Below are 40604 nucleotides of genomic sequence, written 5' to 3' on the forward strand. Positions count from 1 at the left end.
AAAGAAAGGCTATACAATCGCTCCATCTGAACAACAAACTGCATAACCAGTTAAATAACGACATAGTACATTTACCCCCATCAAAAAAATGAGAATATGGAGGGTTTATTTTAGCATGGCTTTTTACTATTGTGTTTTCATACAAAAAAAGCTGCCGCAGCAGCCTACCTAAATGATCTATTGTCCTTGAGTGCCCTCTTCACTTTTGTATTCCAAAAGATCCCCCGGCTGACAGTCCAAAGCCTTACAAATCGCTTCTAACGTGGATAGTCGAATCGCTTTTGCTTTTCCATTTTTCAATATAGAAAGGTTAGCCATCGTTATTCCAATCCTTTCCGAAAGTTCTGTTACGCTCATTTTCCTTTTAGCCAGCATTACATCAATATTGATTATTATTGCCATGTTATTCACCTCAGACTATTAAGTCATTCTCTGATTTTATATCGATGGCTTCTTGTAAAAGTCTTTGAAGGACAGCCGCAAAGACAGCAATCACCATGGGGGCAAAAACCATGACCATTCCGATTAGTACGAGACCCGGTGCGTCATCTACTTCCGCCATGATATAGACGAATGGCAGGGCCACCACATACAAGCCAGTGATAATGATGGCACATTTTTTGATTTTCTTTAGAGCTCTTACTGATAATTCCGAGAAAGCTTTATTCTTGTCAATATAGCTTAATAGGTTAAACGATTGATACAAAGCGAAGTAAAATGGGATTGCCGACACATACATAACCATTAATAGGCCATATACCACATAAGCCAAATCTGAACCTCTTTCTGCTGCTTCATTTGCTTCATTCGCTATCTGAGGCAACAAAAATAGACACAAAGCAAGAACCGGAATGCCGATAAAAATAACAGCTACCTTTAAAAAGAGTGTTGAACTTCGTTTCATGAAAAGCACCTCATTTAATTATTGTCAATTTGAATTTAACACGTATTTTATTGTTTTACAATAAAATATTATTGAATTTAATTACATTATTATTGTTTATGCATTTATAAGACAAAAATAAAAAGCATTCCCCCTTACAGCGAAACGCTCGATAGCTTGTGAAACCAACTTCCCCTTTAGTTGCAAAAACAAAAGAAGCTGCCAGATGGCTGCCGGATATTCAACATAAAAACGAAAGCCCGCATCGCTAAATCATAAAAAACGATAACGGGTATAAAGTATGCTATTGCAACTCCTCAAATATGAGATAAACAAGGGCCTCGATTTTCAAACGGAAATCGGCAAATATATATTCTAAACTAGGGCTTGTTAATCTTCATTGGAAGAGAACGAAAACGCGGATGCTCAGCGAGTATAGAACTTCTCATCTGTTTAACGACAGGATGTTCTGACGAAAAAAACTGATCTTTAGAATTGTAATGCTCGATTAATTCTCCTTTTTCCAGTACACCCAAAGTATCAGAGATTGAATAAGCCGCTTTAATATCATGTGTAATAAAAAGATAAGATAAGCCGAAGTCTTTTTTCAACTCACTTAATAATTCTAAAATCAATGTTTGATTAACCATATCCAGACTGCTTACGGATTCATCCAAGACGATTAACAGTGGCTTAAGAGAGATTGCTCTAGCAATATTAATTCTTTGCAATTGTCCACCGCTAAATTGGTGTGGGTATTTTTTTAAATCCTTTTCACTTAGGCCCACTCTTTCCAATAACTCAATAACCGTTCTTTTTTGTTCGGCTACGGTTAGTTTTTCATAGTTTTCCAATGGCTCGCCTATAATACCTTCGGCGGTCATTCGTGGATTGACAGCTGAATATGAATCCTGAAAGACGACTTGTAGATCCCGGCGTATCTTTTGTCGGGTAAGCTTATCAGCGGTATAGATATCATGCCCTTGAAACAGAACCTGTCCTTGCTGTGGACGTTCTAAACCAAGGATCACTTTTCCTAATGTACTTTTTCCAGCTCCACTCGTGCCAAGCAGCCCTAAACATGTTCCTTCGTCAATGGAGAGGGAAATGTCAGTGAGTACTTTTTTAGAAGGCTCTTTCCATTTTAAAAACGTATGAGAATTATAGCTATGAGTTACTGCTTTTACTTGTAATAAACTCATTTGTTCACCCCTCCAAAAAATGCAGTCCATATATCACGACATATGGGTGATAGGCTCTTCATGTTTAATGCTAAGGCGGGCATTTAGCAGTTTCTTTGTGTATTCATGCTGCGGATTATCAAATAGTTCAAACACATTTGCTGTTTCTACAATTCTGCCATGTTGCATAACGACTACATCATCTGCCATTTCAGAAATGACGCCAAGATCATGAGAAATGAGTAAAATGGATGTTCCATATTCAGAACGGATTTTATCCAAGTGGCGAAGTACCTGTAATTGGTTATGTACGTCGAGTGCAGTCGTCGGCTCATCAGCAATAATAACGGAAGGCTGTAAACATGCGGCCATCGCAATCATCACCCGTTGAAGCATACCTCCACTCAGTTGAAAAGGATAGCTTTTTAATAGTTTCGCGGGATTTGGCAGGTTTACATTTTGCATCGCCTCGATGGCAAGCTCTTTTGCTTGTTTTTTATTCAATGCGGTATGAGACCTAATCGTTTCGACAAATTGATTGCCAATTGTAAAAACAGGCGTAAATGAATTCATCGGATTTTGCATAATAAAGGCAATATCCTTGCCGCGAATACCACGTATTTCTTTATCGTCCAAACCATTTAATTCTCGTCCTTGAAGGGTAATGCTCCCTTTAATTGTCGTTGTTTTCCGATCAAGAAGCTGTAGAATGGACATACTCGTAACGGTTTTACCACTCCCACTTTCCCCAACAAGACCCAATACCTTCCCTTTTTCCAGTTCAAAATTAATATCCTGAACGAGGGTGGAAGCACCATCCTTTGTTTGTACTTGTACATGTAGATCGCTCACTGTTAATACATTCGACCGTTCTGTTCTCAATCTTCTCATTCCTTTTTATTAACGACGTTTGACTCCAAAACGTTCTGATAGCGCTTCGCCTAATAAATTGAAGGTGACGACAACAAGCATAATCATCAAACCTGGATATAGCATTAATTCTGGATTCGTCCGAATATAGGATTTCCCTTCATGAATCATTGCTCCCCATTCTGGTGTAGGGGGTTGCACGCCCAAACCTAGAAACGACATGGCCGATATATCCATGATGGCCCAACCCATTTCTAATGTACCCATAACAGCGAGCGGAGGAAGAACATTTGGAACAATATGTTTCTTTATTATCTTCCATTGAGAAGAACCGCTTATTTTAGCCGCCGCTATATAGTTTTGTTCTTTTAGACTAAGTACCATTCCTCGGAAAATTCTCGCATAATATACCCATTGTACAAGCATCAATGCTATGATGACCTGTTTAAGGCCAGGTCCCAATATACCAACAAGTCCAAGAATGAGCAAAAGGTTCGGAAATGCCATAACACCATCACACAGTCTCATTAGCACCTGGTCCACCCATCCACCTTTATAACCAGCAAGGGTTCCGACAATCAAACCGATGCCTAAAGATGAAATAAAGATTAATGTAGCAAATCCTAACGAAATGCGAGCTCCATATAAGATGCGTGATAACGTACATCTTCCTAAATGATCCGTTCCCATTGGATACTCAAAAGAAGATGGCTGTAGTTTATTAGCTAAATTGACAGCAATAGGATCATTAGGTGCAATCCAAGGAGCCAAGATGGTGATGATAAATAGGAAGCTTAATATTATTGAACAAAGGACAATCACTTTCTGACTTCTCATCATAATACGAAGACTTGTTATCATTGACGTTGCCCTCCTTTTCTGGAGATGCGTGGGTCGATACACATTTGGATTAGGTCAACAATCAAGTTGCTAAAAATGAAAAGTCCCGCAGCTAAAAGCACATAGCATTGAATGACAGGAACATCCCGATTAAAAATAGCTTCAATGAAATAACGACCGAATCCTGGCCAGGAAAAAACCGCTTCGACGATAATGGTTCCAGTCAGCAGCTTTCCTAAATTCATCCCCAGTCCAGTAATCATGGGGGATATGGCTATTCTCAATACATGTTTTCCCATAATGACTTTTTCATGAATCCCTCTTGTGCGAGCAAAAAGGACATAAGGTTCCTGTATATTTTCAAGAACGCTAGCACGTAATAGTCGAGTATACAAAGCTATTAATGGCAAAGCTAAAGTAACGGAAGGAAGAACCAGATGTTGCCAAGTCCCGATTCCTTCGACAGGAAATAGGTCGAGTTTAACAGAAAAGAAAAAAATTAATAAATAACCAAGCCAAAAAGAAGGGATGGACGCCCCGAAAAAAGAGAGAAGGCGACTAAAATGGTCAATACCACTGTTTTTCTTAATGCCTGCCAAAAATCCTAGAGGGACACTGACCAGGATAGCTAATAGGATGCTACCTAAAGCTAACTGAATGGTCGCTGGCATTCGATAGGTAACCTCTTCCCAAACAGGTTTATTCGAAAGATAAGATATGCCAAAATCAAATTGGCATATCTTAATAATAGAATTTACATATTGAACATGGAGGGGTTGATCTAAGCCAAACTCATGTCTTTTCTGAGCCAATATCTCATCTGTAGATTGGATATGTGCTGCAGATAAATATGCCTCAGCTGGGTCCACAGGTGAAAGGTGAATCATTCCAAACGTTAGAAGAGTGGCCAAAAGAAAGATGGGAATAATGGCCATAATTCGTTTCAAGATATATGTGCCCATGATAACCCTCCTGTAACTTACTTCTCGATGCTAATTCCTGTGAATGGATGTTCATCCCGGTTAGCAGGGAATGTAAAATTAGATACATCTTTTTGGTAAACAGCTATTTTCTTAATATAAGAAATAGGCACAATCGCTCCTTGGTCTTGCAGTGATTCCAAAATGGTTGAGTAAAGTTCTTGACGTTCTTTTTCATCTGTTGTTCCAGGAACATCTGCAATTTGTTTTAACAACTCAGCTCTGTTCGGATAAGATGAAATGGCTTCGTTAAAACCAAATCCTTCCGAACCAACGACATTTACGAAAGTATGTGGATCATATGGAGCGCCATAGTTACTAAAGAAATTCAATTCAAAATCATTAGCTTTGAATCTTTCAATTTGTACCGTAAGCTCAACTCCAACGATATTCAATTTAACACCCAGTGCCGCCCACTCGGATTGTAATGTTTCGGCCATTGCTTTTTGAATCGATTCTGCAGAGTCGTACATTAACTCGATTTCAAGCGGCTTTCCGTCTTTCTCACGAACGTTTTTTCCTTTTGGAAGCTTCCATCCTGCTTCATCTAATAAAGCTTTTGCTTTTTCGACATTATAATCAATCGCTGTTACATCAATGTCTGAAGTATACGGGAAGTTTGTCGGTAAAATGAAATCTGCCTTCTCTTCCAACCCAGAAGTAACTCCGTCAACCATTGCTTTTTTATTAAATCCATATTGTAACGCTTGACGAACACGTAAATCAGAAAGTTGTTCTTTCTTCGTATTCATAACTAGTTGTCTTGTCGCAACCGGATCAGAAATACTAGTCTCATAGTTACCTGTTGTTTCTAATTGTTTAAAAGCATCCAGACTGATAGCACCTTCACCATAAATTAGGTCCAGGTCACCTTTTTCGAAAGCAAGAACACGGGTTTCCGCATCAGGAATGATCTTGACTTTGATTTTCTTAACTTTAGGGAGTTCACCCCAATAATTTTCATTGCGTTTGAAAATAGCATATTCATCTGCTTTATGTTCTTCCAAAATCCACGGCCCTGTACCGACTGGTTTTGTAACACCTTTAGAAGTGTCACCATCTTTAGGGAATCCAGCATCACCTAAGAATCGGACTGGACGAACAACGGCTAACTCTTGAATAGTAGGATAATATGGCTCCTTTAATGTTAGTTTAAATGTGTTTTGGTCGATTACTTCCGTTCGATCCACTTTCGTAATAAAGCCCAACCAACTATGTAAATCAACATTTTTCAATATAGTATCAAAGTTCTTTTTCACAATTTCAGCATTAAAGCTCGTACCGTCAGAAAATTTCACATCTTGACGGAGGTTGAACGTATATTCCTTCCCATCCTTGGAAATTTCCCAAGATTCAGCTAAATGCGGTTTCAGCTTACCTCCATCTTGGTAGCTGACCAAAGGTTCATATATCATTGATGTAGCGAATAATTGAGAAGGATTATAGACATGCGGATTCATTTCACCTATATCCCTCGGCCAAGCCAAAGTAAGCATGTCCTTACTGTCTTTGTTTGAAGTTGAATTTTCTTTTGATTCATTTGTACATCCAAGTAAAAGCGTTGATAAAATTAAAACGATTGCCGATATTAATAACACTTGTTTGCTGTTTCTTCGTTTTGACATCACATTGGTGCCCCCTGTATCATATTGAGAATTATTTTCAATTGTAATGAGTAACTATATTATTGTCAATATAATGTCGAAACTCTCGAAAAATATAAATATGTTTATAAGAAATCATATGTAGATACGTAGAACCCCAATATCCTTTTCAGCCATAAATGATGATGCTGCTCCGAATATTCACACGTTCGCCCCCTTTTAAAACCGGTATTGTTCGTGAAAGTAAGGAACTTGACCAAAACATTCCGTCGTGAAGAAATAATCATCATTCACCTGTTTTTTGATAACACAATCATCAGTTGCAATCCTCTTAACCTTATAAGAGTATAAAGCCGATAATATTATTCTAGAATAATTATTTATACGTAGAAGACATCGGAAGGTGGACATTTAATCGTTGTATAGATTTGTGAATGTCCCAAACGCTCTTGCTGAGAATGCCGAAACATATATGGTATGGATTTCGTTTTTTCTTTAAATTCTTGAATGATTATTATGATATTCCCTCACGTCCCTGGACTTTCGCCAGCAGTTTAATAAAAACAAAGTTATGACCCTGATTATATTCATCAATCACTTCATACAAATAGTCATCGTATAAAGCGTTAATTCCTGGGAACCGTCCATATTCCTTTTCCCTGTTCTAGATATGGAATTTTAAAGCCCTACTATAGTTCCCATTACGAAGAACATAAAAATATCAAAGAAAAGACCTCCCATAAGTTCAGTGAACTTACGAAAGGTCTCCACTATGGTGAAATAAGTGTGATTCAAAACTGAAAGTTAGCATTTCACTAATCTCCACCTTACAAACCCCTATTTTACGGATTCAAGCGATGATTACTTCATGCCATCCATTCAACTTAATAGGAAGTAACAAGGTATTAAATGTGTCTCCAGTAATGGAAAACGGAGTACAGCTGTAAACAGTCCACACTCCACTTCTGATTGGAGATCCCGGGATCTTGCTTAACCCGCCCACAGTGATTAGGAAAAAGGAAAAAATAGCAGCAATAAACTGGGTTACAACATTCAACCGATTGTACGGCCAGGATGAAGCTGCTATTGAAAATGCGCTACTACAAGTATCCAAAAAATTAATAAAGTCGGGTTATAAAATTTTATTGTACGTGTTCTGGGGCAGTGACCGGGAAGCCTCCAAACGACTTTACGATAACTTGAATGACCCCTTGAATGTGACTTATGATCCATCATTATACTCAGAGGAAGAGCTTATTGAAAAACTCTCTGTCTGCAGTTTGAGCATTAACTTTAAACTTCACGCCAATATCCTTTCCTTAGCAGGAAATGTCCCCTGTATCGCCCTCGGTTACAGATTTAAAGTATTTGATTTGTTTCAGTCCCTTGGGCTGGAGAATTTAGTCGTTTCAACCGATTCCGATACACTAGCTCTCGATATTATGGAAGGGATCCAGGAAATTGAACTAAATAATGAAAAGATAATCGAACAATACAAAAAGAAGAAGGAACATTTCAGTCCCTTAATCATTGAACCTATAAAAAATAATTTCACAGTAGACTAAGTTTTAGATTTAAATATCCAACTTCCAAAAGCTTCAAATACATTTTCTAAATCCGTAAAATTCACCTCCAGACATCAAGTTTCGGGGGTGAGTTTTTTTCTGAGGTTAACTCCAACTGTTTTTAATTACTCCTAATACATCTACAACGATGGGTTTCATATCAAACTCATGCAAAATAACCGAAGCAATAGATGCAAGTAAAGGGAAAGCCGCCTTAGGGTCATTCATTTTAATCTAAATTTTAACAAACCCTTTTACTTAGAATGATTCTAGGAATTGATGTTCTCCTCCTTCCCCCAGAAAATTTGTATTTCTTTTTTCAAACCCAAGGACAAAGAAAACGATTAAGTTATTGCTTGTCCACTTCGAAAAAAGCTTCAAAATTGGGCAATTGTTTCTGTTACTTTGACCCAACAAGGTTTAGATAGCTTTAGTATGTAGATTTTAGTGAATTATCAGATAGTTATTACTCTGAAATTGTATAACAAGAAGGCACTCCTTTTAAAAGGAGTGTTTATTAAGTATGCACATAAAAAAGCACCTGTTTAAGGTGCTAAGCTTGACGTTTTTTATAGTTGATTTTCTAGACCAATTAGAGATTGCATAGTACTTGTAACTAGCATAGGTTGCTACTCGAGGGGATCTAGCTGCCTTCCTTAATTTACTTAGACGGCTCTTATTTCCCTATAAAACGCTATCATTGTTTGGCCTGCGTGGTCTTGGCTTCGCTACAAGACATAAGTATCCCTGGCCTTGGGACTCCTTTTGTCTTCGGCCTTCCTTGTTTTCTTTGACTCGTTTCTAGGTCTTGTTGTGATGTACGAGTCATCACAGGTCGCTACTCGCGGCAATTTAGCTGCCTTCAGTACTATCGTAGGTTGTCCCTCATTCACCCCTTTATATTTCTTTAGTCCTGAAAGGTGTGTTCTTCTCCAACACATACGCTTTCATTCAAAAGAGATATAGTTCGTCTACTTCCCCATGCTCAATACCCATAAACGTTTTCAATCAAGTTTTTAACCCAATCAACCACGCTTCCTATCTGAATTCCTTGTTAAAAAACTCAATTGGTCATAATTTTCACCAATGTTTTACTACATCTTTTAGAACCTTCTAATTTTGTCGATATCTACTCAGAATTTGTAGTTATTTCTCGGGAAATTGTTGAAATTTGAAAATAGTGATTCTGAATAGTTGGAACAAAGGAATTTCTACTATTGGTTTGATTACCTCGGTTTAATTGTTATTAACATCTCAATATAGTCAAAGAGACTAAAAAAAAGTAATGAAACCTTTTTCTTATTGAAGTAATGTTTCTTAATGGTTTTTTTGTTGTTCAGTTTTAAGCTATGACATATCGTTTGTCAGTTAAATGTTCATTTCACGCGTAGCTGCGAGTTTATTGGTTGAAAATTAAGCTCTCTTTTAATTGAATGAGAACATGGACTAAATTGTCATATGTATCGGGTATCGCTATCTCTGTCTCATTGGTGCCTTCTAATCTTACTTTTTCTTGTTACAAGGGTCTTTAGCTATATCGTTTAGGGGGCTGCCCGTATCGTGTAACACTTTAAGCGTTTTGATATCGGATTGAACGAAGGTGTGCGTTTTTACATATCTTCACAATCACTTTCCGTTTCGCTCTAAGTTTTAAACATACTTTCGAACAATGATTTTGCATCTCCACGTATTTACCACTTTCTTGGAATACGATGCTCATTCAATCGGATGTATATCCTGTCGCATATCGGACCTTCCTTTCTATTAAAGATGAAGGTTCATTGAATATTTTCATGTTATATCGCACACCGATACGAAACAAGCCCCTTTCTTGAGGAATACTATTGAGGACATAGATCTTGCTGGAGCTGGGAAACCGTTGTTTTAAGCTGAGCCATATCGTTTGTCAGTGGATTGTTCATTTCAGGCGTAGCTGCGAGTTGTTCATTGGTTAAAACATTTAAAATCTCATTTATTTGTTTGGAATTATGGGTTAAGTTGTCATTATACCGGGTATCGCTATCTCTGTTTCATCGGTTCCTTCTAATCTATCTTTTTGTACATAAGATCTTTAGCTGTACCCTCCAGGGATTTGCCCTTATCGCGTATCGTATAACGCTATGTGCGCTTCGATGTCAGATTGAATAAAGATAGGCAACCACATCTAAAAAACTCATATCCGTTTCGTTCTAAGTTTTCCATACTTTTGAACAGTGGGTGTGTGCTTCCCACTTCTTCTTCCACTCCCTAAGAAAAGAATACTCGTTCATTCGGATGTATATCATGTTTCCATCAAACGTCACTTTTCTATTAAACCTAAAGATTCGAATTTATTTGCAAGCTATATCGCCCAGCGATACGCAACACAGAAAAAAAGAGCCGATCAATCCCTGTCTAGAGCACCTCTATTAAGGATGACTTTTGTTTTTGAATGCATGTTTTCAACCTCCTCAGCCCCCTTTTTATCAAACATGCCTTTATTTCTTGCTTCAAATTGTGTATTTTGTTTTAGATGCATATCGCTTAAACAAATCTCCAATGAATTTCAATTGAGCCTTCGCTTGCCTTTGGTTGAACGTCCGATACATTGGAATCGCCGAGCTCTTACATAACAGATTCCAAATCCTGTAAATTTTAAATATTCTTTCTTCATTCTGTTTTTCAGCTACGCGAATCATATATGGTACGATGAATTTTTTAATGTTTTGTGGATTCGCATCTCAATGCTTTTATCCATCATTATTTATTTAAAAAATACTTATCAAATGTTTCTTCATCAATAACAAATCAATACACAGCTAGGCAAAAAACCTTAACAGTCACCTTATTTTCTGAATATGGAGAAAAGCCCCCGCCATTTTTCGGTACGTTTTTGTAGAGCCTCTTCTAAACGTTTATTAAAGTCATTTTGTGAACTCCATTCTTTTTTCTGTTCTTCCCGCATATTTTGTATTTCTTTTTGTAAGAGTTCACTTTTTTGTTTTTCTTGTTCCAGCAATGTTTCGTAATGGGTATTTTGTTGTTCAGTTAATTGTTCAATTTTAGAATTAGTTCTTTGCGCTGAATTTCCAATACTAGAACTTATAACATGATGATCTTGCTGGAGCCGGGAAACCTTTGTTTTAAGCTGTGACATATCGTTTGTCAGTTGGACATTCATTTCACGTGTGGCTGCGAGTTCATTGACTAAAAACATTAAGACCTCGTTTAATTGATTGGGGTCGTGGGGTGAATTTTCATATGTATCGGGTATCGCTATGTGTGTTTCATTGGATCCTTCTAATCTTTCTTTTTGTTGATATACAAGGTCTTTAGCTGTATCGTCTAGGGGCTTGTCCGTATCGCGTAGCGCTATAAGCGCTCCGATGTCAGATTTAACAAAGATACGTCGATCTCCATCTTTCAAAAACTCATATCCATTCCGTTCTAAGATTTGACCATACTTTCGAACAGTGGGAGTTGCAATCCCCACTTCTTCTGCCACTTCCTTGGAAGAGAAAGCTCGTTCATTCAGTTGTATATCGCGTCGCATATCGGACCTCTTTTCTATAACTAGTTGTATCTGTAGTCTACCTGACCTTAAATTTTCTGTCTAGATAAGTATAGCCTATCTAGAAGTCGTTAGGGATAGCGATATGATTTCCTTTTCCTTTCTTCTGTTTCCATATAGGATTAGATCATCTATTTGCTTACCTGCCTTCTCTTGCATGGCCTCTATCTCCCCAGCCTTATCCTCAAGATTCCCCCTTTTTTGTTGCAAGTTACACACTCACATTAAATTTCGTATTATCACTTTAGTTAGATTGAACCCTCTTATAATTGTCATTCTTGATAGATTGTAATTTATAGGTGTATACTCTAGCTCTATTATAGTCAGCACCCACTAATATGGCCCGTAACGTTCGATGATTTCCAACACTAAATACATGATATTCTATCAACGCAGGCTTTCTAGAATAACTTTGTTCATATTTTCTTTCGAAGTGGTCAATAAAGAGTAGAATCCCATCCTAAATTCATAGGCTCTTTTACATAACCAGCTCTGAGTCCTTTTCTACTAAAAGTGGATGGCCGATTATTGAAACCAAGTCCATTAATCCACCTAAGTGTTTATTATCACTTCTCATATTAGCATTCCGTACCATTCAAATTGATGAAAGACTCGTGAAAATGCGAAACACAACAAGATTAAGCAAAAAGAAATAAAACTTCAGAGAATCGTTCCATTCTGGTTTGGGTCGTTGTGGAGATTCCTTCTCTCACCAGCTTATTTTTTCACACTATAAAAAGCTCGACCCAAATGGCCAATTATATGCCTTTTGGGTCGAGCTCCATTTCTCATTATTTCATCAGCTTTGCTACTGGCTTCGAAAGAAACAACAATACAATACCTAAACCAATTGTTACGAAACCAATCACACTGAAGATTTCCAGGTAACCTAAAGACTGCGTATATGCAGCTAATTGACCGGCTACCATATTGGCCACCGCGGAACTTGCCAGCCATACTCCCATTAGAAGAGAGGCTAGCTTGATTGGAGCAATTTTGCTTACCATTGACAAACCAACTGGTGAAATCATTAGTTCGGCTAATGTATGAAGGAAATACGTAACAATCATGAACAGGATGTTCACTTTCAGCGCTGTATCGTTTCCTGTGTACATAACGGCAGGAAGCAGTACTAAGAAACCTAAACCAACAGTGACTAAACCAAGAGCCATCTTCGTTGGGGTTTTTAAGTCACCGCGTTTTGAGCTGCCAAGCTTGTACCATAAAGCAGACATAATTGGCGCTAAAATCACGATGAATAATGGGTTCAATGATTGGAACCAGGCAGTTGGAACCTCAAAACCGAATACATTCCGATCAATTTGGTCATTAGCATACAATGTCAATGAACTTCCTGCCTGCTCGAAAGCGGCCCAGAACGCAATGACGAAGACCGCCAAAATAACGATTGCCGTTGTACGTTTTTGTTCTCTTTTCGTTAACGGTGCAGCTGATTTTTTACCAGCTGTGACATCCGGTTTGCCAGTAGGTTCTTTACCGATATCACCTAAATAGCGATTGCCTAATAAGTTGAAAACTAACTGTCCTACAATCATGCCAATTGCTGCTGTCAAGAACCCATATTTATAGCTCATAAGCCCGACTACTAACGGTGCGAAGAAAGCCCCAACGTTAATACCCATATAGAAGATGGTAAAAGCCCCATCACGACGCGGATCATTGTCTTCATAAAGATCACCAACAATTGTCGAGATGTTTGGCTTGAAGAAACCATTACCGATAATCAGTAAACCAAGACCAATGTAAAGCGCTGTCAAACTCTGACTTGCGAATAGCGAAAAGTTACCAAGCGCCATTAAAATACCGCCTATCGTGATCGCCAATCTTCTTCCTATGAAACGGTCAGTCAAGTATCCGCCAATCATTGGCGTAATATAAACGGCACCAGTAAAAAATCCGTATATGCCCATAGCCGCAGATTTGTCGACTCCAAGCCCTCCGTTTACAACCGTTGCTGTTAAGTAAAGAACAAGGATTGCCCTCATTCCGTAATAGCTGAAGCGCTCCCATGCCTCAGTAGCGAACAGCATATACAGTCCTGGAGGATGCTTTTTCCTGGACTGGTTTGGCTGCTGAACTTCTTCTTTTAATAGTGCTTGCATAATAAAGTCCTCCTCAATATGGTTAACCACCAATCGTTACATTCACAAAATAATTGCATGGTCTTTATTTTAATAGAACAATTGATTGGTACAATGATGGCCACTCATGCCATCCAACTCACCATCAGTAAGCGTTTACATTTTTAATCTTTACTCTGGTGCAAAAAGAATCTGATAGCAAAATCTACATGAGCATTAACTTATAAAGACATTCAATGAAGGCATTTATATTTTAAAGAATCTTTAGTGTTGTAAAATAATTTTATATTATCAGAAAATATAAAAATACAGAAAAAAAAGAAAAAAAGTCTTGTTGCATTAACGGTCTGTGCAGCAACGGAGCCCCCCCATCATAATAAAAAACTGCCTTGTATTAAGGCAGTTTCTTAGTCAACAATCCATTGATATAAATTTTTGGGTCTTCCTATTTTTTGATAACTCACAATAGTTTCCACTTTCCCTTCATCAAGTAAATGCATAATATAGCGATAAACGGTCGGATAAGCCAATCCAACTTCTTTAGAAATTGTATCAACAGAAAAAGGCTCGCGATTAGAATGTAGAAAATCACTAACGTGACGAAGTGTTCTCTTACTAATTCCCTTTGTTACAAATACATCCTTTTCTTCACTGGATTTTTGCTGCGGAGCTGATTGGGTTAATTTTGCTAGGCGGGCATGCAGTTGAATTCTTGAAATCAAATCAGGTGCTTTTACAGGCTTTAAGGCAAAATCCGTTGCGCCTGCTTCAAGAAAGCGATCAGCAATTTCCTGTCGTTCATCGACTGTTAATACAAGAATCGGAACATCGGCATTAAGTTTACGAAGCTCACCCACTGTTTTTATTCCGTCCATTTCCGGCATATGATAATCAACTAAAACAACATCTGCTCCTTTTTCTGCAAATACATTTAACCCTTCTTTTCCGTTGTTAGCCGTATCTACATTCCAGCCGGCAAATTCACAAATTTCACTTAGCATATATTGAATTGATGTATCATCATCTATGACTAAAATGTTCATCTTGACACACTCCCCTCAGCTAGTTTAATCCAAAATATTGTCCCGTGCCCAAGCTTGCTATCAATTTCCACCGATGCACCATGTCCTTCAGCAACTTGTCGTACGAAAGCTAATCCCATGCCTGGATGCGATTTTGTACTGAACCCAGCTTTCCATATTTTCTCCTGCTCTTTAGGTGAAATCCCTTTCCCATTATCTGATACGCCCAACCAAAGTTCATTTTCATAGGTTTTTACCTTAAGCAAAATCTTTCCATCTTCTATTCCATTCACTGCATCATAAGCATTGTCAATTAAATTCACTAATGCCCTTGTCATTCGGATTTTATTAATGAAAATTTTAATTTCAGGATCTGTTTGAAAGTCTACCTTCAGATTAAGATTTGTCCCGCTCAGTCTGCTTGCTTCGACATATTCAACTAAATCTTTTATACGGCACCAATGTTTTTTATCATCATATAAAATCTCGGAAATCATGTCGCTAACGGAAAGAATCGATGCTGAAATCCTTTGGCAATATTCTTTAATTTTAGAATCGTCCACTTTCATACTAATTAAAGAATTTAGCCCCTCAATTGTTGTAAGAGGCGTTTTTAAATCATGGACCAGATATAGTGCTTCCCGTCCTGATCTTGACTGCATTGCTTCTAACTGCGCATAATGAAGCTCTTGCTTTATCCGCCACTTTTGTTCAGCCAATGAAAAGTACACAGCTAAAATAACAGCATTAATAACGAAAATTAAACACAAAGTTAAACTGTACAATGTTAAAGATTGCTCGAATCCAATTTGAACCGCTATACCTGTTAATTCCTTTGAAATCGACCCTTGGCCAAATCCATATTGGGATAAAGAAGGAATCTCATTCAGCCATTCAATCCCAAAGATTAATTGAGAACAAATAATCGTTTTAATAATTGGCTTTAGCCTATCCTTTTCAAAGGCTTGCAATAATAAGATGGCTAACAACAATAACAAAGCATATGCGCTAAATGAGTATGTTAAAGAATAATAAGCATTTATCACGATATAATCGAGAGGAATAACAATAAGAGGAATGATGATTTTTAACCATGGACGGTTTAAACGAGCAGCGATTTCGTCACCCAACAGTAGTGCACCAATATAATGAAACAAAGCTAAAACTGTATTTAAAGACACTAGCAAAAAAACCGCAAGCATTAACTGATTTCCTGTTTCTTCACCTTCTCTTAATGAAATAAGCAAATCAGTAAGACCAATTTCGTCAGGACCCAACCACGATAGTAAGAATACCCCGAATAAAATCACTCCAATTTTCATCCATATTGTCCAAGACTTCATAAGACTAGCTATCATAATCATTTCACCTTTGATAGATTATTTGCTTATAGAATAGAATGATAACCATTCTTTCAATTCGTATYGATTTAAATGTATGTATACCCTTCCATAACCTCATTATACGCAATTCATCATTATTATGAAAATTATAAAAAAATGGGTACGTGGATGAGCCACCCTCTATGGATAAAAAGCTACCCTATACAAAAAAATTATTATAACGTCAAATCCTTTTAGAATTATTTAACTACATTGCATTTTTTCCCATAGAAAAAACACCTTCACATTGATTGGCTGATATTCAATACCTACTTTTCAACGAAAAGTGTTTTACTTTTCTCATTTTTAGGTCAGTGCAACTATAGGAAAAGGGGTTGAAAATATCATACTTTATTGTTCCAAGAGGTAATTACATAAATCAACTTGAAGATATTGATTTCTCAAGGATTTAATTAGATAAATAGGGTTCACATCAATATTCACATGTAACAATGCCTTTTCAAAGATATCCATGGATACTGAAGGATTATCTCCTAATAATGAAGTAATGACTGCTTCATATTTACCCTTTTTGTAAGTCCCTTCCTTTATATCTTCTAAAGCATGAAGTATTTCAAAAATTACCTTTGAATCCTTTTCACTCAGATCATTATTCAAAATGAAATGAAAAAAAGTATATTGTTCAGGATCTTTATCCAAAGCAATTGTAAGTAATAACTTTTGATGATATTTCATCTTTTTAAATTCATCTACTAACTCTTCCATTAAATTCATCTCCTACTATTATAATACCCAAAGTGCAATTGCAACTTCTCTAACTCTAATAATTTCAATTGTGGTCAAACTCCTTTTAACAATGGGGTTAGGGTAAGTGTTTCCGTACTTCTAACTTTATACTAATATATTTAGTAAATCCTCTCGTCCCAAAAGTGAAACGATATAATTTACATTTCATAATTCCCGTATTTTTAGCGATGCTTCCCTGGTAGAAATCTTGTATTCCCTATACCGGTTCAAGAATCAACGATCATTCCCCTTAAAATGGGCAACTTTTAACACCAAAAACAAAGGGTTCTTTACATACGATTAAGATTGATGAAGCCCTGTTAACATGTCATAGAAGCACCGAATAGTTGATACCCAGCTTAAACGGCTTCCGAAAAAAAGCAGGAATGGAAAAGAACATTACTCCACACTTACTTAGGCATACCTACACTTCACTATTGATTGAAGCTGTAGTAGGAATTAAAAAATCAACAACCATTAGGAAATAACGAATTCATATATAAAGAAAAGGCCTCCCACAGTAAACTGTGGGAGGCCTTCAACTTTAAAAATATTCACATGTTTGGTGAGCACTCATGACTGAATCTCCCGTTAAACCCCTATATTAAGGGATTTAGCGATGCATCATGCCCGCCCATTCAATTAATAATTTAATAGGAAGTAACAAGGTAATAATATCAACACTTTTAGTTAAAGCCATCTAAGATAACTTCACAAAGTGTCATAATATTTCAATGTCAGGTGAGCAAATAGGTGAGCATTTTCAATTAAATTCTTATAAATAACTGGTATGAAGAACCTGAAAAAGCCCCCCCTATTACAAGAGGAAGCCTAAACCTAATCCTATATTATATCGGAAGGAGAAAAGATTATCATGAAAATGAAAAAATCCTTACATTGAATTCAAACTGCATTATAAGGAAATTGAACGTGTAACTAAAGTAAAAAACATTGATTTAAATATTTATCATGCTAAAGAAGATACTTCAAAACTTGGCCTAAAACAAAATTCGTTAACATTTGCTTTTTATCAAGATGGTGAAGTAAAAAAGAAACTAGATTTTATCGATCTCTCAGAAGATGATATTCAGATAGTAAGCCCGAGATGCGTTTTCAGGCAGTATTGGCTGCATTACCTGGAATTGGTTCTTTGACATTTTTCCTTATTTAAAAGTGAAAACCAAAAATCATCGGAGTTATTTCCCGCAAAAGGAAGTAACTCCCTTTTCCAGAAACTTGGGCTTGATATTTTAACAAAACTCAGGCTTTGGGAATTCGACCTTGCCTCTTTAACTGCTTCAAAGTAAATAGATAAATAACATTTCTATATTATTTCCTTAAAAATCATCTATATTTGATATTTGTTTAATCTGACATTGAGATATATAATAAAAACAAGAAAAAAAGAAAGCGTTTTCAATATTTAAATACTTCGTTACTTCTCATACTATAAGGAGGATTTAAGATGAGCCAAGTAGAAAGAAAATCCAAAGTGCAGAAATTAATTGAGCAACAAAAATTCAATGAGAAAGACATTTCCAAGATGACAGATTCACAGATTGAATATTATCACTGGCTCTATTTTGATGACTCTGTTTATGATTATATGTAACTCAAATATAAAATGATAAAAAGCGGGAAAACCATTGATAATTCATGGTTTCCCGCTTTTACTTTTATACTTTCGGAAATAACCTCTTGCAAACCCACTATTTTGTAACAAGTGAGTTTCAGTTGCTTTTTGACCTTGCTGGCTTTCAGCTTCCTTCCTTTTCCCTCCATTCCTGACACTGAAGACATATTAACGATAACTTCCATTGCATAATGAATGTTGTTTTCTTCAACCTGGTATTCATCAAGAATAGGTTTTTTATTTAAGAAATAATCGTCCTTATCCTTTTTTTTATTTAATGCTTTATGTTCTGGTAACATCAATGCTGCTTGCCATTTAATGATTCCTCTATCACGAATTGTACCCATTAGAAAGATCCCTCCCTTTCATTCATTATATACGAACTGGTGTTCTTCTTATACCTAAATTAATTTTTGCTACCAAAGAAAATTCCATAAGACTTCAAATTTTGAGTTTATTCTTAAATCATCGAAAAAACGCCATAACTAAAACCCATTTAAAACCCTTTATAATCAACTAAAAACACTTATGCGTAATCTAGTATTAATTTCACATTTAGAAGCCATTAAAACCTATTTTCATGCGTTTAAAGGCTATATTGACGACCGATATTCTAACGATTACAATAGGTTTGCTGGTGTCGACAACCAATCATTTATTGGGAGGAAAACCATATTGGAGTTTATTTTTTATTTAGTTTTAATTTTATTTTTCACAAAAATTGCTGGAGATATATCAGTACATATTACAAGTGCAATGGACATTGTGGGTTCTGTAACCTTTAATTTAGATAGCCAGCTTAGAATCCTCGGTACGACTAACCATCCTGCAAGTATAGCCACTAGGAAAAATATTAACTTTTTACCTATTAATAAACCTAATGATATTTCCTCACCAGTTCCTAAAAAGCTTAGCATCACTGCTAATATTATTACTACAAGAACGTCGTCAACAACTGCTGCACCCAGAATGGTACTTCCTTCACGAGAGTTTAGTTTGTTCATATCCTTTAGAACTTGTACAGTAATACTCACTGAAGTTGCACTTAGAAGAACACCTATAAAAAGGGAATACTCCATACTTAAACCAAACAATTCACCAACACCAAAGCCTCCAAGGAAAGGTAAAAGAATACCGAGAACCGCAACTGCAAAGGCAGATTTCCAGTTTTTCTTTAATTGTTCTAGGTCTGTTTCTAGACCTGCTATAAACATAAGTAATAAAACACCGATCCCTGAAAAATAATGAATAAACTCATTATTATTCAACCAGCCCAAAACAGCAGGACCCAAAATGATTCCGATTATTAGCTTTCCAATACCGATGGTTGACCTAAACGAATTAAACTGATCCTTAGTAAGAAGCTATTGACTTATTTCACAAACGCGCCCGATCTTATTATAAGTTCAGCTTTAACCAAGTGAACCAAAACCTTCCAAACGTAGTATTTGGAAGGTTATTTGGCATACTCATTTTTAGTATATCCGTAAGTTTTAAATCTTTTGTTGAAAAATGTTGACAACTATAGGCTGGTTTTGCTGAATAATATACTCCTTATTTTTTCATAATTAATAATAATTTTATTCAAGTTAGAATATTTTATCATGATGAACCATTGAACGTTTACGCCGTATCCAGAAAAATTAAATAGCCTGAGTCCTTATGAATTCAGGACTCAGGCTGAATAAATTGTTGCCCTTTCAATACTTTCCCATTGAAAGGGTTCACTCCACAAAAACGATAGCTGTATTACACCAATAGTTCCTTTCCTTGTTGGTGTCTCTCGCTTTGTATATCTTTCATTACAAGCTTATTCAATCTATTCATGAACTCTTTGTAATAACCTGACTGATAGTGGGAGAACGTGTTCCCGAATGGATGATCATGTTGTCCTATATACTTTGTATCTTTTAAGCTAATTACCTTACAGCCCGGGATGCATTGTAAGAACCAAGAATTAAGCTTATCCCAGAAATAATTGTTTCTTTGAATGATATGCGCCCGTGGGAACTTCTTGATGGATCCATCTGCATCAAAATATTGGGAAGTGAAACCTCCAACATTAAGGATGATTCGATCTTCAGGAAGGTATTCCTTAATCCTTTCTGCAAATTGAATCATGGCTTCCTTCCATAAGGCAAAGTAGGCTTCATTATTGGCATGTGTAACGACTTCATAATTCATGAATTCCTTAAAGTACTTGCTTTGTCTTAAAGCAAGACTTGCACTAACATATGTGTCATCATTTATTTTAATTAGGTCTCGTGCAGCATCTGCGTATAAATCGATGATCAAGTAATCAGGCTTCAATTCGCTTACCTGATCAAAGAAGTTCTTCTCAAAGTCATTTTGAATAAAATACTTGTTGTATGCCGTTACATCATCCATCTTATCAATATCTATTTCCCTAGGGGTAGAAACCATGCTAACAATAGATGAATGGAATTGCGTCAACACGCAACTGTAATTCTTCTTATAACTTGGATTAAAATAACTTGTCGAATTGAAAGGATTTCGACTAAAACATGAGCCTAATACCGCAACTTTCACTGCATCATGCTGATGTTTATTAGAGTCTATAAAATAGAAAGAGAAATGACCTTGTCCGTTTACATACGGTTTAAACTTAAAGGATGGATTCGTACTCATGATTTCGTACGAATATTTCTCTTTTTTAAGTTCTTCTGAAGGGTTTACAACTATATCCGTAATTCTACCATCCAACGTAGTTAAACGTACAAGCATATCCCATACATCTCCATGACGGATCACTTCTTCGTGTAGAAGTTCTGACATTGATAATTCTGCTTGAAAATGGGCGTTTAACAAGGGGATTTCAATTACTTTTTCTGTATAGTACACATTTTCTTTCCCAACCGTATACCGCTTTTTGAAAACTATATATGATTCGAATTCATTGAAATTCCATATATCATATTCATGAGAAGAAACTGTCCCAGTAAGCTGTACACTATTGTTTTCAAATTTGAGCTGCGAAAGGTTTATTTTTAGTTCGTTTGATCTTATAAACAGGGAAATGGAATTCTTACCAGTAACATATGGCTTGATTCTATATAAATCATTATGGGCAAACTTAAAATAATTGAAATTAAAAAGTCCTTTATTTCCGCTTGAGCACATCAATGGAGATTCAACTATTAACCCATCTTTACTTCTTAATTCGATAAATAGGTCCCATATAAGATTCTTATTCAAGTTATAGTTCTCAAATATATCATTAATATTTAGAGAGAAATCTAATGGATTTACTTCTGAAAGAGAGTCAAACACCATAGATTCGTAATACTCGAAAAGGTGTTCTTGCTCTCTTTTTTTAATCTTTAATCGAATGGAATAGCGATTCCAATCCTTATAATCCGAAATGGCTGAATTGCTCAACTGAACTGATAAATTGAAGACACCCTCATTAAAAGTGGCATGACCAATAGTTGCTGTAATCTCATTTTTCAATATATATAATGATACGCCGTTTTCCCCAGTAATGTATGGTTTTAATTTAAAAAGCTTATTATCTAAGCTTACGTAGTCACTTCTGTCTAATGTTAGTGAAGTATTTGCTTCCAGTTTGAAATAATTATCCCCAGACAATAAAAACAAGTCCCAAATCATTCCGTTATCTAGGTAAATTCCTTGCAGTAAATCGTTCATGTCTTTATGAAAACCAAATTCACTACCGTTAATCATGAGTGGAAATGTATATTCTTCTGGATATTCTAATCCATGTTCTATTTCCCTTCTTCTAATACAAAGGAAATAGTTATCTTCTAATGCAGCTTCTGCTTTACCATTCAGGGATAATACCCCATTGCTGTATCCCAAATTAGTTACTAAAACACTCATATTATCCTCCTTAATAATAGAATAAGAATACTTTGTTTAAACTAAGGAATTTACTGGTTGATTATTCGTGTTGTATAAATTTTCGTTGATTGTTTCTTCCCATATTTTCCCGATGTTCTCTATTTCGTAACGCTTAACATTATTAATGCCGTTTTTTGCGAAATATTTCCTTTTGTCTGCATTACCCATTAGTTCCATTAAGGACTCTGCAAATTTCTCTACATTTCCATCTTCTACGAGTACCCCATCTTCATTTTGAGCAATGATTTCACTCGGTCCCTTCGGACAATCAAAGCTCACTACTGGCACACCACATTGCATAGCCTCTACTATGACCATTCCAAATCCTTCAAACCTGGAGCTTAATGCATAAATAGAAGCTTTAGACAGTTCTATATCAATATGCTGGGTTGATCCCATTAAAATAACATGATTATAAAGTTTATACTTTGTAATTAGATCTTGAAGGTTGTTTTTCTCACGGCCATCTCCAAAAATTTTCAGCTTCCAATCTGGATATTGTTGATTTACAATTTTGAATGCCTCAATTAATAGATCGAATCCTTTTTGTGGCACTAAACGACCAGCTGCAATGATAGTCTTGGAATCCAAAGGAGATATCACACCTTGTAAATTTGGAATAGAGTTGGTGATTTTCTTTACTTTCACTTTTCCACCTTTTAGAAGTTGTGTGTAGTCCATTGTATCCTCATCTGTTAATGTGGCCAAATAATCCAGCTTACCATAATGTTTTAAAATGGATTTCTTCATGTTTTCAGGATAGATGGAGAAATTTAAATGCTCTTGTCCAATAATACGAACCTCTTTATTCGCATATTTACTAGCAAAGATGTTGAAGCTTGGCCTTGTGGTGACTAAAATCCCTGAACTAATCGTTTTTAGAAAGTTATACAACTTTATATCTGTCAGTAACGAAAAGAAATGATACCCCTCGTCATCAGGATGAATAAGTCTGCTTTTCATTTTAGTTAACTTATTAGCTGTTTTTGTTTTTAAGCTTGTATCATCTTTTCTTCTGCTTGCTACATCGTGAAGGACAATAATTTTGATTCTGGGATCAATTTCAAAAAAGGGTACTTTACGATATCGAAAGACACTAATGATTTCTACATCGTAACCAGATTGAGCTAAATAGTTCGTCACATTTAGAACAGTCCGTACTGTGCCACCCATTCCATAAATATCAAACACTAAGAATCGAATTTTCACAACGGTCACCCCAATTCTATTCATTTTTAAATAAAGTTTCTATTGTTCTTTTAGAGGCTTTTCCGTCTTCTAAATGGCAGAATTTCTCTCTGAAACTTTTGTATCTCTGATTATATAATTTCTCTACTTTGTTAACATTTTCAATTGCATGAAAGAGCTGCTGTTCATTAAGGACTATCGGTCCTGGAGCTTCCGTCTGAAAGTCCATATAGAAACCACGAACCTGAGAACCGTAACGTGATAAATCATAGGTGAAGAAAATGATCGGTCTGTTTATATTTGCAAAATCGAACATGACAGATGAATAATCTGTAATTAACAAGTCAGAAATTAAGTACAATTCTTGAATATCGTCATAACTTGAAACATTGTAGATAAAGTCTTCAAATCCTTCAATCTTAATACGGGTAGCATCCCGGTAATGTAATCGAAGCAGTAAGACATATTCTTCTCCGAAATGTTCTTTGAAACTATTTAAGTTGAATTTAAATTCATATGGCTTATGTTGATTTCCGTTATGAAAATCATAGTCTCTCCATGTAGGAGCATACAGGATAACCTTTTTGTTTGTTGGAATATTAAGTCTTTCCTTAATTTGCACTGCTTTCCCTTCAAGGTTTGGTTTATAGAAAATATCATTACGAGGGTATCCAACATCTAACATCTGCTTTTCGAATTTGAACGCTCTCTTTAATATGGTTGATGTGTACTCATTTGGTCCTATTAGATAATCCCACCTTGCATTTCGTCTGCATATCTGAGGGGATGTATTTTCTGCATAGGATGGAGAGTTAGGGTCGATATCAAATCCGAGCTTTTTCAATGGTGTACCATGCCATGTTTGAAGATGTACTGTCTTTTCTCTTTTTTCATAAAAGTCAGGGAAGTTTCCGTTATTTACGAAATATTTAGAAGTAGCCATATAATAATAATATTTGAGGGAATGTGGTCGTACTAGAATTGGATTCCCAGGCACTTCTTGTTTAAGATTATTTAAGACCCATATAGGTTTGATATTCCGTTTTTGCTCAAGCATTTCTTCGTAGATGGCTTTTGGACTACAAGAATAGCTTTTTCCATGAAAACTTTGGAAGACGACATTCTTCTTTTTAATAGGAAGAATTTTATTACAAGCCTTATAAAAGCGAAGGCCCCATTTAGTCAGTAGTCCTTTATACTTACTTGATTGTCTTAAACGATCCTCTAAGGTTACGATTACCTTAGCTGGATCAATATTCATGGTAAATGGGATGATACCTAATTCGTGAAAAATTTCACACTGAATTAGGTCAAAGTTTATATCCTTGAGCAAGGAATCGCTTAATTCCGTAAGTCCTTGGTTAACTAAATCTACGGATGCTATAAATTGGAACTCAAGATTAGTTTTTCCCGTCTTTTCTGTTTGCCATGTAGCTGGGAAATCGTAGGTTTTACCAAATTTCCCTTTAATCGTTAGTTTACCTATGTTAGTTGTAGGGAAGTCGAGATTAGGCGGTTGGATATTTAGCTTTCCAACTATAGAAAGAATCCCTTTTTCTATTGCAACTTTTTCAATTGACTTTACGGCAAGAGAGTCTCTAGAAAATATAGACACTTCTTCATGAAGGGTATAATACGGCTTTATAGATAGGATTTTCCCTTCTTTATTAGAGAACATCTGTTGGGGTATTGAGACTAACTTTTGTTTATTCATAATGCCATCCAAACGGGTCACTAAACGATACATTTGTCCTTCTATCAAAAGGTATAAATCCCAAACTCCGGCTGTGAAAATGCCCTTTTCTAAAAGTTCTTTTACTTTGAATGTGTGAGTAAAACAAGACTGATAGATTTCAACACCGAAGTGGTATTCTTCACCAGACTGACGTTCCTTCACAACAATATCGGTGTTGTTATGGGAAACTCTCTTGGCCTTATCACGTGAAATGACACTGCCTAACAAGGTGATTTCTCCATTTTCGGAATATATTGCGTCAACTTCAGCCTGTAAGTTTTCTTTAGTCACTAATAAAGCAATTCTATGACTCTCTTCATCTATATTAATGTAAATATTCTTAATCCCGTCAGAAGACTGGAAAACGGCTGTTTTATTGAAATCTATTGTCGGTGAAATCACAATCGGTAGAATCATCTCTTGATTCTTAAAGGTCATTTTAATATGGAGGTCTGTTGATTTTTCATCTAATAACTCATAAGAATTTTTGGAGAAGTCAAGATGAATATCGAACCCTGTCCAATCATACTTATTGTCTGTTCGTCCGAAAAATGTTGAAACATCCTGACGCGCCACATTATGAATATCCATATTTAGTTCATTATTCCCTGAACGAAGAATAAGCTGCTTCCTTACATCTTTAGCCTTCTCTACACTCCATGAGGGAACTAAAAAATATCCACTTAACATTAAACTACCGTTTTCTTCAAGGGCAAAATTTTCTATCTTGAGGATAGCTTTACTTTCCTCGCATTTAAAAGATAAATTCCCTTTAATGGTGGAATAAGGAACTAACGAAATATTTGAGTTTGTTAAATAAAAAGGGGGTAATTCAATGGATTCTGTAAGTTTATTTTTGACCCGAAATTTACTTATAGTTCCTTCTTTTTCATTTTGTAGATAAGCATCCCAGATTCCCGTTGTAAGGTAGTTAATATAATTATCTATAGAAATATCTATACTTAAAATATCGGTTTCTCCGTACTCGTTTACTGGAAACTTCAAAACCTGTTGTGATGATCTCTCGATTAATGTGAAAGACACTGTTCCTTCTTTTACCATTTCATCTGTTTTCAATGTGATGTTTAATATTTCACCTTGGTACTTGATATCAAACAAAGAACACTCTGACTGTTCCTTTGGAAGCCATAATAATTCTAAAACCTTCATGTTGCACCTCTCAAATCAAAAAATATAATGAGTTTTTAACTCACAAGGTTCTGTTGTTTGTGAAAAAAACTTTTAACAGTCACGGATCATGAGTGTTAATAGAATTCCTAGTCTCCAAACTTATTAAGTTTTGATAAAATCCGTAAGAAAATCATATCTTTTGGGAAGTATTCATTTGTAAAAAGAGGAGTTTGTTTTTTGCATGAACCAATTCCCAATTGTATAATGTATTTTGCGATAATTTTACATAAAATTCATATATTTTTTACAATAACCTAATATTTTAAACAAAATTGAGTATATCATACCATCTAGTTACAAACCATAAGGATTTTTTGTTTGTAATTACGTAAGGATAGGGAATATAGTTGAAAGATGAAATTAGAACCATATACATCCGTTTATTACATTGAACCACAGAAGCTTAATTTATACTTATCTCAAAATGGTAAACTATTCGAAATAAAGATTGTTAAAAAATAAGTGTTTTAGCTGATATGTTACTATCAAACTACTGACAAAAGGAATTATCTTTCAAATGAACAAAAAACAACGTGTAATAAACAAACCAATAAAAGTAACTTTTATCATCATCTGTTTTATTTTTGCCTTTTTTATTATTCTCGAAGGCATCGAATCATTGAAAGACAATGAGTCGTCTAAATCTGTCTTCAATGTACAAGCTTTGGGTGCAAAAGGGGATCGTATTCATAACGATACGAAAGTAATTCAAGAAACCTTAGACTTGGCTAAGACAAGCAATACGCCGATCAAGATTTTCATTCCAAAAGGAACATATAAACTTACAAATACGTTACGTATATATAAAAATACTCATTTAGTTCTAGAAGACGGTGCTGTGCTATTGCGTAGTCATGACAATACAATTATGGTCAATGGTGACGCTGGGGCTATGTACACGGATTATAATGGACATGGCAATATTACTATAGAGGGTGGAATCTGGGATGGCAATATCACAAACTACCCAGACCCGTTCAATGCTATTGGAATTGCAAGAGGTAAAAATATTACCATAAGAAATATAGAAGTTAGAGATATAGCCAGTGGTCATGCTATTGATTTAAACGCTTCCAAAAATGTCGTAATAGAAAATAGCGAATTTTTGGGATTTAAGGACACAACACCTGACCACTCCCGCTTTTATTCAGAAGCTATCCAAGTTTCTGAGCATACTAAATTGGGTTTTAGTCAATATGGAGAGTATGATGGAACACCTTCCAAAAATGTCACAATTCGCAACTGTTACTTTGGTGCTAGTGGAACGAAGGGCACAATTGCTTGGCCAGTAGGAATTGGAAACCATGGTTCTGTCCACAACAAATTCAGCACGGATATTAAGATACACGATAACATATTTAGAGGAATTACCTTCGTAGCGATTCGTAACTTTAAATGGAAAGATACTACCATCCAAAACAATACTTTTTTAGATGGTAACAGAGGGATAGCCCTTTCTAACCCTAATGGAAAAGGGGAATCTTCGAAAACGTCTGATGGTATTCAAACTGGACTACCACAATCAGGTAGTCATACGACGATATCGAAAAACACATTTGAAAATACTCGTAGAGAGAATATATATGGTGAGGGTTGGCCTAACCATTCAACTATTGCAAAAATAGAGTCCGTTATTATATCTGATAACGTCTTTAATCATCAACTTGGTGGTAATCAAAGGCCTAACATTTATCTCAACTGGGTAGATGATGTATATATTTCAAACAATAGGATCTCCAATGCCTATCTCGGAATATATTTGGGATTTGCTAGTAATGTAACGATCAGTAAAAATACGTTGGAAAATATTGTGACTGATGGATTATTAGTAGACGAACCTGATAAAAACTATCAACATAAAGGATATACAAATAATATTGAAGTAACGCAAAATAATCTCTCGAATTTTGGTAAAATGGGGCTGTTTATTCAATATACAAAAGGATTTACTATCAAAGAAAATAAAATTATAACTAGCCCTGAGAAAAACAGTATTCAGGTGGACAATTTGTCCAGCAATGGTGAAATTTTAGAAAACACGATTATTACAGATGTGAATCAATAAAAATAATAATGAAAAAGACAACTTAGTGTATGGAATGAGAAAGAAATAGAGAATAGAGGAAAAAGACTAGCTGAAGGGCGTAAATGTCGCACAAGAAGGAACCACTAAATATCTAGTGCTAAAGGAAAAAACGGATCTTCTTGAAAGGTCTCAATATATTCAAAATCATTTTTACTTTAAGACAGTAAGCCTATATATGAATGGATGACATCCCTGTTTCCAGCAAAGGTATATAAAATGAAGAATCCCATGTTAAAAACGTTACAAAAATGTTAATTGATTATGACATAAAAATTACATATTATAGTATAGTAGGTAAAATGGATCAATAAACGGATATCTAATAAAGGAACTCATAAATTCATGTGTTTTTTTATTAGATTTTTGTTGTGTTCTTAGATAAATAAAATAATCGGGGGAATTAAATTTGAAAAAAGTAAAAAAAGCAATAATTCCAGCAGCAGGGTTAGGTACTAGATTTTTACCAGCTACGAAAGCTATGCCAAAGGAAATGTTACCAATTGTAGATAAACCAACAATTCAATACATTATTGAAGAAGCGGTGGCATCAGGAATCGAAGATATTATTATTGTTACGGGTAAAGGGAAGCGCGCAATAGAAGACCACTTCGATAATGCTCCAGAACTCGAACGGAACTTACTAGAAAAAGGAAAATTAGACGTTCTAGATAAAGTACGTTATCCTTCAGATCTTGCGAATATTCACTATATACGACAAAAAGAGCCAAAAGGACTAGGACATGCTGTTTGGTGTGCACGTAATTTCATTGGAGACGAACCATTTGCCGTGCTTTTAGGTGATGATATTGTTCAAAGTGATACTCCATGTGTACGTCAATTGATTAATCAATATGAACAAACAGGCTCTTCTATTATAGGAGTACAAAAAGTACCACACAATGAGACACATCGTTATGGAGTTATTGATCCTTCTACTATAGAAGGTAGACGTTATCAAGTGAGTAATTTTGTTGAAAAGCCAATGCAAGGGACTGCACCATCTAATTTAGCAATAATGGGACGTTATGTCTTAACACCTGAAATATTTGAGTTCTTGGAAAACCAAGAAACAGGTGCCGGTGGGGAAATCCAATTGACAGACGCTATTCAAAAGTTGAATGAGATGCAAAGGGTCTACGCTTATGATTTCTACGGAAATAGGTTTGATGTTGGTGAGAAATTAGGGTTTGTAAAAACTACAATTGAGTTTGCATTGCAACACGAAGAATTACGTAGTGACGTCCTTAAAATTATGGAAGAATTGCTTAAGAAAGAAATGATTCATAATTAAACCGAGATATTGAACTTACAATATTTTCGAAAAGGTTTTGTTTATTAAAAGTGCATAAATCCAATGTAAGAGTTTGTTTGCACAAGCTTATCACAGCTACTCTAAAAGGTTTTCCTTCTTCTCATTTCTTATCATAAAACTCTCGTAATCTCTTATTATGAGGAAGGGTTTCATCGTTGTTTTCTATTTGCGACAGTCAAGATAGAACATATATCAGCCATATACAAAGCTTGTCGTAATCTGCTAGAGCCTCTTTTGATAATTCGATTGTAAGTACCTTTGAATTTGCCAGATTCAAATACACTTGGATCAAGACCGGCAAATGCGACTAGTTTCTTAGGGTGATTAAACCTTTCAATTCCCCCAATTTCAGAAATAATCGTGGTTGCGATTTTTTCACCGATACCGGGAATTGATCGGATAATCTTAGATTCTTCAATACTTTTTGCTAAAGCATCTATCTCATTTCCAAGCATGGATAGATGTTTTTTGTGTTCAAAGAGCTAATTAATATACATATCTAAGATTAGGGCATTCAGACATCAACACGACGATGAACATTTACGCTCATATGACAAAAAATATCGAAGAAAAGACCTCCCATAAGTTCAGTGAACTTACGAAAGGTCTCCTCTAATTGGTGAAGTAAATTTGTTTCAAAAACTGAAAGTTAGCAAAAAGTTAGCATTTCACTAATCTCCACCTTACAAACCCCTATATATCAAGGGTTCTAGGCGATGATTACATCATGCCGCCCATGCCGCCCATGCCGCCCATGTCAGGCATGCCCATGCCGCCAGCGCCTGCAGGTTCTGGTTTGTCAGCAACGACAGCTTCTGTAGTTAAGAACATGGCTGCTACAGAACCAGCGTTTTGTAGAGCTGAACGAGTTACTTTAGTAGGATCGACGATACCTGATTCGATCATGTTCACCCATTGTCCAGTAGCTGCGTTGAAGCCAGTGCCTACTGCTTCGCCTTTAAGGCGCTCTACGATTACAGAGCCTTCAAGTCCAGCATTGTGAGCGATTTGACGAACAGGCTCTTCGATGGCACGAAGAACGATTTTCACGCCTGTTGCTACGTCGCCTTCCGCTTGGATTTCAGCGATTTTATTGTATACGTTTAGAAGTGCTGTACCACCACCAGCTACGATACCTTCTTCAACAGCGGCACGAGTGGAGTTCAATGCATCTTCAATACGAAGTTTACGTTCTTTCAATTCTGTTTCAGTAGCTGCACCGACTTTGATTACCGCTACGCCACCAGCTAATTTAGCAAGGCGTTCTTGTAATTTTTCACGGTCGAATTCAGAAGTTGTTTCTTCTAATTGAACACGGATTTGGTTTACACGAGCTTGGATTTGAGCTGTATCTCCAGATCCTTCAACGATCGTTGTATTTTCTTTTGTAACAACCACTTTAGACGCACGGCCTAATGAATCGATTGTTGCAGATTTAAGATCAAGTCCGATTTCTTCAGTGATTACTTCGCCGCCTGTAAGAGCTGCGATGTCTTCAAGCATTGCTTTACGACGGTCACCGAATCCAGGAGCTTTAACCGCAACAGCGTTGAATGTTCCACGAAGTTTGTTCACAACAAGAGTTGCAAGTGCTTCGCCTTCTACATCTTCAGCAATCAATAATAGCGGTTTTCCTTGTTGTACAACTTGCTCAAGTACAGGAAGGATTTCTTGGATATTCGTGATTTTTTTATCAGTGATCAAGATATATGGATTCTCAAGGACAGCTTCCATTTTATCTGAATCAGTAACCATGTATGGAGATGCATATCCGCGATCGAATTGCATACCTTCTACTACGTCCAACTCAGTTGTGAAACCTTTAGACTCTTCGATTGTGATGACGCCGTCGTTACCAACGCGCTCCATTGCTTCCGCAATCAGTTGGCCCACTTCTTCATCAGCTGAAGAGATGGCAGCAACTTGTGCGATTGATTCTTTGTTTTCAACAGGTTGGGAAATGGCTTTCAATTCTGCAATTGCAGTATTGACCGCTTTCTCGATTCCTTTACGGATACCCATTGGGTTAGCACCAGCTGTTACGTTTTTAAGACCTTCACGGATCATCGCTTGCGCAAGAACCGTTGCAGTAGTTGTACCGTCACCAGCTACGTCGTTTGTTTTGCTTGCTACTTCAGCAACCAATTTCGCACCCATGTTTTCGAATGCATCTTCCAATTCGATTTCTTTAGCGATCGTCACACCGTCATTTGTGATAAGCGGCGAACCGAATTTTTTCTCAAGAACCACGTTACGACCTTTTGGTCCAAGCGTTACTTTAACTGCATCTGCAAGTGCGTCCACACCGCGAAGCATGGAGCGGCGAGCTTCTTCACTAAATTTAATTTCTTTAGCCATTTATAAGTACCTCCCTAAAATTTAAGAAAATTTTCGTTCAGTTAAGTATGATGTATAATTAGCCGATAACAGCTAGAATGTCGCTTTCACGTAAAATTAAGTATTCAGTGTCTTCGTATTTAACTTCAGTACCTGCATATTTTGAGAAGATAATTAGATCGCCTTGGGCAACCTCTAAAGCAACACGTTCGCCATTTTCAAGGACACGGCCAGTACCAACTGCTACTACCTTACCTTCTTGTGGCTTTTCTTTAGCAGTATCAGGAAGAACAATACCGCTTGCAGTTTTTTCTTCAGTTTGAACTAGTTCAATAATAACGCGATCACCTAATGGTTTTAACAAGTGAAACAACCTCCTCATATTCTCTTGATAATTTGTTTCATGATTATTAGCACTCTTCATCATCGAGTGCTAACACATTTATAATATTAAATAAACCGAGCCTTTTTTGCAAGTATCTTATTGAAAATTTTTTATTAATTTCTGATAAATTACGGGTAAACTACTTTAGCATAATGATTTCCTAAACATAGTCATTGAAATGTCATGTTAGGGGTACCTTTAAGTGGTGTTCTTCCCCAATTTTTGATACCATTTTGTAGTATGCGTTTATAGATTGTCCCCATGTCAGTAACGTTCCAAGCGGATGGGTGACTATAAAAGGAGTTTTCATTTTTGAAAAAAGAATATTGGTTCGTCATCATCACTTATATTGCCATGCAATTATCCAGTATTGTCGGGGTACCCATTTTCATGCTGATCGGGTCTTATACCGGAATGCCGGCTGATGAACTCGAAGTGAAATCTGCAGCATACTGGATAGTTTTCAGTTTTCTCGCTGCTTTATTCTTGATTCTTTTTTTAATGAGAAAAGATATGAGGGAAAAGTTGGACACGAGAAACCAAACTTCCGTATCCATGTCCATATTATGGGCAATTGCAGGAGTGTTCATGGCTCTTTTTGCGCAAAGCATTGCCGGAAGCATTGAACAAATGCTTGGGGTGGAGTCTGAATCTGAAAATACGCAGCAACTCATTTCACTCATTTACAAAGTCCCCATGGTCATTTTCGTCACTTCAGTAATTGGACCTATATTGGAAGAATTAATTTTCCGTAAAATCATTTTCGGATCACTTCATAAACGCTTTAACTTCTTTATTTCAGCTTTAATCAGCTCAGTTATTTTCGGCTTGGCGCATGGTGAATTTGAACATCTTCTTTTATATACGGCAATGGGCTTCACTTTTGCTTTCCTTTATGCGAAAACAGGCCGCATTCTCGTATCCATGAGCGCTCATATTGCGATGAACACGCTTGTTATCATCCTTCAAGTGGTATATCGGGAGGATATTGAGAAGATGCTAGATACTGCACAGGCCTTCATCGGAGGTTTATTATGAAACGGCAATCACCATTATTCATGGGCATCATTTATGCAGGCTTAGGAGCTCTTTTTACCGCTATCGCAATTCAAACCGTCAATTCTTCAGGATGGGGACTCTTTGCCTACATACTTGTCCTTATTGCGACTCTTGATTTTGGATCGGGATTGCGCATGATCATGCTGCACTTTAAGATTAAAGCCGCACAAAAAAATAAGAAAAAATAAAAAAACGCTGCATAGCTGCAGCGTTTTTTCATTCCTCCAAAGCGGCTTCTTCCACTACCGGATAATGTTTCAGGAAGTAGATGAGCGACTGAAGTTCCACGGCCAGGTCAATGTGGTGGACCCTTATGGATGGCGGCACGGTCAGCCGTGCAGGAGTGAAATTCAATATTCCTTTTATGTCAGCTTTGACTAGACGATCGGTTATCGTCTGGGCTACCTGTGCAGGCACTGTCAATATAGCCGCAGTAATATTATTTTCCTGCAATAGTGTATCGATTTGATCCATATGGTAGATGGGCACATCAGCTATTCGCTTGCCGACCTTTTCTTCAGAAACTTCGAAAGCCATTTCAATTTTTGTATTATTATTTTTCATGAAATTGTAATTTAAAAAAGCGGTTCCTAAATTCCCCACTCCAATTAAAGCGACTTTGGTCAATTCGTCTTGATCTAGTGTTTTCCTGAAGAAGGATAATAAATAATTGACATTGTAGCCGTAGCCTTTTTTCCCAAGCGCGCCAAAGTAGGAAAAATCACGGCGAATGGTAGCAGAATCCACTTTTACGGCTTCACTTAGCTCAGCCGAGGAAACTCTTTGTTTGCCTGAGGAATGTAAGTTCTTTAAAAATCGATAATACAATGGCAACCTTTTGGCTGTTGCCTGCGGTATCTTTGGGTCATGGTTCATTGTTCTTCCCCGCCTTCACACATGCTTTTCAACTTAATCTCTATCTGTTCGTTTTACTTGCCTTTTATAATCGCTACTAGACACTCCGCCTGTTTTCTCCACTAAGAATGTAGGCCCGATCACCATTCCCTTATCAATGGCCTTACACATGTCATAAACAGTCAAGGCAGTCACGGATGCAGCTGTTAACGCTTCCATTTCCACACCTGTACTCCCTTTTGTCTTAGCTTCCGTTTCAATCCTAAGCCTATATCCTTGTTCTTCTTTTTCCCAATCAAAGGCTATATTGACCCCTTGCAGAGCAATGGGATGGCACATCGGAATTATATTGGATGTATTTTTGCTGGCCATGATTCCTGCAACTTGTGCAACAGCCAGTACATCACCTTTTTTCATTTTATGGTTCGTGACCAATTCATATATTTCATCATTCAATAAAATGCTCGACTGAGCCACTGCCGTCCGGGTTGTTTCAGGCTTAGCACTCACATCGACCATTTTGGCCCTGCCCTGTTCATTAAAATGCGTTAAGTCTCCCATTTAAGTAACCCCTCCTAAATCATACACTATTATTCCACTTTATGTAACAGCTTTTCTTTCAGCTTGGAACCAAGCTGTTGCCGATAATAACTAAAATACGTTAAACTAACAGTAATCAATTGAGGTGAAATCTATGATTTTATTACAAATCAATCAACTATCGAAATATTATGGAGCTGAACTTATTTTATCAAATATGAAGCTCGAAGTTCAAAATAAAGATCGAATTGCCCTTGTCGGCCGAAATGGCGCCGGCAAATCCACTCTGCTAAAAATCATAGCCGGGCAGCTTTCCCATGATGGCGGTGAAATAATCAAACCAAAAGGCGTCACCATCGGCTATATGGCCCAGGATACTGGATTGGAATCCGAATTGACCATTTGGGATGAAATGCTTACTGTATTCACTGATCTTATAGAGCAGGAAAAGGAACTGCGTCGCCTTGAGGCTGATATGGCCAGACCTGACATCTTTGAAAACGAAACGGTTTACCAAAAAGTGCTGAATGAATACGACACTTTGATGGTGGCATTCAAAGAGAAGGGCGGTTATCAATATGAAGCGGATATCCGTTCCGTATTGCATGGTCTTCAGTTTGCCGACTTTGACTATTCTACCCCAATTTCCACTTTAAGCGGCGGGCAAAAAACAAGGCTTGCATTAGGTAAGCTGCTTTTAAGGAAACCGGATATATTGATTCTGGATGAGCCGACGAACCATTTGGATATCGAAACCCTCTCTTGGCTTGAACAATATTTACAAGGCTACCAGGGAGCTGTCCTCATTGTTTCCCATGACCGCTATTTTTTAGATAAAGTAGTAAACCTGGTTTATGAGATTTCCCGGAATAACATGAAAAAATACCATGGTAATTATAGTTCTTACCTAGAGGGAAAAGCGGAAGATTATGAGCGGGACATGAAACTGTTCGAGAAACAGCAAGGGGAAATCGAAAAGCTTCGCGATTTTGTCCAACGTAATATCACAAGGGCTTCCACAACGAAAAGAGCACAAAGCAGACGTAAACAGCTCGAAAAGATGGATGTACTGGACAAGCCGCAAGGTGATGAAAAATCGGCGAATTTTTCTTTCCAGATTGAAAGGCAAAGCGGAAATGAAGTACTCCACCTCCAGGACCTGGCTCTCGGATACGAAGGGGAAACGGTATCAAAGAATATTAATTCCCGGATGACAAAAGGAGAGAGCATAGCTCTTGTCGGACCAAATGGAGTTGGAAAATCAACTTTATTGAAAACGATCATTTCCAAGCTGCCTGCCCTTTCTGGGGATTTCCGTTTTGGAACGAACGTAGAAGTCAGCTACTACGATCAAGAGCAGGCTAACCTTGTTTCCAATAAACGCGTACTCAATGAATTATGGGACGACTATCCCCTTAAACCGGAAAAGGACATTCGCACCGTACTAGGTAATTTCCTATTTAGCGGGGACGATGTTTTGAAAACCGTTTCCACACTAAGCGGGGGCGAAAAGGCTCGGCTTGCTCTAGCCAAAATGATGATGCAAAAAGGGAATTTTTTAATTCTTGATGAACCAACGAACCATTTGGACCTCGATAGTAAATTGGTGCTTGAAAATGCATTAATTGATTATCCGGGAACTATTCTATTCGTCTCACATGACCGTTATTTCATAAACCGGATAGCAACGAAAGTGATAGAGCTCTCCAAAGACGGCAACGAAGAATTCCTCGGTGATTATGATTACTATCTAGAGAAGAAACAGGAGCAAGCGGAAATCCAAGCACTTGAACAGCAGGATCAGGCTAAAACTTTAGATGCGGCTGTAGAAAAAACAAATTACAAAATTGATAAAGAAGCAAAAAAAGCTGAACGCCAGCGAAAACGGCGCATTGAGGAAATCGAGACAGCCATGGAGCTTCTTGAAACCGAAATAAACGAATATAATGACCTCCTATGTGATCCAAATGTTTTTCAGGACCACGAAAAAGTATTGGAAGTCCAAACAAAACTTGATCATGCACAAGAAAGTTTGGATCAGCTTCTCGAAGAATGGGCTGAACTGGAAGAGTGATAAAAGACCGAGTCAATTGACTCGGTCTTTTTCTTTTCCAACCAAAGTGTCGCTTGAAAGTTATCCACAAACTTGTTAACAAACCACTTACCGCTTATTAGCCATTAATTTGAGTTATACACATTATCCACAGAAACATATCCACTTATCCACAAAAACACCCCTTTATACACATGCAGGATGATTATCAAAAAAACTTTATCCACAGAATATTCTATTATTTTATTAACACGATAAAAAGACAGGATGCCAAAGTGAGCGATCCTGTCTTCTCGTCCATTAAAATGCTTCTATATCCAATCCAGGATTTCCGTTCAAATCCAAACCGGATCTCTTTCCCTTTTCAAACATGACACTGCCAGCAGCACCAATCATGGCAGCATTGTCTGTACAAAGATAGAGGGGCGGAATGGATATATCCATAGGTAAATCCTTAAAAGCTTCCGTTAATGCTTCCCTAAGGCCTTTATTTGCCGCAACTCCTCCAGCAAGCAATACCTGTTTCACATTATATTCCTTTGCAGCCTTCACAGCTTTCATTACAAGCACTTCTATCACGCTTGCTTGGAAACTTGCCGCTAAATCTTTAGGTTCAATTTTTTCCCCGCGCTGTTCTGCATTATGCAAAGTGTTGATTACCGCTGATTTCAACCCGCTGAAAGAAAAGTCATAGCTGCCATCCAACCATGCCCTAGGCAGTTTCAAGGTTGGTGAGCCTTCTTGCGCAAGCCTATCGATATGAGGCCCGCCAGGATAAGGGAGCCCCAAGGTTCGAGCCACTTTATCATACGCCTCTCCTGCTGCATCATCCCGCGTCTCCCCGATCACCTTGAAAGAACCCGGTTCTTCTAAAAGCACCAATTCCGTATGACCTCCCGAAACGACTAAAGAAAGCGCAGGATACTCAATCTCCTGAATAAGCCGATTTGCATAGATATGACCAGCGATATGATGCGTACCGACAATCGGGATTCCATGTGCGAAAGCTACAGCCTTCGCCGCATTCACACCTATTAATAGAGCCCCTACAAGGCCGGGACCTTCAGTAACGGCAATGGCATCCAAGTCTTCATATGTCACACCCGCTTGCAGCAGCGCTTCTTCAAGAACAATCGTAATTTGTTCTACATGATGACGGGAAGCTATTTCCGGGACGACACCGCCAAAACGTTTATGGCTTTCTATTTGTGAAGCCACGACATTACTCAGTATCTCCGTTCCATTTTTTATGACGGCTGCCGCAGTTTCATCACAGCTTGTTTCAATTCCTAATATAATTTGATTTTTTTTCATGAAAAATTCACCCACATAACATAAGCATCCTCTTGATTGTCTGTATAATAATTCTTTCGGATTCCGCCCTTTTGGAAACCAAGTTTTTCATAAAGCGAAATGGCTACGGCATTACTGACACGGACCTCAAGTGTCATCCTCACCACACCCATTGAAATGGAGATTTCAATCATCTTCCTGAGCAAAGCTTCTCCAAGCTTTTGCCCTCGGTATTCTGGTAATATCGCAATATTGGTTATGTGCGATTCATCAATGACGATCCAGGCACCGCAATAACCGGCAATTTTCCCTTCATCCTCTATCACCATGTATACAGCATATTGATTATGATTCAATTCATTAAAAAAAGCTTCCCGGCTCCAAGGCAAAGTAAAAGACTGCTTTTCCACATTAAGCACTTGGTCGATATCTGCCGTATTCATCTTTCGGAACGTCAATGTTTTACTCATAATAATCGGTCGCTTTCCTTGTTTATTTCCCCTGCTGTTCAAGCCACTTAGCTTCTGCTTCAGCCATGCGGATATAATTCGGTACAAACTGGTGAACATCCACTTCAGTCTTATCAAGACCAATGAAGGCCAGTTCGCTTGGCCTTGAATTATATGACTGTACTGGAGCAAATACCGCTAATTCGCCTAATGCATCGGTAATTGCATCCCGATGGATGTCCACATCTTGACCAACAAATAAAACAGGACGATTTAATTCCTTCAATTGATTCGCCCACTCAGAGGATAGAATATTACAATCTTCAATGACTGTCTTTAAAGAATCCTTTTCCATTTCATATAATCCAGTATAAATCTGCCCTCTTCTTGCATCGAACAAGGGAGATATCAACCCGTTAAAATAACGTCCATTAGCTGCTAAAACCTCTAAGCTGGAAACACCTGATAACGGAATCTGAAGCGTCCAGGCCAAGCTTTTCGCTATCGTCACTCCAATCCTGACCCCTGTATAGGAGCCTGGACCTTGAGCGACCACTATCTTAGTCAATTCCTTCGGTTTAGTATCGCAGTCCCTCAACAGTGTTTCAATTGCTGGCATTACCCGCACCGAATGATTTTTCTTTAGGTTCGTCGTATACTCACCAATTACTTGATTCCCGTTTACAAGTGCAATCCCTAATGTGAAATTCGATGTATCTATAGCTAAAACCTTCATCAAATAATCTCCTTACATAACTTTACATATCGTTCGCCTTTGGCTTCCAAAACAATACGCCGGCTTGTATCGCCCAAACGATAGATATAAATGGTCAAGATTTCCTCTGGGAGGTGATCCTTTATTAAATGGGCCCATTCAACGACAGTCACACCATCACCATCAAAATATTCATCAAAGCCTAAATCTTCTTCCGATTCACTTACCCGATAGACATCCATATGATACAAAGGCAAGCGACCCATGTACTCCTTTATTATCGTAAAGGTAGGGCTATTCACCATTCTGGTAACACCCAATCCTTTAGCCAGCCCTTTTGTGAATGCAGTCTTCCCTGCACCCAAGTCACCTTCTAGAGCCAGCACATCTCCACTGGAAAGCTTTTGTGCCAATTTGTGCGCAAATTGCGCTGTTTCTTCCTCATTCTGAGAAATCCATTCAACATGTTGCATATATCAATCACCTTTATCATTATTAGGAAAACGTCCGTCCTATAGTTCATGTCGAGAACCGAACAAAAACCATTCTATATGTAGTTTACCTTGTTTCAAAAGAAGAAACAAATAAGTTAAGGACATATTATTCGAATTTCAGATAAAACAAAAAAACGAAACCTAAGTTTCGTTTTTTTCATGATTGCGGGGACAGGATTTGAACCTGCGACCTTCGGGTTATGAGCCCGACGAGCTACCGGACTGCTCCACCCCGCGACGGTATAAATGTTTCTTTTATAAATATAGTATTCCCGTTTATTCAAAAAGAATACAGCTTGGCGGCGTCCTACTCTCACAGGGGGAAACCCCCAACTACCATTGGCGCTGAAGAGCTTAACTGCCGTGTTCGGAATGGGAACGGGTGTGACCTCTTCGCTATCGCCACCAAACATTTAATCTTTTTAGCACATTTATTATCATAACATGTATGAAGTCAAAATGCAAGAAGAAATTTTCATTCCTTCAAAACTAGATAATAAGAAGAAGGTATTTCATTTTTTTAAAGCGTTGGTTAAGTCCTCGATCTATTAGTATCAGTCAGCTCCACATGTCACCATGCTTCCACCTCTGACCTATCAACCTGATCATCTTTCAGGGATCTTACTAGCTTGCGCCATGGGAAATCTCATCTTGAGGGGGGCTTCATGCTT

The 40604-nt window shown here is 37.2% G+C and carries 32 protein-coding genes, 1 tRNA gene, 2 rRNA genes and 3 pseudogenes; 8 read left to right on the forward strand and 30 right to left on the reverse strand.

The window, feature by feature from the left end; all coding sequences use genetic code 11:
* Positions 1–177 precede the first annotated feature (177 nt).
* The 7 genes from AC1DIV_RS24015 to nikA all read right to left on the reverse strand — a co-directional run bounded on the left by AC1DIV_RS24015 (position 178) and on the right by nikA (position 6379).
* Positions 178–402, reverse strand: coding sequence for a helix-turn-helix domain-containing protein (locus tag AC1DIV_RS24015; RefSeq protein WP_340878385.1), 225 nt, complete (start codon positions 400–402; stop codon positions 178–180).
* A 10-nt stretch (positions 403–412) separates the two neighbouring features.
* A complete protein-coding gene (locus AC1DIV_RS24020; RefSeq protein WP_323599168.1) occupies positions 413–904 on the reverse strand; it encodes a DUF2975 domain-containing protein in 492 nt (163 codons plus the stop codon).
* A 359-nt stretch (positions 905–1263) separates the two neighbouring features.
* Complete coding sequence (gene nikE / locus AC1DIV_RS24025) at positions 1264–2085, reverse strand: nickel import ATP-binding protein NikE (RefSeq protein ID WP_340878384.1); 822 nt, start codon at positions 2083–2085, stop codon at positions 1264–1266.
* Between the two features lie 33 nt (positions 2086–2118).
* Positions 2119–2946 (reverse strand): nickel import ATP-binding protein NikD, encoded by an 828-nt coding sequence (gene nikD / locus AC1DIV_RS24030; RefSeq protein WP_323599167.1) that lies wholly within the window; start codon positions 2944–2946, stop codon positions 2119–2121.
* Positions 2947–2964: 18 nt separating this feature from the next.
* A complete protein-coding gene (gene nikC, locus AC1DIV_RS24035) occupies positions 2965–3795 on the reverse strand; it encodes a nickel ABC transporter permease subunit NikC (RefSeq protein ID WP_340878383.1) in 831 nt (276 codons plus the stop codon).
* Complete coding sequence (nikB, locus tag AC1DIV_RS24040) at positions 3792–4736, reverse strand: nickel ABC transporter permease subunit NikB (RefSeq protein WP_340878382.1); 945 nt, start codon at positions 4734–4736, stop codon at positions 3792–3794. Before nikB ends, nikC begins: the two co-directional genes overlap by 4 nt.
* A 17-nt stretch (positions 4737–4753) precedes the next feature.
* Positions 4754–6379 (reverse strand): nickel ABC transporter substrate-binding protein, encoded by a 1626-nt coding sequence (gene nikA, locus AC1DIV_RS24045; RefSeq protein ID WP_340878381.1) that lies wholly within the window; start codon positions 6377–6379, stop codon positions 4754–4756.
* A gap of 947 nt (positions 6380–7326) precedes the next feature.
* On the opposite strand from nikA, the gene AC1DIV_RS24050 reads away from it, so the two are divergent.
* Positions 7327–7923, forward strand: a complete 597-nt coding sequence (locus tag AC1DIV_RS24050; RefSeq protein WP_477577521.1) for a polysaccharide pyruvyl transferase family protein — start codon at positions 7327–7329, stop codon at positions 7921–7923.
* 2824 nt (positions 7924–10747) lie between these two features.
* Here AC1DIV_RS24050 and AC1DIV_RS24055 read toward each other — a convergent pair.
* The 6 genes from AC1DIV_RS24055 to AC1DIV_RS24080 all read right to left on the reverse strand — a co-directional run bounded on the left by AC1DIV_RS24055 (position 10748) and on the right by AC1DIV_RS24080 (position 16705).
* Entirely contained in the window at positions 10748–11455 is a 708-nt protein-coding gene (locus AC1DIV_RS24055; RefSeq protein ID WP_323599163.1) for an SH3 domain-containing protein, read from the reverse strand.
* A gap of 75 nt (positions 11456–11530) precedes the next feature.
* Positions 11531–11683 carry a hypothetical protein gene (locus AC1DIV_RS24060; RefSeq protein WP_340878380.1) on the reverse strand — a complete coding sequence of 51 codons (153 nt, stop codon included), beginning with the start codon at positions 11681–11683 and terminating at the stop codon, positions 11531–11533.
* A 581-nt stretch (positions 11684–12264) separates the two neighbouring features.
* A complete protein-coding gene (locus AC1DIV_RS24065) occupies positions 12265–13596 on the reverse strand; it encodes a peptide MFS transporter (RefSeq protein WP_098186332.1) in 1332 nt (443 codons plus the stop codon).
* Positions 13597–13982: 386 nt separating this feature from the next.
* The gene (locus tag AC1DIV_RS24070; protein ID WP_048680388.1) at positions 13983–14618 is read right to left on the reverse strand and encodes a response regulator; all 636 of its coding nucleotides are present in this window, start codon (positions 14616–14618) and stop codon (positions 13983–13985) included.
* On the reverse strand, positions 14615–15955 hold the full coding sequence (locus AC1DIV_RS24075; protein ID WP_082162812.1) for a sensor histidine kinase: 1341 nt from the start codon (positions 15953–15955) through the stop codon (positions 14615–14617). Before AC1DIV_RS24075 ends, AC1DIV_RS24070 begins: the two co-directional genes overlap by 4 nt.
* Positions 15956–16330: 375 nt before the next feature.
* Positions 16331–16705 (reverse strand): DUF1878 family protein, encoded by a 375-nt coding sequence (locus tag AC1DIV_RS24080; RefSeq protein ID WP_340878376.1) that lies wholly within the window; start codon positions 16703–16705, stop codon positions 16331–16333.
* A gap of 1486 nt (positions 16706–18191) precedes the next feature.
* On the opposite strand from AC1DIV_RS24080, the gene AC1DIV_RS24085 reads away from it, so the two are divergent.
* A complete protein-coding gene (locus tag AC1DIV_RS24085; protein WP_127777491.1) occupies positions 18192–18338 on the forward strand; it encodes a BH0509 family protein in 147 nt (48 codons plus the stop codon).
* Here the strand turns inward: AC1DIV_RS24085 and AC1DIV_RS24090 are convergent.
* From AC1DIV_RS24090 to AC1DIV_RS24110, 5 genes and pseudogenes are all read right to left on the reverse strand, one after another.
* The gene (locus AC1DIV_RS24090) at positions 18329–18706 is read right to left on the reverse strand and encodes a YolD-like family protein (RefSeq protein WP_340878372.1); all 378 of its coding nucleotides are present in this window, start codon (positions 18704–18706) and stop codon (positions 18329–18331) included. The two genes, AC1DIV_RS24085 and AC1DIV_RS24090, sit on opposite strands and share 10 nt — an antisense overlap.
* Positions 18707–19099: 393 nt before the next feature.
* A pseudogene (locus tag AC1DIV_RS24095) lies at positions 19100–19701 on the reverse strand (cation:proton antiporter domain-containing protein); the annotation flags it as partial.
* Positions 19702–20108: 407 nt separating this feature from the next.
* Entirely contained in the window at positions 20109–22220 is a 2112-nt protein-coding gene (locus AC1DIV_RS24100) for a DUF6270 domain-containing protein (protein ID WP_340878371.1), read from the reverse strand.
* Positions 22221–22256: 36 nt separating this feature from the next.
* Positions 22257–23450 (reverse strand): glycosyltransferase family 4 protein, encoded by a 1194-nt coding sequence (locus tag AC1DIV_RS24105; RefSeq protein WP_340878370.1) that lies wholly within the window; start codon positions 23448–23450, stop codon positions 22257–22259.
* Positions 23451–23466: 16 nt separating this feature from the next.
* Positions 23467–26334, reverse strand: coding sequence for a CDP-glycerol glycerophosphotransferase family protein (locus tag AC1DIV_RS24110; protein ID WP_340878369.1), 2868 nt, complete (start codon positions 26332–26334; stop codon positions 23467–23469).
* A 538-nt stretch (positions 26335–26872) separates the two neighbouring features.
* On the opposite strand from AC1DIV_RS24110, the gene AC1DIV_RS24115 reads away from it, so the two are divergent.
* A complete protein-coding gene (locus AC1DIV_RS24115) occupies positions 26873–28420 on the forward strand; it encodes a right-handed parallel beta-helix repeat-containing protein (RefSeq protein ID WP_340878368.1) in 1548 nt (515 codons plus the stop codon).
* A 427-nt stretch (positions 28421–28847) separates the two neighbouring features.
* Positions 28848–29732 (forward strand): UTP--glucose-1-phosphate uridylyltransferase GalU, encoded by an 885-nt coding sequence (gene galU / locus AC1DIV_RS24120; protein ID WP_340878366.1) that lies wholly within the window; start codon positions 28848–28850, stop codon positions 29730–29732.
* Between the two features lie 15 nt (positions 29733–29747).
* Here the strand turns inward: galU and AC1DIV_RS24125 are convergent.
* Positions 29748–30262 (reverse strand): annotated as a pseudogene (locus AC1DIV_RS24125) (transposase); the annotation flags it as partial.
* Between AC1DIV_RS24125 and AC1DIV_RS24130 the strand changes: the two are divergent.
* Positions 30256–30369, forward strand: a pseudogene (locus tag AC1DIV_RS24130) (integrase); the annotation flags it as partial. The pseudogenes AC1DIV_RS24125 and AC1DIV_RS24130 overlap by 7 nt on opposite strands.
* A 104-nt stretch (positions 30370–30473) precedes the next feature.
* Here the strand turns inward: AC1DIV_RS24130 and groL are convergent.
* Both groL and groES read right to left on the reverse strand, forming a co-directional pair.
* Positions 30474–32111 carry a chaperonin GroEL gene (gene groL / locus AC1DIV_RS24135; protein ID WP_034306335.1) on the reverse strand — a complete coding sequence of 546 codons (1638 nt, stop codon included), beginning with the start codon at positions 32109–32111 and terminating at the stop codon, positions 30474–30476.
* Positions 32112–32169: 58 nt separating this feature from the next.
* Positions 32170–32454 (reverse strand): co-chaperone GroES, encoded by a 285-nt coding sequence (gene groES / locus AC1DIV_RS24140; RefSeq protein WP_034306337.1) that lies wholly within the window; start codon positions 32452–32454, stop codon positions 32170–32172.
* Positions 32455–32787: 333 nt separating this feature from the next.
* Here groES and AC1DIV_RS24145 point away from each other — a divergent pair, with 333 nt between their 5' ends.
* Together AC1DIV_RS24145 and AC1DIV_RS24150 are read left to right on the forward strand one after the other, a co-directional pair.
* Positions 32788–33513 (forward strand): CPBP family intramembrane glutamic endopeptidase, encoded by a 726-nt coding sequence (locus AC1DIV_RS24145; protein ID WP_034306339.1) that lies wholly within the window; start codon positions 32788–32790, stop codon positions 33511–33513.
* Positions 33510–33722, forward strand: coding sequence for a YdiK family protein (locus AC1DIV_RS24150; RefSeq protein WP_034306342.1), 213 nt, complete (start codon positions 33510–33512; stop codon positions 33720–33722). Before AC1DIV_RS24145 ends, AC1DIV_RS24150 begins: the two co-directional genes overlap by 4 nt.
* 28 nt (positions 33723–33750) lie before the next feature.
* Here the strand turns inward: AC1DIV_RS24150 and AC1DIV_RS24155 are convergent, their stop codons facing one another.
* Positions 33751–34410 (reverse strand): redox-sensing transcriptional repressor Rex, encoded by a 660-nt coding sequence (locus AC1DIV_RS24155; protein ID WP_034306345.1) that lies wholly within the window; start codon positions 34408–34410, stop codon positions 33751–33753.
* A gap of 33 nt (positions 34411–34443) precedes the next feature.
* A complete protein-coding gene (gene moaC, locus AC1DIV_RS24160; protein ID WP_034306347.1) occupies positions 34444–34950 on the reverse strand; it encodes a cyclic pyranopterin monophosphate synthase MoaC in 507 nt (168 codons plus the stop codon).
* Positions 34951–35083: 133 nt separating this feature from the next.
* On the opposite strand from moaC, the gene AC1DIV_RS24165 reads away from it, so the two are divergent.
* On the forward strand, positions 35084–37003 hold the full coding sequence (locus tag AC1DIV_RS24165) for an ABC transporter ATP-binding protein (protein ID WP_340878345.1): 1920 nt from the start codon (positions 35084–35086) through the stop codon (positions 37001–37003).
* Positions 37004–37282: 279 nt separating this feature from the next.
* Here the strand turns inward: AC1DIV_RS24165 and tsaD are convergent, their stop codons facing one another.
* The 7 genes from tsaD to AC1DIV_RS24200 all read right to left on the reverse strand — a co-directional run.
* Positions 37283–38296, reverse strand: a complete 1014-nt coding sequence (gene tsaD, locus AC1DIV_RS24170) for a tRNA (adenosine(37)-N6)-threonylcarbamoyltransferase complex transferase subunit TsaD (RefSeq protein WP_063596068.1) — start codon at positions 38294–38296, stop codon at positions 37283–37285.
* On the reverse strand, positions 38293–38745 hold the full coding sequence (rimI, locus tag AC1DIV_RS24175) for a ribosomal protein S18-alanine N-acetyltransferase (protein ID WP_053533463.1): 453 nt from the start codon (positions 38743–38745) through the stop codon (positions 38293–38295). The genes tsaD and rimI overlap by 4 nt, the downstream gene beginning before the upstream one ends.
* A gap of 22 nt (positions 38746–38767) precedes the next feature.
* Complete coding sequence (tsaB, locus tag AC1DIV_RS24180) at positions 38768–39460, reverse strand: tRNA (adenosine(37)-N6)-threonylcarbamoyltransferase complex dimerization subunit type 1 TsaB (protein ID WP_340878342.1); 693 nt, start codon at positions 39458–39460, stop codon at positions 38768–38770.
* Complete coding sequence (gene tsaE / locus AC1DIV_RS24185; protein WP_034306358.1) at positions 39460–39912, reverse strand: tRNA (adenosine(37)-N6)-threonylcarbamoyltransferase complex ATPase subunit type 1 TsaE; 453 nt, start codon at positions 39910–39912, stop codon at positions 39460–39462. The genes tsaB and tsaE overlap by 1 nt, the downstream gene beginning before the upstream one ends.
* Positions 39913–40096: 184 nt before the next feature.
* Positions 40097–40170 (reverse strand) — tRNA-Met (locus tag AC1DIV_RS24190).
* A 57-nt stretch (positions 40171–40227) separates the two neighbouring features.
* Positions 40228–40343 (reverse strand): 5S ribosomal RNA (gene rrf, locus AC1DIV_RS24195).
* Positions 40344–40461: 118 nt separating this feature from the next.
* Positions 40462–40604 (reverse strand): 23S ribosomal RNA (locus tag AC1DIV_RS24200); the annotation flags it as partial.

The sequence above is a fragment of the Peribacillus sp. 05N428 genome (genome assembly GCF_056397085.1).

Excerpts from the sequence above, each read along its gene's own strand:
- AC1DIV_RS24085 (WP_127777491.1), top strand. The coding sequence starts at position 18,192 with ATGAGCCAAGTAGAAAGAAAATCCAAAGTGCAGAAATTAATTGAGCAA.
- AC1DIV_RS24115 (WP_340878368.1), top strand. The coding sequence starts at position 26,873 with ATGAACAAAAAACAACGTGTAATAAACAAACCAATAAAAGTAACTTTT.
- AC1DIV_RS24020 (WP_323599168.1), bottom strand. The coding sequence starts at position 904 with ATGAAACGAAGTTCAACACTCTTTTTAAAGGTAGCTGTTATTTTTATC.
- AC1DIV_RS24150 (WP_034306342.1), top strand. The coding sequence starts at position 33,510 with ATGAAACGGCAATCACCATTATTCATGGGCATCATTTATGCAGGCTTA.
- AC1DIV_RS24165 (WP_340878345.1), top strand. The coding sequence starts at position 35,084 with ATGATTTTATTACAAATCAATCAACTATCGAAATATTATGGAGCTGAA.
- nikE (WP_340878384.1), bottom strand. The coding sequence starts at position 2,085 with ATGAGTTTATTACAAGTAAAAGCAGTAACTCATAGCTATAATTCTCAT.
- AC1DIV_RS24075 (WP_082162812.1), bottom strand. The coding sequence starts at position 15,955 with ATGATAGCTAGTCTTATGAAGTCTTGGACAATATGGATGAAAATTGGA.
- AC1DIV_RS24080 (WP_340878376.1), bottom strand. The coding sequence starts at position 16,705 with ATGGAAGAGTTAGTAGATGAATTTAAAAAGATGAAATATCATCAAAAG.
- nikB (WP_340878382.1), bottom strand. The coding sequence starts at position 4,736 with ATGGGCACATATATCTTGAAACGAATTATGGCCATTATTCCCATCTTT.
- tsaE (WP_034306358.1), bottom strand. The coding sequence starts at position 39,912 with ATGCAACATGTTGAATGGATTTCTCAGAATGAGGAAGAAACAGCGCAA.
- AC1DIV_RS24070 (WP_048680388.1), bottom strand. The coding sequence starts at position 14,618 with ATGAACATTTTAGTCATAGATGATGATACATCAATTCAATATATGCTA.
- moaC (WP_034306347.1), bottom strand. The coding sequence starts at position 34,950 with ATGGGAGACTTAACGCATTTTAATGAACAGGGCAGGGCCAAAATGGTC.
- groL (WP_034306335.1), bottom strand. The coding sequence starts at position 32,111 with ATGGCTAAAGAAATTAAATTTAGTGAAGAAGCTCGCCGCTCCATGCTT.
- AC1DIV_RS24155 (WP_034306345.1), bottom strand. The coding sequence starts at position 34,410 with ATGAACCATGACCCAAAGATACCGCAGGCAACAGCCAAAAGGTTGCCA.
- AC1DIV_RS24110 (WP_340878369.1), bottom strand. The coding sequence starts at position 26,334 with ATGAAGGTTTTAGAATTATTATGGCTTCCAAAGGAACAGTCAGAGTGT.
- AC1DIV_RS24065 (WP_098186332.1), bottom strand. The coding sequence starts at position 13,596 with ATGCAAGCACTATTAAAAGAAGAAGTTCAGCAGCCAAACCAGTCCAGG.
- tsaB (WP_340878342.1), bottom strand. The coding sequence starts at position 39,460 with ATGAAGGTTTTAGCTATAGATACATCGAATTTCACATTAGGGATTGCA.
- AC1DIV_RS24100 (WP_340878371.1), bottom strand. The coding sequence starts at position 22,220 with ATGAGTGTTTTAGTAACTAATTTGGGATACAGCAATGGGGTATTATCC.
- AC1DIV_RS24055 (WP_323599163.1), bottom strand. The coding sequence starts at position 11,455 with ATGCGACGCGATATACAACTGAATGAACGAGCTTTCTCTTCCAAGGAA.
- nikA (WP_340878381.1), bottom strand. The coding sequence starts at position 6,379 with ATGTCAAAACGAAGAAACAGCAAACAAGTGTTATTAATATCGGCAATC.
- tsaD (WP_063596068.1), bottom strand. The coding sequence starts at position 38,296 with ATGAAAAAAAATCAAATTATATTAGGAATTGAAACAAGCTGTGATGAA.
- nikC (WP_340878383.1), bottom strand. The coding sequence starts at position 3,795 with ATGATAACAAGTCTTCGTATTATGATGAGAAGTCAGAAAGTGATTGTC.
- AC1DIV_RS24015 (WP_340878385.1), bottom strand. The coding sequence starts at position 402 with ATGGCAATAATAATCAATATTGATGTAATGCTGGCTAAAAGGAAAATG.
- rimI (WP_053533463.1), bottom strand. The coding sequence starts at position 38,745 with ATGAGTAAAACATTGACGTTCCGAAAGATGAATACGGCAGATATCGAC.
- AC1DIV_RS24090 (WP_340878372.1), bottom strand. The coding sequence starts at position 18,706 with ATGGGTACAATTCGTGATAGAGGAATCATTAAATGGCAAGCAGCATTG.